Annotated in this window: 65 protein-coding genes and 4 pseudogenes (1 of these 69 running past the window's edge); 50 read left to right on the top strand and 19 right to left on the bottom strand. The window is 33.9% G+C overall.

Annotated features, from left to right (window positions below; translation table 11 throughout):
* From BN1875_RS00390 to BN1875_RS00355, 9 genes and pseudogenes are all read left to right on the top strand, one after another.
* Positions 1 to 610, top strand: the 3' portion of a protein-coding gene (locus tag BN1875_RS00390) for a ParA family protein (RefSeq protein WP_147570554.1). It extends 287 nt beyond the left edge of the window; 610 of the gene's 897 nt are visible here — the last part of the coding sequence; its start codon lies off the left edge, out of view; its stop codon occupies positions 608 to 610.
* Positions 611 to 694: 84 nt separating this feature from the next.
* On the top strand, positions 695 to 910 hold the full coding sequence (locus BN1875_RS00385; protein WP_048602878.1) for a peptide-binding protein: 216 nt from the start codon (positions 695 to 697) through the stop codon (positions 908 to 910).
* Positions 911 to 926: 16 nt separating this feature from the next.
* Entirely contained in the window at positions 927 to 1199 is a 273-nt protein-coding gene (locus BN1875_RS00380; RefSeq protein ID WP_000301765.1) for an antitoxin, read from the top strand.
* Position 1200: 1 nt separating this feature from the next.
* Positions 1201 to 2063 (top strand): annotated as a pseudogene (locus BN1875_RS00375) (zeta toxin family protein).
* A gap of 109 nt (positions 2064 to 2172) precedes the next feature.
* On the top strand, positions 2173 to 2721 hold the full coding sequence (locus BN1875_RS00370; protein WP_048602912.1) for a GNAT family N-acetyltransferase: 549 nt from the start codon (positions 2173 to 2175) through the stop codon (positions 2719 to 2721).
* Positions 2722 to 2844 (top strand): annotated as a pseudogene (locus BN1875_RS13425) (zeta toxin family protein); the annotation flags it as partial.
* Positions 2845 to 2871: 27 nt separating this feature from the next.
* Positions 2872 to 3081, top strand: a complete 210-nt coding sequence (locus tag BN1875_RS00365; protein WP_025479636.1) for a hypothetical protein — start codon at positions 2872 to 2874, stop codon at positions 3079 to 3081.
* 435 nt (positions 3082 to 3516) lie between these two features.
* The gene (locus BN1875_RS00360; RefSeq protein WP_048602911.1) at positions 3517 to 4014 is read left to right on the top strand and encodes a DnaJ domain-containing protein; all 498 of its coding nucleotides are present in this window, start codon (positions 3517 to 3519) and stop codon (positions 4012 to 4014) included.
* Positions 4015 to 4047: 33 nt separating this feature from the next.
* The gene (locus tag BN1875_RS00355; protein ID WP_033626036.1) at positions 4048 to 4353 is read left to right on the top strand and encodes a hypothetical protein; all 306 of its coding nucleotides are present in this window, start codon (positions 4048 to 4050) and stop codon (positions 4351 to 4353) included.
* Positions 4354 to 4375: 22 nt separating this feature from the next.
* Here BN1875_RS00355 and BN1875_RS00350 read toward each other — a convergent pair whose 3' ends face one another.
* Both BN1875_RS00350 and BN1875_RS00345 read right to left on the bottom strand, forming a co-directional pair.
* Entirely contained in the window at positions 4376 to 4633 is a 258-nt protein-coding gene (locus BN1875_RS00350; RefSeq protein WP_021109234.1) for a hypothetical protein, read from the bottom strand.
* Positions 4634 to 4635: 2 nt separating this feature from the next.
* Positions 4636 to 4935, bottom strand: a complete 300-nt coding sequence (locus BN1875_RS00345; protein ID WP_048602910.1) for a hypothetical protein — start codon at positions 4933 to 4935, stop codon at positions 4636 to 4638.
* 291 nt (positions 4936 to 5226) lie between these two features.
* On the opposite strand from BN1875_RS00345, the gene mobQ reads away from it, so the two are divergent.
* The 15 genes from mobQ (at position 5227) to BN1875_RS00270 (ending at position 20314) form a co-directional block, all read left to right on the top strand.
* Positions 5227 to 7212 (top strand): MobQ family relaxase, encoded by a 1986-nt coding sequence (gene mobQ / locus BN1875_RS00340; protein ID WP_048602909.1) that lies wholly within the window; start codon positions 5227 to 5229, stop codon positions 7210 to 7212.
* 23 nt (positions 7213 to 7235) lie between these two features.
* Positions 7236 to 7568, top strand: a complete 333-nt coding sequence (locus tag BN1875_RS00335; protein WP_048602908.1) for a CagC family type IV secretion system protein — start codon at positions 7236 to 7238, stop codon at positions 7566 to 7568.
* Positions 7569 to 7802: 234 nt separating this feature from the next.
* On the top strand, positions 7803 to 8186 hold the full coding sequence (locus BN1875_RS00330) for a glycosyl transferase (RefSeq protein ID WP_048602907.1): 384 nt from the start codon (positions 7803 to 7805) through the stop codon (positions 8184 to 8186).
* Between the two features lie 16 nt (positions 8187 to 8202).
* Positions 8203 to 8832 carry a hypothetical protein gene (locus BN1875_RS00325; protein ID WP_048602906.1) on the top strand — a complete coding sequence of 210 codons (630 nt, stop codon included), beginning with the start codon at positions 8203 to 8205 and terminating at the stop codon, positions 8830 to 8832.
* A gap of 10 nt (positions 8833 to 8842) precedes the next feature.
* Positions 8843 to 10804: a VirB4 family type IV secretion system protein gene (locus tag BN1875_RS00320; protein WP_048602905.1), complete on the top strand. Its 1962-nt coding sequence runs from the start codon at positions 8843 to 8845 to the stop codon at positions 10802 to 10804.
* 13 nt (positions 10805 to 10817) lie between these two features.
* On the top strand, positions 10818 to 12170 hold the full coding sequence (locus BN1875_RS00315) for a hypothetical protein (RefSeq protein WP_048602904.1): 1353 nt from the start codon (positions 10818 to 10820) through the stop codon (positions 12168 to 12170).
* A 21-nt stretch (positions 12171 to 12191) separates the two neighbouring features.
* Positions 12192 to 13301 carry a lysozyme family protein gene (locus tag BN1875_RS00310; RefSeq protein WP_048602903.1) on the top strand — a complete coding sequence of 370 codons (1110 nt, stop codon included), beginning with the start codon at positions 12192 to 12194 and terminating at the stop codon, positions 13299 to 13301.
* 12 nt (positions 13302 to 13313) lie between these two features.
* Positions 13314 to 13865 carry a hypothetical protein gene (locus tag BN1875_RS00305; protein WP_015543618.1) on the top strand — a complete coding sequence of 184 codons (552 nt, stop codon included), beginning with the start codon at positions 13314 to 13316 and terminating at the stop codon, positions 13863 to 13865.
* A 4-nt stretch (positions 13866 to 13869) separates the two neighbouring features.
* Positions 13870 to 14301, top strand: a complete 432-nt coding sequence (locus BN1875_RS00300; RefSeq protein WP_048602902.1) for a hypothetical protein — start codon at positions 13870 to 13872, stop codon at positions 14299 to 14301.
* Complete coding sequence (locus tag BN1875_RS00295) at positions 14294 to 15949, top strand: VirD4-like conjugal transfer protein, CD1115 family (RefSeq protein ID WP_048602901.1); 1656 nt, start codon at positions 14294 to 14296, stop codon at positions 15947 to 15949. The genes BN1875_RS00300 and BN1875_RS00295 overlap by 8 nt, the downstream gene beginning before the upstream one ends.
* A gap of 17 nt (positions 15950 to 15966) precedes the next feature.
* Positions 15967 to 16890, top strand: coding sequence for a hypothetical protein (locus BN1875_RS00290; RefSeq protein WP_048602900.1), 924 nt, complete (start codon positions 15967 to 15969; stop codon positions 16888 to 16890).
* Positions 16890 to 17834, top strand: coding sequence for a conjugal transfer protein TrbL family protein (locus tag BN1875_RS00285; RefSeq protein WP_032495478.1), 945 nt, complete (start codon positions 16890 to 16892; stop codon positions 17832 to 17834). The genes BN1875_RS00290 and BN1875_RS00285 overlap by 1 nt, the downstream gene beginning before the upstream one ends.
* Positions 17835 to 17850: 16 nt before the next feature.
* Positions 17851 to 18819: a hypothetical protein gene (locus BN1875_RS00280; RefSeq protein WP_048602899.1), complete on the top strand. Its 969-nt coding sequence runs from the start codon at positions 17851 to 17853 to the stop codon at positions 18817 to 18819.
* 28 nt (positions 18820 to 18847) lie between these two features.
* The gene (locus BN1875_RS00275) at positions 18848 to 19201 is read left to right on the top strand and encodes a hypothetical protein (RefSeq protein WP_002339801.1); all 354 of its coding nucleotides are present in this window, start codon (positions 18848 to 18850) and stop codon (positions 19199 to 19201) included.
* A gap of 351 nt (positions 19202 to 19552) precedes the next feature.
* On the top strand, positions 19553 to 20314 hold the full coding sequence (locus tag BN1875_RS00270) for an LPXTG cell wall anchor domain-containing protein (RefSeq protein ID WP_048602898.1): 762 nt from the start codon (positions 19553 to 19555) through the stop codon (positions 20312 to 20314).
* Between the two features lie 270 nt (positions 20315 to 20584).
* Here BN1875_RS00270 and BN1875_RS13575 read toward each other — a convergent pair whose 3' ends face one another.
* On the bottom strand, positions 20585 to 20683 hold the full coding sequence (locus BN1875_RS13575; protein WP_141427055.1) for a type I toxin-antitoxin system Fst family toxin: 99 nt from the start codon (positions 20681 to 20683) through the stop codon (positions 20585 to 20587).
* 240 nt (positions 20684 to 20923) lie between these two features.
* Between BN1875_RS13575 and BN1875_RS13570 the strand changes: the two genes are divergently transcribed.
* From BN1875_RS13570 to BN1875_RS00260, 3 genes are all read left to right on the top strand, one after another.
* Complete coding sequence (locus tag BN1875_RS13570) at positions 20924 to 21091, top strand: hypothetical protein (RefSeq protein ID WP_010778458.1); 168 nt, start codon at positions 20924 to 20926, stop codon at positions 21089 to 21091.
* A gap of 456 nt (positions 21092 to 21547) precedes the next feature.
* Positions 21548 to 21772: a helix-turn-helix domain-containing protein gene (locus tag BN1875_RS00265; RefSeq protein ID WP_082147206.1), complete on the top strand. Its 225-nt coding sequence runs from the start codon at positions 21548 to 21550 to the stop codon at positions 21770 to 21772.
* 1 nt (position 21773) lies between these two features.
* Positions 21774 to 22466, top strand: coding sequence for a hypothetical protein (locus BN1875_RS00260; RefSeq protein WP_048602896.1), 693 nt, complete (start codon positions 21774 to 21776; stop codon positions 22464 to 22466).
* Here the strand turns inward: BN1875_RS00260 and BN1875_RS00255 are convergent.
* The 4 genes from BN1875_RS00255 to BN1875_RS00240 form a co-directional block, all read right to left on the bottom strand.
* A complete protein-coding gene (locus tag BN1875_RS00255; protein ID WP_048602895.1) occupies positions 22463 to 24388 on the bottom strand; it encodes an Eco57I restriction-modification methylase domain-containing protein in 1926 nt (641 codons plus the stop codon). The genes BN1875_RS00260 and BN1875_RS00255 overlap by 4 nt on opposite strands.
* A 391-nt stretch (positions 24389 to 24779) precedes the next feature.
* The gene (locus BN1875_RS00250) at positions 24780 to 25043 is read right to left on the bottom strand and encodes a hypothetical protein (protein WP_048602894.1); all 264 of its coding nucleotides are present in this window, start codon (positions 25041 to 25043) and stop codon (positions 24780 to 24782) included.
* 4 nt (positions 25044 to 25047) lie between these two features.
* Positions 25048 to 25287: a MerR family transcriptional regulator gene (locus BN1875_RS00245; RefSeq protein WP_048602893.1), complete on the bottom strand. Its 240-nt coding sequence runs from the start codon at positions 25285 to 25287 to the stop codon at positions 25048 to 25050.
* A 291-nt stretch (positions 25288 to 25578) separates the two neighbouring features.
* On the bottom strand, positions 25579 to 26139 hold the full coding sequence (locus tag BN1875_RS00240) for a TetR/AcrR family transcriptional regulator (RefSeq protein ID WP_010739382.1): 561 nt from the start codon (positions 26137 to 26139) through the stop codon (positions 25579 to 25581).
* A gap of 184 nt (positions 26140 to 26323) precedes the next feature.
* On the opposite strand from BN1875_RS00240, the gene BN1875_RS00235 reads away from it, so the two are divergent.
* From BN1875_RS00235 to BN1875_RS00220, 4 genes are all read left to right on the top strand, one after another.
* Entirely contained in the window at positions 26324 to 27262 is a 939-nt protein-coding gene (locus BN1875_RS00235; RefSeq protein WP_048602925.1) for an ABC transporter ATP-binding protein, read from the top strand.
* Positions 27249 to 28142, top strand: a complete 894-nt coding sequence (locus BN1875_RS00230) for an ABC transporter ATP-binding protein (RefSeq protein WP_048602892.1) — start codon at positions 27249 to 27251, stop codon at positions 28140 to 28142. The genes BN1875_RS00235 and BN1875_RS00230 overlap by 14 nt, the downstream gene beginning before the upstream one ends.
* Positions 28143 to 29612, top strand: coding sequence for an ABC transporter permease subunit (locus tag BN1875_RS00225; protein WP_048602891.1), 1470 nt, complete (start codon positions 28143 to 28145; stop codon positions 29610 to 29612).
* Positions 29613 to 29915: 303 nt separating this feature from the next.
* Complete coding sequence (locus tag BN1875_RS00220) at positions 29916 to 31094, top strand: IS256-like element ISEfm2 family transposase (RefSeq protein WP_048602890.1); 1179 nt, start codon at positions 29916 to 29918, stop codon at positions 31092 to 31094.
* A gap of 304 nt (positions 31095 to 31398) precedes the next feature.
* On the opposite strand, the gene BN1875_RS00215 is transcribed toward BN1875_RS00220, so the two are convergent.
* Both BN1875_RS00215 and BN1875_RS00210 read right to left on the bottom strand, forming a co-directional pair.
* On the bottom strand, positions 31399 to 32436 hold the full coding sequence (locus BN1875_RS00215; protein ID WP_002355369.1) for a PTS sugar transporter subunit IIC: 1038 nt from the start codon (positions 32434 to 32436) through the stop codon (positions 31399 to 31401).
* 25 nt (positions 32437 to 32461) lie between these two features.
* Positions 32462 to 33400 carry a 2-dehydropantoate 2-reductase gene (locus BN1875_RS00210; protein ID WP_002335374.1) on the bottom strand — a complete coding sequence of 313 codons (939 nt, stop codon included), beginning with the start codon at positions 33398 to 33400 and terminating at the stop codon, positions 32462 to 32464.
* A gap of 180 nt (positions 33401 to 33580) precedes the next feature.
* Between BN1875_RS00210 and BN1875_RS00205 the strand changes: the two genes are divergently transcribed.
* The 6 genes from BN1875_RS00205 (at position 33581) to BN1875_RS00180 (ending at position 38104) form a co-directional block, all read left to right on the top strand.
* A complete protein-coding gene (locus tag BN1875_RS00205) occupies positions 33581 to 34771 on the top strand; it encodes an IS256 family transposase (protein ID WP_011799062.1) in 1191 nt (396 codons plus the stop codon).
* 480 nt (positions 34772 to 35251) lie between these two features.
* Entirely contained in the window at positions 35252 to 35851 is a 600-nt protein-coding gene (locus BN1875_RS00200) for a tyrosine-type recombinase/integrase (RefSeq protein ID WP_048602889.1), read from the top strand.
* Positions 35852 to 35899: 48 nt separating this feature from the next.
* Positions 35900 to 36616, top strand: a complete 717-nt coding sequence (locus tag BN1875_RS00195) for a Fic family protein (protein ID WP_048602888.1) — start codon at positions 35900 to 35902, stop codon at positions 36614 to 36616.
* A 13-nt stretch (positions 36617 to 36629) separates the two neighbouring features.
* Positions 36630 to 37409 carry an abortive infection family protein gene (locus BN1875_RS00190; protein WP_002396205.1) on the top strand — a complete coding sequence of 260 codons (780 nt, stop codon included), beginning with the start codon at positions 36630 to 36632 and terminating at the stop codon, positions 37407 to 37409.
* An 82-nt stretch (positions 37410 to 37491) separates the two neighbouring features.
* A complete protein-coding gene (locus BN1875_RS00185) occupies positions 37492 to 37848 on the top strand; it encodes a type II toxin-antitoxin system RelE/ParE family toxin (protein ID WP_002339788.1) in 357 nt (118 codons plus the stop codon).
* The gene (locus BN1875_RS00180; RefSeq protein ID WP_002339787.1) at positions 37838 to 38104 is read left to right on the top strand and encodes a helix-turn-helix domain-containing protein; all 267 of its coding nucleotides are present in this window, start codon (positions 37838 to 37840) and stop codon (positions 38102 to 38104) included. Before BN1875_RS00185 ends, BN1875_RS00180 begins: the two co-directional genes overlap by 11 nt.
* A gap of 299 nt (positions 38105 to 38403) precedes the next feature.
* Here the strand turns inward: BN1875_RS00180 and tnpC are convergent, their stop codons facing one another.
* The 3 genes from tnpC to BN1875_RS00165 all read right to left on the bottom strand — a co-directional run bounded on the left by tnpC (position 38404) and on the right by BN1875_RS00165 (position 40609).
* Positions 38404 to 39972, bottom strand: a complete 1569-nt coding sequence (gene tnpC, locus BN1875_RS00175) for an IS66 family transposase (protein ID WP_231586056.1) — start codon at positions 39970 to 39972, stop codon at positions 38404 to 38406.
* Positions 39973 to 40083: 111 nt separating this feature from the next.
* Positions 40084 to 40437, bottom strand: coding sequence for an IS66 family insertion sequence element accessory protein TnpB (tnpB, locus tag BN1875_RS00170; protein ID WP_048602887.1), 354 nt, complete (start codon positions 40435 to 40437; stop codon positions 40084 to 40086).
* Positions 40427 to 40609 (bottom strand): hypothetical protein, encoded by a 183-nt coding sequence (locus BN1875_RS00165; protein WP_048602886.1) that lies wholly within the window; start codon positions 40607 to 40609, stop codon positions 40427 to 40429. The genes tnpB and BN1875_RS00165 overlap by 11 nt, the downstream gene beginning before the upstream one ends.
* A 118-nt stretch (positions 40610 to 40727) precedes the next feature.
* On the opposite strand from BN1875_RS00165, the gene BN1875_RS00160 reads away from it, so the two are divergent.
* Positions 40728 to 41729 (top strand): DUF4062 domain-containing protein, encoded by a 1002-nt coding sequence (locus tag BN1875_RS00160; RefSeq protein ID WP_048602885.1) that lies wholly within the window; start codon positions 40728 to 40730, stop codon positions 41727 to 41729.
* A gap of 412 nt (positions 41730 to 42141) precedes the next feature.
* Here BN1875_RS00160 and BN1875_RS00155 read toward each other — a convergent pair whose 3' ends face one another.
* On the bottom strand, positions 42142 to 42756 hold the full coding sequence (locus BN1875_RS00155; protein WP_002345745.1) for a recombinase family protein: 615 nt from the start codon (positions 42754 to 42756) through the stop codon (positions 42142 to 42144).
* Between the two features lie 156 nt (positions 42757 to 42912).
* On the opposite strand from BN1875_RS00155, the gene BN1875_RS00150 reads away from it, so the two are divergent.
* Positions 42913 to 43113, top strand: a complete 201-nt coding sequence (locus BN1875_RS00150; protein ID WP_014748757.1) for a hypothetical protein — start codon at positions 42913 to 42915, stop codon at positions 43111 to 43113.
* A gap of 32 nt (positions 43114 to 43145) precedes the next feature.
* On the top strand, positions 43146 to 43367 hold the full coding sequence (locus BN1875_RS00145; protein WP_014748756.1) for a hypothetical protein: 222 nt from the start codon (positions 43146 to 43148) through the stop codon (positions 43365 to 43367).
* 15 nt (positions 43368 to 43382) lie between these two features.
* On the opposite strand, the gene BN1875_RS00140 is transcribed toward BN1875_RS00145, so the two are convergent.
* The 4 genes from BN1875_RS00140 to BN1875_RS00125 form a co-directional block, all read right to left on the bottom strand.
* A complete protein-coding gene (locus BN1875_RS00140; RefSeq protein ID WP_407919935.1) occupies positions 43383 to 43637 on the bottom strand; it encodes an SOS response-associated peptidase family protein in 255 nt (84 codons plus the stop codon).
* Positions 43541 to 44824: a group II intron reverse transcriptase/maturase gene (gene ltrA, locus BN1875_RS00135; RefSeq protein WP_407919934.1), complete on the bottom strand. Its 1284-nt coding sequence runs from the start codon at positions 44822 to 44824 to the stop codon at positions 43541 to 43543. The genes BN1875_RS00140 and ltrA overlap by 97 nt, the downstream gene beginning before the upstream one ends.
* A 1467-nt stretch (positions 44825 to 46291) precedes the next feature.
* Entirely contained in the window at positions 46292 to 46696 is a 405-nt protein-coding gene (locus tag BN1875_RS00130) for a hypothetical protein (RefSeq protein ID WP_010782319.1), read from the bottom strand.
* Between the two features lie 2 nt (positions 46697 to 46698).
* On the bottom strand, positions 46699 to 47520 hold the full coding sequence (locus tag BN1875_RS00125; protein ID WP_048602883.1) for a ParA family protein: 822 nt from the start codon (positions 47518 to 47520) through the stop codon (positions 46699 to 46701).
* A gap of 682 nt (positions 47521 to 48202) precedes the next feature.
* Here BN1875_RS00125 and BN1875_RS00120 point away from each other — a divergent pair.
* The 3 genes from BN1875_RS00120 (at position 48203) to BN1875_RS00110 (ending at position 50445) form a co-directional block, all read left to right on the top strand.
* Entirely contained in the window at positions 48203 to 49702 is a 1500-nt protein-coding gene (locus BN1875_RS00120) for a primase C-terminal domain-containing protein (RefSeq protein WP_048602882.1), read from the top strand.
* 137 nt (positions 49703 to 49839) lie between these two features.
* Entirely contained in the window at positions 49840 to 50127 is a 288-nt protein-coding gene (locus tag BN1875_RS00115) for a hypothetical protein (RefSeq protein ID WP_002333827.1), read from the top strand.
* Positions 50128 to 50130: 3 nt separating this feature from the next.
* Positions 50131 to 50445 carry a hypothetical protein gene (locus BN1875_RS00110; RefSeq protein WP_048602881.1) on the top strand — a complete coding sequence of 105 codons (315 nt, stop codon included), beginning with the start codon at positions 50131 to 50133 and terminating at the stop codon, positions 50443 to 50445.
* Between the two features lie 96 nt (positions 50446 to 50541).
* Here the strand turns inward: BN1875_RS00110 and BN1875_RS00105 are convergent.
* Positions 50542 to 51679, bottom strand: a protein-coding gene (locus BN1875_RS00105; RefSeq protein WP_147570553.1) for an IS3 family transposase whose coding sequence is annotated in 2 segments (ribosomal slippage) — positions 50542 to 51454 and positions 51453 to 51679 — 1140 coding nt in all. Because the reading frame shifts where the segments join, the coding sequence is not laid out codon by codon here.
* A 201-nt stretch (positions 51680 to 51880) separates the two neighbouring features.
* On the bottom strand, positions 51881 to 52609 hold the full coding sequence (locus BN1875_RS00095; RefSeq protein ID WP_005875656.1) for a GntR family transcriptional regulator: 729 nt from the start codon (positions 52607 to 52609) through the stop codon (positions 51881 to 51883).
* Between the two features lie 176 nt (positions 52610 to 52785).
* Here BN1875_RS00095 and BN1875_RS00090 point away from each other — a divergent pair, with 176 nt between their 5' ends.
* The 7 genes and pseudogenes from BN1875_RS00090 to BN1875_RS00065 form a co-directional block, all read left to right on the top strand.
* Entirely contained in the window at positions 52786 to 53712 is a 927-nt protein-coding gene (locus BN1875_RS00090) for a DUF7916 family protein (protein WP_002355406.1), read from the top strand.
* A 16-nt stretch (positions 53713 to 53728) separates the two neighbouring features.
* Positions 53729 to 55012 (top strand): PTS sugar transporter subunit IIC, encoded by a 1284-nt coding sequence (locus BN1875_RS00085; protein WP_002363033.1) that lies wholly within the window; start codon positions 53729 to 53731, stop codon positions 55010 to 55012.
* Between the two features lie 191 nt (positions 55013 to 55203).
* Positions 55204 to 55326 (top strand): annotated as a pseudogene (locus BN1875_RS13905) (topoisomerase); the annotation flags it as partial.
* A gap of 130 nt (positions 55327 to 55456) precedes the next feature.
* Positions 55457 to 56311, top strand: a complete 855-nt coding sequence (locus BN1875_RS00080; RefSeq protein WP_048602879.1) for a ParA family protein — start codon at positions 55457 to 55459, stop codon at positions 56309 to 56311.
* A gap of 91 nt (positions 56312 to 56402) precedes the next feature.
* Positions 56403 to 56618, top strand: a complete 216-nt coding sequence (locus BN1875_RS00075) for a peptide-binding protein (protein WP_048602878.1) — start codon at positions 56403 to 56405, stop codon at positions 56616 to 56618.
* 16 nt (positions 56619 to 56634) lie between these two features.
* Positions 56635 to 56907, top strand: a complete 273-nt coding sequence (locus BN1875_RS00070) for an antitoxin (RefSeq protein WP_000301765.1) — start codon at positions 56635 to 56637, stop codon at positions 56905 to 56907.
* 1 nt (position 56908) lies between these two features.
* Positions 56909 to 57113 (top strand): annotated as a pseudogene (locus tag BN1875_RS00065) (zeta toxin family protein); the annotation flags it as partial.

Raw genomic sequence — 57113 nt, 5'->3', positions numbered from 1 at the left:
TTATGAAGGCTTGAAAAATGGAAACTTGGCTTCTTCTATTGTTCATTTGACTGATAATTTAGACTTGATTCCTGGCACGTTTGATTTGATGTTACTGCCAAAATTAACTCGCTCATGGACGTTTGAAAACGAAAGTAGATTGCTTGCTACTCTTTTAGCACCTTTAAAAAGTGACTATGATCTTATTATTATTGATACTGTACCAACGCCAAGCGTTTATACAAATAATGCAATCGTGGCGAGTGATTACGTTATGATCCCTTTACAAGCAGAAGAAGAAAGTACAAACAACATTCAAAACTATATTTCCTATTTGATTGATTTACAAGAACAATTTAACCCTGGACTAGATATGATCGGTTTTGTTCCTTATTTAGTTGATACGGACAGCGCAACGATAAAATCAAACCTGGAAGAGCTGTACAACGAACACAAAGAAGATAACTTGGTTTTCCGAAATATTATCAAGCGAAGTAATAAAGTAAGTACCTGGTCTAAAAACGGCATTACTGAACACAAAGGTTATGACAAAAAAGTTTTATCCATGTATGAGAACGTATTTTTTGAAATGGTTGAGCGAATCATTCAGTTAGAAAATGAAAAAGAATAGAATCACAAATCACAAATCACAAATCACTTGTGATTTGTGATTGTTGATGATAAAATAAGAATAAGAAGAAATAGAAAGAAGTGAGTGATTGTGGGAAATTTAGGCGCACAAAAAGCAAAACGAAATGATACACCAATCAGTGCAAAAAAAGATATAATGGGAGCTAAGACGGTTCGTGTTCGTGCTGACTTGCACCATATCATAAAAATCGAAACAGCAAAGAATGGCGGAAACGTAAAAGAAGTTATGGATCAAGCCTTAGAAGAATATATACGGAAATATTTACCTGATAAACTTTAAAAGGAGTGAAAATGAAATGGCAGTTACGTATGAAAAAACATTTGAAATTGAAATCATTAATGAGTTATCAGCAAGCGTTTATAATCGAGTATTAAACTATGTTTTGAACCATGAATTAAATAAAAATGACTCTCAATTATTGGAAGTCAATTTATTAAACCAATTAAAGCTTGCAAAACGTGTAAATCTTTTTGATTATTCTTTAGAAGAATTACAAGCCGTTCATGAGTATTGGCGGTCAATGAATCGTTACTCAAAACAAGTTTTGAATAAAGAGAAAGTGGCTTAATATGGCAAATATAGTCAATTTTACTGACAAACAATTTGAGAATCGCTTAAATGATAATTTAGAAGAATTGATTCAAGTAAAAAAGCGGTTGAATCGCCAACCGCTTTTTTACTTGGTGGGCAACCAGGGTCAGGGAAAACCAGTTTGCGATCAGCAATTTTTGAAGAAACACAAGGGAATGTTGTTGTCATTGATAATGATACCTTCAAACAACAGCACCCAAATTTTGACGAATTAGTGAAACTTTATGAAAAAGACGTGGTAAAACACGTTACCCCCTATTCTGATCGTATGACAGAAGCACTTATTAGCCGTTTAAGCGATCAAGGGTACAATTTAGTGATTGAAGGTACAGGACGAACAACAGACGTTCCTATTCAAACCGCAACAATGCTACAAGCCAAAGGTTATGAAACAAAAATGTACGTCATGGCAGTACCGAAAATTGAATCATACTTAGGAACGATTGAACGATATGAAACCATGTATGCAGATGATCCAATGACAGCCAGGGCAACACCAAAGCAAGCACATGATATTGTTGTCAAAAATTTACCTAACAATTTAGAAACCCTTCAAAAAACGGGATTATTTAGCGATATAAGGCTATATAATAGAGAAGGTGTAAAACTCTATTCAAGCTTAGAAACGCCTTCCATTAGTCCGAAAGAGACCTTAGAAAGAGAATTAAATCGTAAAGTATCAGGGAAAGAAATTCAACCGACTTTGGAGAGAATAGAGCAAAAAATGGTTCAAAATCAACACCAAGAAACCCCTGAATTTAAAGCAATTCAACAAAAAATGGAAAGCTTGCAGCCACCTACACCACCAATACCTAAAATACCTAAGCTTCCAGGACTTTAAACCTTAAAATATGATAATATATCTTTAATAAGGAGACGTGATAATACGACAATAGCAGATTTTATGGAAAATAAAGCAAACTTGGTAATAGTTACGAAAGGACAACTTTATGAAATATTATTACGAACATATACTTCCAAATGGAGTACATGTCATTATTAGAAGTGCGAATCCGAATGATGCAATTGAGTTGCATCACTTATTCAATAAAACTCACAGTGAAACAGATTTCTTAACAACCTATCCTGATGAATCTCATTTTGATTTAGAGAAAGAAATGGATAGTTACCAGAAATTAAACGATAGCGAAAATTCTTGTGAAATTTTAGCAGTAATTGATAATAAAATTATTGGAAGTGCTAGCCTAAACTCTGTTAGTCTAAAAGATAAGGAAAAACATAGAGGTGTAATCGGTCTTTCAATTTTAAAAGAATATTATGGTCTTGGAATTGGCAATATCTTATTTTCTACAATAATAGAGTTGGGTAAAAAAGCCCAATACAAACAATTAGAACTTCAAGTAGTGTCCGATAATACTAGTGCAATATCATTGTATAAAAAATACAATTTCATCAAATATGGTGAAAACCCTAAAGCCTTTTTAAATAGACAAAATAAATATCAATCAATTGATTATATGAGACTAGAGATAGAATAACAAAATGTGGTTCTAAATAAACACCAAGAAACCCTTGAATTTAAAGCAATTCAACAAAAATTGGAAAGCTTGCAGCCACCTACACCACCAATACCAAAAATACCTAAACTTCCAGGGCTTTAAAAATTAAAGAAGAAAGGGGCTTAGATCATGAAAAATATATCAACAGCAGCAGTCGTTGCATTCTTTTATATATTAATTAGTTTTTCGATAGATTTGTTTAGTGGAGATATAACTTTTTCTAGTGCTTCAATTTCTCATTTGTTAATTGGATATGTAATTGTATTTGTGTCTTACTTAATAGGTGTTTTTATAGTTCACATATTTGTAAAAACGATTAATAAAAAAAGAGTTAAATAAATAAAAAAAGGAAAAATAGGGCAGTTACCAAAAAGGTAACTGCCCTATTTTTTATAAAATTTTCCTCATTTTTTAAAAGCTGATCGAGAAATAAAGCACACAACAGCATTCTTTCTTTTTTCAGTTGCTACATTTTGCAGTCTGTAACGTGCCATTTACTGTTTGTTACCTTAACATATCCAGTCGAAAACACAAGGGTATATAAACGAGCAAGCTCGCCCTTGTGTTTTCTTTGTGTCTATGTTACGTACTCGTCACAGCAAACGACACGAACACACTGGCGAAAATGAACCAACAAAACGAAAAAAGAAAGGAGCATACACTGTAATTTATTTCTAGCTTTTAAAACATGAGGAAAACAGCTTCACTTCCTCAAACGCCTAACAAAAATGGTTGTCAAAAAGCCAAAAATCAAAAAGAAAAGGAATGATAAAAATGAAATACATTAAAAACGTTGAAACATTGGAAGAATTGAAAAAAGCCTACAAAAAATTAGCTTTGAAATTGCACCCCGATTGTGGTGGTAGCAATGAAGAAATGGCGCAACTAAACAATGAATATGATGAATTGTTTAGCAAACTTAAAAACACTCACAAGAACAAAGACGGCGAAACCTATACAAAAGAAACGACTGAAACGCCCGAACAATTTAAGGACATTATAAATCAACTTTTCAATCTGAAAATGGACGGTGTATCAATTGAAATCGTGGGAACTTTTATATGGTTAACAGGCAACACAAAACCTTATAAGGACGACATAAAATCCCTAGAATTTCGTTATTCACCAAAAAAATACGCATGGTATAAAGCACCAAGCGATTATAAAAAACGTAGTCGAAAAAATTATGATATGGACACAATAAGGGGAATGTATGGAAGTCAAAAGGTGAAGGAAGATAAAGAAGAAAAAAAATACTTACAAGCCAATTAAGGCTTGTAAGTTTATCAGAAAGGAAGTTTTAGAGTGGATATTAAAATAAAAAAAATAAATTTTGAAGGTAATATTTTAAAAGTGATAAAAGCGACAGTAACAGAAATGAGAGGAATAAATAATCATCAAAAATATGATTTTGATTTATATCAAATAGAAGCACGTTCGCCAATGTCAACAAGAGAAATAACTTTAACAGTTGATTTTATAGAAAAAAAAGTATCAGGTGATATTATCGCTTTTGGTGATTGGTACGATTTGGATATAGAATCAGTAAATGAAATATTAAAGCAATTAAAAAAGGAAGAACAAACATTAAGAACAATCAATTTTATTTAAAAAAGTATCAAAAAAAGGAAAATTATTTTTCCTTTTTTTGATACTTTTTAGGTTTATTTGCTTTAATATATTCAGAAAAAATTTTTAAAAAATCTTCTGTTTCTTCAACCGTCAAACAATCAATTTCAAAGTATTTTTCTAATAAAGCGCCTTTTTCAATTAATCGTTTTGTTCGTTGTTTTCTATTAATATTTTGCTCGCTATTCGCTCGCAAAATATTTTTTTGAATTTTTAGTTTTTCTATTCTTTTATTGATGTCATTTAAATCATTATTTGCCATAACTATTTAAGTAATTCAGAAAAATTTTGACTATTCGCATTTAATAAAGTTTCTAATTCGTCATAGAATAATTCTTTGTTTTCTTCAATTGATTCAATAGAAATATTATTTTTTGAAAGGGTAGAAAGGACAAAATCACCAATATCTGCTTTTGATTTTAGAATTAATTCTTCTTTTTTCTTTTGTAATTCTTTAATTTGAAGTTCAATATCAGAAACAGTTTTTTTCTTTCTCTTTTTTGGTCTTGTTTTTGGAATGATTTTCTCATTTTCTATCTTGATGTTTTGATCTTGATTTTCCATAAAATATCCCTCCTGATAATTTGTATATGTCTATCATATTATATTATATTTCTAAAATCAATAAATATAAACGATAATGTCAGATTAAACATAGTTACTTTTTAATTGATAAGTGGTAAAATTAATCTATAGAGAATTCCCTTAGATGTTTTACTAAGGGCGCACTTATACCCCTAAATTTTATTTAGTGGTAATTGTGCTATAAAACTTAATTTACATTTCGTTTTATCGTCAAGCGTGTTTGTTAAAATTCGCTACGCTCATGTTTGAAAAGAAAGAGAGGTTATACAATTGGCAATCTTCCATTTATCTATGACAATAGCAAAAAGAGAAGGCGGAAAAAGAAGTTTAATTGCAATGGCTTCTTATCGAAGCGGTGAAAAATTGTATAGTGAACTATACGAGAAAACAAATCTATATAACCATAGAACTATTAAACCAGAAGCTTTTATTTTAAAGCCTGATTATGTACCTAATGAATTTTTAGATAGACAGACTTTATGGAACAAAATGGAATTAGCAGAAAAACAGGTGAATTCTCAAATTTGCCGAGAAGTAAATGTAGCATTGCCAATTGAATTAAATAATACAGATCAACGATCACTGATAGAAGAATTTGTTAAAGATAATTTTGTCAGTGAAGGAATGATTGCAGATGTAGCTATTCATAGAGATGATGAAAACAATCCCCATGCTCATATTATGTTAACAATGAGAGAAGTAGATAGTGAAGGAAATATTCTTAACAAGCGAAAAAAGATACCTAAACTGGATGAAAATGGAAACCCGATTTTATTAGAAAATGGTAAAATTAAAATGGTTTCTATTAAAACAAATGACTGGGATAGAAAATCTCTTGTTTCTGAAATTCGTAAAGATTGGGCTGATAAAGTTAACCAATATTTAAAAGCTAGAAATATCGATCAACAAATTACAGAAAAATCTCATGCGGAACTTGGAAAAAAAGAACTACCAACAATTCATGAAGGTTTTTACTCAAAAAAATTAGAAGAAAAAGGAGTTATAAGTGAGTTAAAAAGAAAAAATTTAGAGATTCAAAGTTACAATGATATCCTAGCCGAACTTGATAAACTTGAAAATCAAGAGAAAATATTAAAACAAGACCAAAACTTCACTTTAAAATTTGAAAAAACTTTCTCACCTTTAGAAAAAGGAGAACTGAAAAATCTTTCAAAAGAATTGAAATTATTTATTAATGATGAAAACATTGATAAACGATTAGGTGAATTAAAACGATGGGAAAATTCACTTATCTTTAATAATAAAATGGAAATTCAAAAACAACGTTTGATGTTAAGTAAAATTAGTAGTGAACGAGATATGCTTACAAAGGCAAATGAAATTTTAGATAAACAAGCAGAAAGATTCTTCAAAAAATCTTATCCAAGTTTGAATATTGACAAATTTTCAAATCACGAAGTTAGAGCAATGGTTAATGAAACTATATTTAGAAAAGAGTTATTGAATAAAGACCAATTAGCAGAGGTCATTTACAATGAAAGAGTAATAGAAAAAGAAGAAAACAAAAAGATTTTCAAAGAAAAACCCTTTCAAACTAGTCGTTATCTTGATTCAAAAATTAAACAAGTTGAAGATAGTATAACCAAAGAAAATAACTCTGAAAGAAAAGAAATTTTATCAATCAAGAAAGAAAAACTAATAGGAATAAAACAAGGATTGATAGAATATGTTCAATCAGAAGTTGAAAGAAAATTTGATAAAAATGTTTCAATAGATTCAGTCATAGAAGGCGAAATGCTACTTGCAAAAGCTGACTATTATAACACGACTGATTTTTCAAAAGTCAAAGAAGGAACTAGATTTACCAGTGAAGAAATTAATTCCATGTTGGAACAATCAAAAGGCTTCTTAACTAACATTCAGACGGTGAAAATTCCTAATGATTGCCAAGGTGTATTTTTTGTTCAAGATAGCATGAAATGTATTGATGAACTAAGTCCATTAGCAAAACAAAATCTGAGAAAGGTTGTTAATCGTAATGCTTATTTACCTGATTCTGATAAGATAGAATTAAGTAAACAGATTGAGAATACTAATAAAGATCAATCCCAAGAATTGGATAAAAATGAACCTGAAAAAAATGAAGTGTCTGTAAAAATGTTCCAATTTGCAAAATCAATTAATCGATTGTTGAGTGGTAACCAATCACAGAAAAAACGAAACCTAGACAAATTGATTAAGCAAACAAAAGCAAAAGAAAATCAATCATTACAAAGGAATATTCCTTTGCGATAAAATAAAAACAAGAGGTGTATAAAATGAAAAAATTTATCAAAGATACAAAGTTTAAGCTTGAGAGTGCGGTTGTTGCGGTGGGTACATTGTTTATTACCAATCCAGTATTTGCAGCCACTGATCCACAAGCAAAATTAGTTCAAGCAGGTAACACTATAAAAGGTGTTTTAACAGCCTTAATTGTTGTAGTTGGTGGGATTGCTTGTGCAAAAATTGTTATTAAATACTTGCCGTCTATTGATGACCCACAAGAAAAAAATACCATGTATAAAGCCTTGGGAACAGCCTTGCTTGTTACGGCATTAGGTGGGGCATTGGTTTGGTTAGTACCTTGGGCATATGGATTATTAGCATAAGAAGTTGCTAATGAGAAGAACAATAGGAGAGAGGATATTTGTTCATGAAAAAAATATTTAGTAAAAATAGTTCCTATGGATATTTTATTGTAGCTATTCTAAGTCTAATTGCATTTTGGGTCAGACATAGCACGATTTGGTTAGTTTTATGTTTTGCCTGGTTAAGTATGGGATTTACTGCTTTAGCACGTAATAAAAAATAAAATTGTTAAAGGAGATTGAAAGGAGTTAGTTATGAACAGTGATCAAGTGAAACAAGCCTTATTAGATTTGCTAAATGCAGATACTGAAAAAGGGCGGACTTGGTTTTTCCCTTCCAATGTATCTGATCGGTACACAGTCATTTTAGGGCTAGATTTGAAACAATCAGCAAAAGCAATCGGTACGGCATTAATAAGCGTGCTATTGGCAATTCTTATTTTCCGTAGCACAGCCGTTTTTCCTTTAATTATCTATGTCATTGTTGGTTTGGTGTCATTTGGCGGTGTATGGGCGTTTTATACAATTAAACCAATTACAGACCGCCCTAACATTTCTATTTCTGATTTTATGAAGCAAAGAAAAGATTTTTCTAAAAGACCAAAAGTCTATTATAAGAAGCCGAAAGAACAAGTTTAAAAGAGAGGTGATTTAATTGTTTGATTTTCTAAAAACAAGTTCCAAAAGTAACGATAATAAAAAAAGCGATACGATGAAAGAAATGATTTATTGGGAAGATAATTCAAGATTTCAAGGCGTATTTAAAGATTTTTTTGTCGTTTATCAGCCAGAAAAAAAGCAATTTAGCCTTGTGAGCATGCTAAAAGTTGACGGCTTAAACGTTGATACCTTGCCAGTATCAGAGCAAGAAGGGTTAAACGAAGATTTTGGTGTCTTTCTATCTCAAAACGTTCTATATGAACCGCAGATCACTTCTAAGAATGTACCAGTAGAAATTGACGATTTTGTAGAAGCCTGGGGGGATACAGTAGAAAATTATCGCAAAATGCCAGGGCATAACGAAGCTTTATTACAACTAAAGGCTAGTTACTATTATCATTATAGAAATTTAGCAAGTAACATGGAAACTTCAAAGAAACAACATTTTGTAATTAATTCTGAACCAATTTCAAAGGAAACTTACGACAGTTTGGAATTGTCCTATCAAGTTTTACGCGATAAGACAAGAACAATCAGAACAGCTTTAATTGCATTTTTAAGTAAATATGATTGTCAGGTTGAAATGTGTACGATTGGCGAGATGAAAAAGGTTTTGAATAGTTAGGAGCGTTAAAATGGAGAAGATACCAAAAGAGAAAATTATTGTAATACCCGAAGTTGATACGGACGTTGTATCTGATTTAGCACCATTTAATTTTACAATAGAACGTGACAAATTATTAATCGATGATTCATACGCAGTTCCCTATGTCATTACAAAATACAATAATAAGCCACGTGGTAATTGGTTTAATCGTATTCGTAAAATGAGTGGAGATATAACCATATCTCATTACTACACTAAAGCAAACGGTAACTCATTGAATGATTATTACAACAGAACCATTAAAAATAAGCAAGCAGAGATCGATCGTTCGCATGATCCGTTGACGATTATCCGTTTAGAACGTGAAATGAAAATTGCACAAACGCAGTTAGAACAAGCCGTTGACGAAAACACTTCTTATCTTTATTTATATACCTATGTTTTGATCAAAAGTAAGTCCGAAGATAAGCTGAAAAAATTGTGTGAAGATTTTGAAACACGTTGTATCGCAAGTGGAGTAAAAGCGTTAATTCCATATACTATGATTGATAAGGCGTATTGGAGTTCATTACCGTTACAATCTAATGAAGTACCTGAATACACCTATACAATCGCTAATTCAATCAGTGCAAGCAGTATTTTTCCTTTTGATGATAACGAACTAAGCGTATTCAGTAAGAATATGATTATTGAAGGAATCAATAAAGATACTGAAAATATCGTTAGTATTGATTACACCAACAGAAAATTAGTAGTCAATCGTAACAAATTTGTTTTTGGTCTATCAGGTGGAGGAAAAACCACTTACCTAACGTCAGACTATTTGAAAAAATATGCTTTTGCTGATAATTCAACAGAACTAAAACACAGAATTGTTTTATTTGATCCCGAAGATGAACAAACAGAACGTGTACGTTCTCTAGGGGGCGAAATAATCAATCTTTCGTCTATGTCAGATGTTCGTATCAATCCGTTTCAAATCTACTCACGCAATACACCAGATGTGGATTTAAAAGAATCGTTATCCGATTTTGAAGAGGACGAACTTGTAGAAAATCTTGAAATAAAGCACAAAGATTTTGAAATGACTGACAATGATATTGATAAAGAAATCAGTAAACGAATGAATATTTTAACGCCATATTTCCTAATGGTGGATCACTCTTTGACTGACAGTCAATTATCTATTATTAAGTTAGAAGCTAAAAAATGCTATACGAATTTATACGAAAAGAAAAACTTGTCAAAAATGGAAAACACCGATTTTCCAACATTTGCAGACTTAGAAAGTCGATTGAAAGCATTAGAAGAAACTGATCCCAAACGATACAAACGAATTGAAGATTTTATTTATTCATTAGAAGATTTTACAATCGGAAGTCGTACCATTTTTAACGGTCATACAAATATAGACTTAAACAATCCGTTAATTTGCTTTTCTTTGCGAGATTTACAGACCGAAGAAGGGATCAGAGATTTAGCATACCTCAACAGCTTTAGTTATCTATTTGAAGAAATAACCAACAATCCGCAAATTGTAACGTCTGTTTATGCAGATGAATTTCACTTTTTACTGAAGAATAAAATTAGTGCTGACTTTTTCTTCCAAGCATATAAACGCTTTAGAAAATACAATGCTGATTGTACCGTATCAACCCAACAGATTGATGATGTATTAAAAGCACCTGATAATATCGGTAAAGCAATTATTGGGAATAGCTTTACAAAAGTGTTCTTTGGACTTGATGAAACAGAAGCGCAAGGTATCTCAAACGAGTTGAAACTTAAACTTACAAAAAAAGAATTATCTTTCATTACCTCAAAACGTCAAGGGGAAGCTTTGCTTTTTCATGGTACAAAGCGAGCAAAGATAAAAGTAGATTTAACACAGGAAGAAATGCGTTTGCTTAACCCAGGCGAATATGAAGATATTTACGGCGTTAGTCCGAAGAAAGAGATCAACTGGTTGTTAAGATCGAAAATTCAATAGAAGGGAGAAAAAAATGAAATACAAAATCTTGAAAAATTTACAATTCTACTATCAAGAGAATGTGATTGTCGTTCAAATAAACGAAAAATATTTGACGAATCGAGAACATATTTTTGATGTAGAAGAAAGTGAACAATATTTTGTTGATGTCGAGGAGATTTTGACCAAAGACGGAAAGCTAGAAATTGTTTATCACCGTCCTAATGGCTATACACCACTACTTGAATTGAAAGAATATGCTGATTTTTATAAATTGGATATAGTGAATCGATTACTTGAAATGAATGTACTAGAAAAAACAAACACCTATCTAGCAATGCAAAATATCCTACTCAAAGATACACGTGACTTGCTTTTTATTTATAAAGCAGATCACTTTGATAATTTGCCTTACTCAACTAAAGAAGAATTAGAGCAGTGGAAAAATTTTATTTGTAGTTTTTTTGGTAAATTCACACTTGAGAAGTATGAGAAGAATCGTATTGAGGTTCTAACAAAAGAAAAAAATTCATTTTTAAATGATGTAGAAGCAGTTGAAAGCTTGGAATCATTAAGAGATTTAATAAAAAATCGACTAACCGAAGAACAAAAGAATTTCTTTTCTGCTGAATTACAGGACAAGAAAGCAGACGTCCGAAAAATTCGCAGAAATAAAAGCTTAAAAATTGCGTTAGTTGTAGGTGTTATTGCGTTATATGGCGGTACGGTTTTTCTTATGAAAGTAAATGAGAAGAAACAAGTTACGGCTACACAGCAAAGCGCAGAAACAGAGATCACTATTTTAAATAAGATTATTGATAATGATAGTGAGAATATCGAAGAAGATATGCAAAAACTCAACTATCCTAAGAAAAAACAAGTTGATATTTACGTGAAACTTGGTGACTACACTAAAGCTTATGAACTTGATAAAAAAGCAGATCAAAAAATTATTCAAAGTTTGTACAAACAAGGGGAAACCGAAAAAATAGAAAGTCTTGATTTACCAGGAAGCGACTATTTAGCAGACTTCAAAAAGATTTTAGCATATGACAATTCAACAGATATTGAGTATCTGGTTCAAACTAGTACCGATACAACAATTGTTGAAGCTTTAATCGATAAATCAGTAAAAGAAAAAGACATTCCAACAGTGAAAAATATTCGTCAGGTATCAATTACACAAAAGAAATTAGCAATCGATCCTAAACGTCAAATCAGCATGATTGACTTATTGATTGAAAATAACAGTGAAGAATTAGAAAACATGTATAAGGATAATTCTTTAAATGACGACTTGAAGAAAAAACAAACCAATGACTTGTTAGAAGAAAACAACACATTGCTTAGTGAAAAGATTGAATTAACAAACGCTGAAAAAGATTAGGAAGGTTGGTGATTTCATATCATGGGAGCAACAGCTGCTAAACTGCTTATTCGTTATCGAAAACCGATAGCGAAAGCAATTTTAGGCTTTTTCGTCTTTATCATTGTAATCTTCCTTCTTATTTTTAATAACGATCAAACAGCCCCTAATGGTGGACTAGCGACAGAAAACAAAAATTTAAGTGAATCTGTTTTGAGATACAAAAGCACCGTTGAAAAATATGCTAAGCAATATGACGGTATGGAATATGTACCTTATATCTTAGCACTCATGCAAATTGAATCGGGCGGGAATGGTGGCGATCCTATGCAATCAAGCGAAAGTTTAGGATTGCCCCCTAACACCATTCAAGACCCCGAACGAAGCATACAACGAGGAGTTGAATTTTTTGTTCAAAATATGAAAGGTGCAATTAGCAGAGGTGCAGATATAAAAACAGCTCTTCAAGCGTACAATTATGGCGGTGGTTTTGTTGATTTTGTCGTGAAGAATGGCGGAACGTATTCTTTTGAGTTGGCTAAACAATTTTCTATTAATATGTCAGGTGGCGAAAAGGTACCTTATGTAAATGCTTTATCTACTACAATGGGCTACAATTACCGCTATAACTACGGAAATATGTTCTATGTGCCAAAATTACTTGAATACGTTAACGAAAGCCAGGCAAGCGCAGAGGGCGTTCAAAACAATTCTAATAATACTGGCGTTGTTCAAGTTGATGTACCTAGCGAATACAAAAATAAATTACGTTATCCAAGATATGATGGACACAACTATAATACCAGTGGCAGTTATCCTTTTGGGCAATGTACTTGGTACGCTTTTAATCGTATGGCTCAAATAGGAAAACCAGTTGATGATTTTATGGGCAATGGTGGCGAATGGGGCTATAAAGGGAAAGCTTTAGGCTATAAAGTAACAAATAAGCCCAAAGTAGGTACGGCAATTTCTTTCCCTCCAGGTTCTTTCGGTTCTGATCCAGTTTACGGACACGTTGCCTTTGTAGAAGTCGTAAATGCAGACGGTACGCTTCTTGTATCAGAGTGTAATGTAGTAAACCCAGGAAGTGGAACAATCAGTTATCGAGTAGTGCCAGCTTCTATTGCAAATATTGCAAGTTATGTTGAATAAGGAGAGGAAGAAATGGAGTTTGACAAAATAAAAGTTAGTTTGTTTATCTCAACGCTTGTTTTACTTGTGGTTACCATAGGTATGGTTGTTTTTGGGATTAAACAAGGCGAGCAGATCCGCCAGTTAAAGAGCGAATTAAAAAGCGTACAAACGGAATTAGCAAACAAACAATCGGAACAAGACACTAACCAAAGCGAATCGGAAAAAATTATCAAAGAATTTTACAAGACAGTTTATAACTACGAAAAAAGCCAAAAAGAAATATCTATGACAACGGTTAAAGAATTAGCGACAGACAACGTTTATCAAGAATTACAAAACGAGATCAACGTAAACAATTCATATAGCCCACAACAAAACACGATTCAAAAGTCTTCAGTAAACGAAAATGAAATAAAAATTCTGGCTTATGAAAGTAAGGATAATTCACAGCAATATCTAGTAACAGCACCGATTCACCAGGTTTTTAACGGTACAAAAAATGATTTTGAAATAAACCAAATTATCCAAATTAAAAACCAACAAATTACCCAAAGAACGACCATTCAATTAGGAGAGGAGTAGAAGCATGGCGAAGAAGAAGCAAGAGCAAGTGAAACTGATTATCCTAGTTATACTCTATCTACTATTATTACCAGTAACATTGATTGTATTTAAATTATTACCTTTTATCATTGCGAATGATACAAACATTGAATTGAGTACCTTTGTTACAACTATTTTAAAGCACCCAATCAATACTTTCTTAGAGATCATTCAATCTAATTACATGATTCCGTTCTTCATTGTACAAATCATTGTTTTAATCGTTTTATTTGTCTTTCTACACCCTACCAAACGCCAACCGTTTGAGGTTGTCGGAAAAACAAATCCTGTTCATGGCTCGGCTTATTGGGGGGAGGAATCAGAAATAAATGCACCGAAAAACGTTCATTTGATCCCTGAAAAATCAATGAAAAGCATATTAGAAAAATCAATGAGGAGGGGGAAAAATGACTAGTTTATTAGCAGAATCAGACGGTTTAATATTGGGGAAATTTCCAAGTGGAAAAGTTGTGATCCAACCCGAAGATAGCAAAATAAGCAATCGAAATATTTTTGTAGTAGGCGGCCCAGGTTCATTTAAAACACAAAGTTATGTTTTACCTAACGTTGTAAACAATCGCAATACGTCAATTGTTGTAACTGATCCAAAAGGGGAAATCTATGAATTAACCAATGAGATAAAAAAAGCCCAGGGCTTCAAAACAGTTGTGATAAATTTTAAAGATTTTTTACTAAGTTCTAGGTACAATCCATTACTCTATATTCGCAAATCAAATGATACAAACAAGATTGCAAACGTCATAGTATCAGCAAAGAATGATCCCAAACGGAAAGATTTTTGGTTCAATGCACAATTAAGCTTATTAAATACGTTGATTAAATATGTTTATTTTGAATATGAACCAAGTTCAAGAACGATTGAGGGAATTTTAGATTTCTTAGAAGAATTTGACCCACGCTATAATGAAGAAGGTGTATCAGAACTTGATGAACAATTTGAGCGTTTGCCAGACGGACACGAAGCAAAACGCAGTTACTATTTAGGCTTCCGACAAGCACAAAGTGAAGCAAGACCAAACATTGTTATTAGTCTATTGACGACTTTACAAGATTTTGTTGATAAAGAAGTATCAGAATTTACCAGTACAAACGATTTTTTCTTTGAGGAATTAGGAACGTCAAAAATTTGTTTATACGTGCTAATTTCACCCCTAGATCGAACTTGGGACGGCTTAGTGAATCTCTTTTTCCAACAAATGTTTACCGAGTTATATTTTTTAGGAGATAAACACAACGCAAAATTGCCAGTACCTTTAGTTATGTTATTAGATGAATTTGTCAATTTGGGCTATTTTCCAACCTATGAGAACTTTCTTGCAACGTGTCGAGGGTATCGTATTTCAGTTAGTACCATATTGCAATCTTTGCCCCAGGGCTTTGAACTTTACGGAGATAAGAAATTTAAAGCGATCATTGGGAATCATGCCATTAAAATATGTCTAGGTGGTGTAGAGCAAACGACTGCCGAATACTTTTCAAGACAAGTAAATGATACAACAATCAAAGTATACACCGGCGGAACAAGTGAAAGTAAAACGTCCGCAAAAACAACTAACCGAAGCGGAAGTAAGTCAGAAAGCTACGGTTACCAAAAAAGGCGATTGATTACCGAAGGGGAAGTTATCAATTTACAACAAGAAGAAAATGGCAGAAAAAGTATTGTTTTAATTGACGGTAAACCTTACATGTTAAGAAAAACGCCACAATTTGAATTGTTCGGAAATCTTCTTAAAAAGCATGAAATTTCACAGCAAGATTATATAAGCAGTCAAACGGAATTTGCCAAAGAAACCATTGAGGAGTTGGAAAAACAGCACAAACAACGAAAAGTACAACTAGCAAGCGCCCCAATTTTTCACGAGAAGAAACAAGAAGATGATTTGAATAAAAAAGAAATAAATCTACCTGAACAACCGATCGAATCAGAAGTAACAGAAGAAGAGGAAGAAAAAGAACTATTAATGAGTGATATTCTAAGTAGTTTTGATGAAGGTATAGAGGAAAACACAACCAACAATGACAACAGCGAATTACCATTTTAAAGATCGGAGGAAATCAAATGAATGGATTGAAAGAATTTTTTGGGAATATCCCAATGTTTCAAAAGCAAGTAGAACGAGAAATCGAAGAAAAAGGGATTGAACCTAGTGAGGGTATTAAAAAAATGGAATTTAGCCGTCAAGTGATCCGTAACTTAGTGATTGGCGTTTTAGTTGTCGGTATTCTTGCTTTTGTGGGCATTTCTTATTTTAACAATAAGAATCAACCACCAGTGACACCAACAGCCACCACCGCAAGCAAAGAAAGCAACCAGTCAGAAACAAGCGGAGAAGCCACAGAAAACAGCTCACAAGCCGTTCAAGGGTCAAGCGACCATTTACTCAAATTAAGTGCGAAAGAACGAGCAGACGAAGCGACAGAAGCTTTTGAGAGTTGGTACAAGTCTTTCTCTAATGGTGACGTGATTTTAGAAATCAACAAAGAATTATTGAAAGAAGGATCAGGCGGTACAAGCCCGATTGAATTACAAACCAAACTGATTGATAACTTAAAAGCCAAGTTTGGCGATAAGGTAGCAGATGATTTTTATACGAGTTTGCAAACAAGTTTCAATTTCAATCCAGTGATCGTTGACGGTAGCAAAGGGCTAACGATTTCTAAGCAAAATGACGATCAAAGCCAATGGTTAAATACTTGGTTCTTAGATACGGAAAAAACAGAACAAAACACGAAAATTGTGTTGCGTAATGATTTTCCGTTTGAATGGGTGGACTGGAGAAATGATGCTAGACATAGAGAAGCCTATAAAAATATATTCACGCAATTAGATTGGGATAATGATTTGAGTTACGAAGTTGTTGGAATAAATCTGACAGAATCTAAGAAAAACGTTGAAGGAGTAAGTATCGCATTTGTCATTATGAAGTACAATGAAAAACTTGATAAGTGGCAAGTAACAGGATCGATTGGAGGGATAATCTAATGCCTAATATTTTAGATGTTGGTGAAAATATAGTTGATTCTGGAAAAGATTTAGTTGATAAAGTTAGCGATACAATTTCAGGAGTTTTTGAAGGCGTAAAAGAGAGTGTCGATAGTGTGTTGCACCCAATCGATAGCTTGTTAGGCAGTTGGGGCAGTGACTTGTTAGAAGCCAGTATGAAAATTGCCAATAAGACGACTTTTGATATTCCCAATATCGAATTAATTAGTACCATTACCAATGTGTTTGTCTTTGCAACGACAACCTTTGCGATTTGTATTGTGTTGTATAAGGTCATTGAAGCGCAAATACAAGCTTCTAATGGTAGTGGTGACGCATTGACCGCTAATATTGTTCAAAAGCTGTTTTACTCGTCTATTGCCTTAGCAACGTTGCCCTGGGCAATGAACTTTTTTATCAAAAAGATTGTTGCACCGATCGGGGAATATGTGATTCAACAAGTCGCTAATGATTTGAACGTGGAAACGATCGGCGAACGATTGCGTAATTTCTTAGTTTCCAATTTCTTTAATGGTGGCGTTAGTGCCGTTGTTCTCTTTGTTTTTGTGATCTTCTTTGCCTTTTCCATTGCCAAGTATTTTGTAGCGATCTGTGTCTTTTATGCCGATTTCTTGGTACTGACTATGTTAACACCATTAGTTGCCTTATCGCTTTTAACAGACGAACAAAATTACTTTCAAATATGGATCAAAGAACTGTTATCCGAAGCACTCACAATGCTTATTAAGCTTATTTTGTACTTACTTATGATTACACTCATGATCGCTGAAAAATACACGTTACCAAACTTTATGTTAATGGTTGGTTGTGGCTTGTTGATTATCAAAACACCGTCTGCCCTACAAAATATGTGGTATTCAACCAAAGTGTCAAAAGGTGGCGGACTAGGAAACTTAGCTATGATGGCTATGTTTAGAAAATAAGAGAGGGGGAAAACGATTGTCTTATTATTTTGAAATACGTATTATTCTTCCTGAAGAAGAAAACCAGTTTCTAAACCGAAAGTTAAGCAAGAGTGAATTATCCGAAGTCACACACTATCTACAACAAAAAACAAGTCGAGGAATACCAGTTAAATTTCGTGTCGGTATTTTTAGAGTAGAAGATCAAACAAAAATTATGTCGGTCACTTTGAATACAAAAAATACCAAAGAAACGGACGTAATTAACTTGTTATTAAATCGAGTAACAGATCAACACGTTTTAGTTTACTTGAATGAACCAACAGAACCAACGCTTAATACGCAAGAATTAAATCGTCAGGAGTTAAAAACGAGTAATGAACGCCAAGAAATACCGCAGACAGAAATTCCAACTGAAACAGTAAATGAACCTAGTGTTATTAAGAAAATATCGAAAAAGAACCAAGCAAAACAAACGAATAGTAGAAAAGAATCACTATCAGAATCCATAACCAAGAAAAATGTTCCCAAAATTCATTTGTTCATATCTATTTTGACTCTTTTTATTGTATTATTGATAGGAATAAGTGTTATTCAACAAGTACAACTTCAATCAGTCAAAAAAGAGAGCGAATTATTGAAAGAACAAATTGAACGTGTCAAAGAAACGGATATTTCTCAATCGAAAATAGATACTTTTGGAAGATACTTTTTGACTTACTATTTTTCACAGGAAAAAAATCAAGAAAATTATCAGTCAAGTTTAAGAACATATGTATCCGAAAAGGTAGATATATCCGATTGGGGAGCGTTAGGGAAAACGCTTAAAAGTGTTAATTATTACGGTAGTGAACAAACAAAAAAAGGGTATAGCGTTGAATACCTTCTAAATGTTTCAGTAGACAATCGTAGTAAAATGCAAAAAATAACTTTTGAGGTTGAACCAACTAAAAACGGCTTTCTTGTGACAACTCAACCAAAACTTACAGACTTCTCTTTTAACTGAAATACGCTAAAAAGAGAGTGCTTAAACAATGGGAAAAATTAATTTAAATCAAATTTACACAGCAAAAGAAATGAGTGAAAGGATAGGTAAGAATAGAAATTACCTATCCCAAGCTTACCGTAACAACAAACATGAAATACTTAAAAATTTTAATTATCGAAAAATTGGTGGAACAATTATTTTCTCTGATAATCCCAATAATGATTTATCGCAATTGATTACAGCAAAAGAAGCAAGCCAGTTGTTAGGAAAGAATGATGAATACTTTGCCCACATTTATAAACGGTTTCCTCATAGACTAGAGGGAATCGATCACATTTATACAGGTAAAACATTATTCTTAACGAAAGAATCGCTAGAAATATTTCAAGCTAGAAAATGAACAAAGAAATGCACGGTAGGTATCCCACCATGCATTTCTTTGTTAGATTTAGCTGGGAGTTAACTTAAATAATAACCAGCTAATAATAATACCTACAATAATACCTAAGATAAAAAGGAGTATATATTTTTTATTCAAAAATATCACCACCCACAATATGAATTATTTATTTTCAAAGTATTTGAAAAACGAATTATACCTTTTTAACTATTATATGATACCGCTTTCTTTTTTGCAATAATTATAATATTGTAGAAAAAATTAGAAAGATTAATAAAACAATGTCAGGTAAAGCATATTTATGATATACTATTTATGTACACAAATAGTAGTTTTTAAGGAGAGAAGAAAATGAAAAAAATTGCCCTTTTAACACTTTTTAGTACAGCGCTATTGGTATCAGCTCCACTTGTTAGTTTTGCGGACGAAGCAACAGGTAGTTCAGGTGTCAGTGTTCTAGCTGATGATGTAGTTGATCCAGTAGAACCAACCGATCCAACCGATCCAACCGATCCAACTACTCCGGTTGATCCAGTTGATCCAGTTGATCCAGTTGATCCAGTTGATCCAGTTGATCCAGTTGATCCAGTTGATCCAGTTGATCCAGTTGATCCAGTTGATCCAGTTGATCCAGTTGATCCAGTTGATCCAGTTGATCCAGTTGATCCAGTCGATCCAGTTGATCCAGTCGATCCAGTCGATCCAGTTGATCCAGTTGATCCAAGCGAACCAACAGAGCCAAGCGAACCAACAGAACCAAGCGAACCAACAGAACCAAGCGAACCAACAGAGCCAAGCGAACCAACAGAGCCAAGCGAACCAGTAGACACAAACCCAATCGAAAACCCAGTTAATACAGATACAGGCGTTGTGATTGTTGCAGTTGAAGATAGTAAACCAATTATTCAATTAGCAGATGGTACTACGCAAAAGGTTGAAGCTAAAGAAATTGGCGCAAACGTTCGAAAAGACGGAACAGTAACGGTTAAAGGTTCAGACGGAAAAATGAAAGTTTTACCAAAAACAGGAGAAACAGAAAATATTACTTTATCTATCTTAGGTGGTTTGTTAGTCTTAGGTTCAGGAGTAATTTTGAAAAAAAAGTTTAATTGATTAGTTGTAATGTATCTAGCCAATTTAAAATGAATTTAATAGATAACTACCTACAAAATAGTTTGAAAAGTGCTTAGAATGCTTGTATGAGCACGGAGAAATCTAAAATTCAGCTACTTGGCTTCATTTTAAATTCGTGCTATAATGAGTGTGCGAAATGTGAAGATTTCGAGCATGTATAGCACAAAAGCCCAAACCTATGTCCGTAGGTTGGGCTTTTTTTGCACTAGTTGCGACGGCTAGCGTTGTGGGTTAGTTAGCAACTTGCTTTTAATCGTCGTCTTTCTCGTCTAACCAATGAGAAACTAGTTCAATGACTAAGCCCACGAAAAGTGGTGCGACAATCAATGTGAAGATTTGTTGAAACATGTATAGCACCCCCTTTCGGGGCAAGCTGCCATGAATGAGTATATCATAATAAACCGTTTAAAAGGTTTATAATTTGACCTAAAATTTAATAGAATCACTTATCACAAATCACAAGTGATTTGTGATAAGTGATAAGTGATAAGTGATTTTATTATTTGAATGGTTTTTCCCTAGCATTTCTTTTATTGATAATTTAAAATATAAATCAAACTACTATTATGACAATAAAGGGAGAGTCCTATGAAAGAAGATAAAATACATGTTTTAAGTTTATTCATATCCAGTATAGTTTTATTCTTAATAACAATTATTTTTCACGAAATTGCTATCGGTCTGGTTATCGCATTAATTTGTTTTCCCATTAGTAATTCTATTGCAAAAAAAATATATCAAAAGAAAAAACAATAAAATATAAGCAGCCCGAATTTACTAAAAAAATGTTCGGGTTGCTTATTTTTTATGATAATTGATCTATAACACTCTTACTCATATTTTTTAAATGTTTAAGCTCTAAAAATTCCATAACTTGAAGACATTGTAAAGGGCGGTAGTAAAATGTAGGAAAAAGGCGATTTAAAATTGTCGGTTTTCCTACATTTTTTTGTTGTACACTTTTCTCATCATACAAAGGAGGCAAATGATGAGAAGAGATATTTATGAAGGAGTGCAATTATACGTGAATCAAAAAATCAAACCAAATTATGCAGAGCTAAGAGTAAGTTCTATTTATTGCATATCGTGATGAGAATTTATCAAGGAGTACGATTACATAAAAGAAACGTGACTTATAGTCCGTTGATTTAAAGTCAACAAAAATCTAAAGTTATTAAATAGATCAATATACTATTTAAGAGGATGTTGAGAATGGATATACAAATAAAAGTTGGACTAAGAATAAAAGAGTTAAGGCATAGCAACAATCTTACTCAAGAAAGTTTAGCTAATAAAGTAGGAGTAGATAGAACATATATAAATAGTGTTGAAAATGGCAGAAGAAATATTTCTATTAAAGTACTAGAAAAAATAGTCATAGGATTTAATATGACTATTTACGATTTTTTTAATAACGAATTATTTTGGAGGGATTAAATTGTTTGATTTTAAAATTTATGAAGAACAATTATGTAAAAGTATTGAAGAAGTAGTGGATGGAATAGTGCAATCACACTTAAACTTAAACATAAGCGCTAAGTCTAGAGCGGGAGCAGAGCTAAGCGATTATTTAGAGGATAAATTTGTTGAAGTTTTAAAAGAAAATGATAACGAATACATAACTAATCCTGTTGGATCACCTAAGGGTTCTACAAAAAATCCTTGGGACGCAAAATGTGAATTCGAGTTTATGGGAAGAAAAGAGATAATCTGGATAGATTTCAAAGCATTTAAAGTATCTTCTGTTGATAGTAATCCTGATATAGGAACACCGAAAAAAGTAATTAAGTTTATCCAAGAAGGCAATTTTTACTTAGTATTTGTGATGGTTTATTACGATGCTACTTCTGATGGTTTAGAGTTTGCAAAATATAAGGGTGAATATACAAAGGTGTATCTACTAAAGGACGTAAATCATACATTTCGTTTAAACCCTAAACCACAGTTACAAGTGAACATAGCAGCCGAACCTGAATATCGAACTAGAGAAGAATTTATTGATTTATTAATGGAAAAGCATAGACAATCATACGAAAGACAGGAAAAAGCACTGATAAAGAAACTCAAAACTATAGATGAAATTCAGGCTGATCTTATTGATTCGAATAGAAAGGCAGAAACAGATTTTTAGTGAGAGTTTACATATTCTAATATAAACTCTTTTTCATTATTGGTTATATCATAGTAATCGAATAATATATTATCTATAATTTCTATTCCAATAGGAGCCTCAATTGTTTCTAGTAATATCTGATCTGTAACATCTAATAGTTGTTTAACTATTTCATCGTTAAATGTTAACCTGATTTTTTTTAAATCCGAAACTTTAATTTGAGGTTGTTTTCCATTTGATGTTCTAATTATCCTTTTACTTAAAGCGTAAAATGTCAAAATGGTAGAGTTTAGCTGTGCGCAAGTTATTTTTAATTTTTTTATAGATGATTGGTCATTTTTTGATTCTGACAAACAATATAAACTGTTATTTGCAGCTGCCATATCAAAAGATAAGGTAGCAATCAATGAGGTTGCAGACTGCCTAATAAAAATCTTGGGAGACTTATACACTTCGAGATCTCCTAAACCAATTCTTTTTTTGTTTTTAATTCCCTGTTTAGTAAGTTCTTTGTTTAAATCGTCATTAATTTTATTTTGTAAATCTCTGTTGTATTCAAAATACTTTTTAAAAGAAAGCTTTCCAAATTTTGATTTTAAACTTTTTGATCCAACGTAATAAGGCATTAGTTCATTAGAAGTATCTATTTTATTTATATGAGTAAATCGATCTTCCATACTTAACATCATCGTGCAGGTACGTAACGATTTTTTTGGAAAAACTGATAATAATTCCACAGATTTCTGATCAATTTTAGTTAATATTTCAATGGCAAGACTATCAATAACTAAAAATTTATATTCTTCTGCTTCATACCATTTATTTTGAAGAATCATATGTTTTTCATCGGTCTTATATTTGATAACACTTACTTCATTTTTAAGATTATCATTAAAATTAGAACTTTTTTGCAAAGTTATTATCACTTGTCCACTTCCAATATTTTTAAATACAGATAAATCAGTTATTAAGTATTTAATTTTAGAGTTTTCTAAAATATATTTTCTTAAGTCTTTGTATGCTGATTCAAATAAACTTGTATCTACAATAAAAGAAATATAACCATGTTCTTTCACCCAGGTTAATGCTTGTTCAAAAAAGAACATCGTTAAATTGAATTTACCATTTTTAACAGTTAAAGGAACAAAATCATAATTATCTATATAATAATTTCTTAGTTCTTCAGTTTTTTTCATATCCCTTCTACCATACAAAGTTACATATGGAGGATTACCAACGATATAGTCAAATTTGTGACTTTCTTTAAGCGTCGAGTTAATTTTGATGTCGCGAGCCTCTTTCGATTCGGTAAAATTAAGTTTAGAGTCAAATAGTTCTAATTGTTCAGTATTAAGTTTAGGTTTATGTGTTGTATCTGAAACAAATATTTTTAAATCTAATTCAAAAATTATATTGTAACTATCAAAAAGATAAGACATTAAACAAAGTATATTTAATTTAGTGAAATAAACCATTTCAGGAGAAATATCAAAACCCACAAGATTGTTATTCACAAAATTTATTAGTGATTCTTTAGAATATCCTTTATCATAAAGTCTTTTGATAATCGTTAATACAAACAGTCCCGTACCACAAGAAGGTTCTAGTATTTTTTTATTTATAACTGAATCAGTATCGAAATCCATCGTATTGTCTAATATCAAATTTATTATACTGAAGTTTTCTGTATGATATTGCCCATTTTTTTTAAGCTCATGACTAGTATATACAGAATTAATTTTAGAAGACATATTTAAGATAAAAGATAGCGGATCAATTGGATAAGTATTAGGTGTGCTATTTAAGTCTATATTTTTTGGTAATAATTCTAAAATATTGACACTGTCTATACTTTTAAAAAAAGAGTAGTATTCTGCAAAAATTTCTTTAAATTTATTTGTGTCAATATTTGTATCAATTAGTTTAGTTGGTCTTAACATTTTCTTATCGTGTCTCCCTTAAATAGATTATAATTTTTTAGTTAACTGCTCATATAGTTGTATAGCAAATAAAAAATTATAGTAAATTAGTGCAACAAGATTCGCACTTAAATATGATTTTTTTTATAGCAGTTTTCTAATATACGATTAGTTTTTAATGATAATGAAATTCGTATATAAATTTAGTTTACATAATCGCGGTTAAGCCAAGTAGCCTGCTCATCCTTGTTGTGACGGGCTTTTTACTTTGCTCACTTGTGAAGAATATGCGGATTTTTATCCAATGGCGTTAAATCAAGCTTTTAACCTTTTCAAAAAGATTTATTTATAAAAAAACTCCGCTATTATACAAAAAAGTATTCATTTTTGTACAACGAACTAAATTGTTTTCCTAGAGTCGTTTTTTTTCAGAAATTTTATCTACTACTACTTTTTCTTCTTCTTTTTTTCCTATTGCAAGCTGTTCTTGAGTATCGATCAAATTTTGTATTTGATCCGTTAAAATCCTATTGCTTTCAAATAAACTAGCAGCTAAAACTTCATAACGAGCAATCGTTTCTTTCTGTTCTTTTATTAAGATTCCCAAATACTCATTAGTACCGTTTTGGTCGTTTGAAACGGCATCTGTTACAGACGTTTCATTTATTTCTTCCAAAGTTTTATAAGTAGCTTTTTCTAGCGTTATACCTACGTTTTTTTAGTTCAATAACACGTTTCAAAAGCGTTATATCTTTTTTTGAATACATCCGAGAATTATTATTATCTCTTGTAAAGAAATTTTCTCCACTTATTTTCTCCACTAAATTAGCATACTTCCTAAGGGTTTCTGGAGCTATTTTTAATTGTTTAGCAACATCTTTAGGCGTTATGTATTCTGTAACGTTCTCTAACATTTTCATAATCAAGATCACTCCAAAACGTATGATATAACGATAGTTTACGTTCTTTTTATACTTAGTTCAATGCCGTTATAGATATATATATAATTTTACTGATATTTTTTTTCCATTGAGCTAGATCTTTTTCCTACATTTTACTACCGCCCTTTACAGCAAACATAAATCAAAGTGGATCCTATAGAATAGACACTAAAAAAAGTGCCTTTATAGGGTCCTTTTCAATCCATTTTAGTTTCATAAGGTTTCTTTTTTTAAAATGTCCTTGACATAGAATCCATTTCAATTCTTCGATTAGCTAAATTTTTCTAAAGTCTGTGTATATAGTTCAATAATTTCTTCACGACTAATTTGATTTCTTTTCTCCTTATACCAAAAGACGGATTGAATCGTGATCCCCATAATGATCTGTCCTTTATAACTAAGCTCTATGGGTAATTCTTCGTCACTAGCTCCTTTTTTTATGCGGTTACCTAGCATGCTCTTCCCGTACTCGCGCACACTTTCAAGTTCAAAAATGATATTAGCATTCATTTGAATACTGAAAATGAGATATAAGAGATTATCAAATTGATCCAATAGTTGTTCAAAAACAATAATAAAAAAGTTGTCTTTTTCTTCATTTGAGTTTTTGATAGCAAAATCAAATATTTCATTCATTTTATGTTTAATAAAAAAGGTTATAAAATCATATTTATCCAAGAAATGTTTGTAGAAAGTTGGTCGTCGAACCATAGCAGCATCACATATTTCTGTTACTGAAATATTTTCAAATTCTTTTTCATGTAATAAGTTTTCAAATGCTTCTATAAGTGCCTTATGAGTTTTTTGAACCCTTAAATCTAATTGTTGCATATAGGGCCTCCTTTTTAGAGAAAGTATCAATTATCGAAAAAATGTAAATTATTTATCAGATCCTGAAAATATGTCTCTTGTCCCCCTTTGTGAGACTAGTATAATAAATAGTATAACATTTGTAAATAAAGAGACGATTGTTAATTATCTTATAATCGATATTTAAAAGAAAGGTAGGAATATGATGTCAGTTATTGAAGTGAAACATGTGACCAAGGACTATGGACATGGACGTGGAATATTTGATGTTTCTTTTGAGATAAATGAGGGAGAAGCTTTTGGATTCTTGGGACCGAATGGTGCTGGAAAGTCGACAACTATTCGCCACTTAATGGGCTTTTCTAAAGCTGATGAGGGAGAACTTTCTATTAATGGAAAAGATAGTTGGAAATCAGCAGCCAATATTAAACAAGATGTTGGTTATTTACCTGGAGAGTTGGCTTTTCCAAAAGGAATGACAGGAGACCAATTTATTGAGTTCATGGCAAATGAAAGAAAAATTACTGATATGACAAGGACAGAGCAGCTTAAAGAGCTCTTTAAAGTAGATACTTCTAAAGAGATTAAAGAAATGAGTCTTGGGACCAAAAGAAAGCTAGCGGTCGTTACTGCTTTTATGCATAATCCAAAAATATTGATATTAGATGAACCTACTTCAGGATTAGATCCTGTTATGCAAGAACGCTTCATTCAATTTATCTTAAAAGAAAAATCAGAAGGGAAAACAATCCTCCTATCTAGTCACATCTTTACTGAAGTGGATGCAACATGTGATCGCATTGCCATCATTAAGGATGGGGTAGTGGTTTCAACAGTTGAATCCAATGAATTGAAGCAGAGTACGAATAAATCATTCAAAATTGAGTTTGCTAGTTTTGAGGATTATCAGAAGTTTATAGAAAATACCGAATTTACTATTCCAACTAAAAGACCTGAACAAAATCAAGTTAAACTAAGTTTAACGGATCAGAAGATGCAAGAATTTTTTACAGAATTAAGTGAGGTAAAGGTAAATTTTATTTCAGAAATTAAATTTACTTTGGAAGATTACTTTATGGACTTTTATGATCGTAAGAAAACAGTGGCTGCTGGAGAGGAGAATTTGCGATATGGCTTACATTGATATCAAACATTTGACTAAGGATTATGGAAATGGACACGGAATATTTGATGTATCTTTAGAAATTGAAAAAGGAGAAAACTATGGCTTCGTAGGTATCAATGGTGCAGGGAAAACGACTACTATCCGGCACTTGATGGGTTTCCTGAAACCTGATGAAGGAAGCGTCACTATTAATGGACTTGATGCCACCAAAAGTAGTGCAGAAGTCAAACGTTATGTATCTTATATTCCTGGTGAGATCAATTTTCCAGGAAACAAAACCGGTGAAGAGTTTTTAAAAGATCAAATCTATTTATCTGGACGCGGAAGTTGGGAACGTGCTAAAGAGTTAAGTAATCTTCTTCAATTAGATGTGACGGCCAATGTGCGTTCCATGAGTAAAGGGATGAAACAAAAAACAGCTATTGTTTCAGCATTTGCATCTAATGCAGATATCTTAATTATGGATGAACCAAGTACAGGTTTAGATCCTCTAATGCGTGACATCTTCCTTGATCTTTTAAAACAAGAAAAGAAACAAGGAAAAACGATTCTTATGTCTAGCAATATCTTCCAAGAAGTGGAAGAAGTCAGTGACCGAGTCGCAATCATCCGAGAGGGCAAAATTATTGATATCACAGATATGGCAGACATTCGTTATAACGAGAATAAAAGTTATCGAATGGAATTTAAATCACTCGCCGATTTCGAACGTTTCTTAAATTTAGGCTACCAATTGACTATGGTAAAAGCGGAAGATTTACAAGTTTTCGTTCAAATTCATGATAAAAATATTAATTATCTCATTCAAGATTTAAAAGATTTTGACTTGGTCTATTTTAAAGAAATTAAATTCTCATTTGAAGATTATATTACTGAGATATTTAAGGAGGAAGTATAAATGTTTTCAAAACCAATATTTAAGCAAAGTATCAAAACCAATTGGAAACTATGGGCAATTATCACAATCGTCGCTTCAGTCATTTTATCTGGTTTCATCATAGGTTATGATGCGGCAGGATATGCATCGATTGCCGCTGCAGCGGAAGGAACCGCTTTTTCCAGTCTTCTCTCATCAATGGACAGTCTCTTAGGAAACTTAGAAAATTTCTATAAACTGATTGGTCTTATTCTTGGAATTGTTTATGTTGTATTTACAGCAAATACTCTTGTAGTGAGCGAGGTAGACTCTGGATCTATGGCTTATACTTTATCAACACCCATAAAACGTTCAAGTGTCATTTTTACCAAATCGCTTTACCTCATCTTATCGGTTATTTTAATGTATGTCATTGTTTCATTAGCCGGTTTAGGTGCCTCTCAATTAAAGTACAACAACGTGACGGGCTATCCGATCACAGAGGATATAGAAAAAGCATCAGAAACATTAGATAAAAGTGAAGGTTATCTATCTGAACATTTATATTTAATTAAAGATAATGAACAAGCTATGCGAGATGCTGCTGAAGCTCGCGATATGGATCTGGACGCCTATTCAATATACTTAGGAGAGGTCATCAAGGATCACTCCTATGAAGAGGCTGCAGAAATTATCACCGATGAACGTCGGGATATCTATGAAGATGATGATGACATGGAAGATGATGATATTGAAATCACAACTGAGGAATTGATCGAAAACCCGGCGATGATATTAGCAAGTAATGACGCATTGACGGCTGGTGCAAGTGTACAAGGAATTTCTGTTAATGAGTACCGTCAATTTCTGGCAGATGAAATAACTGCACTTAAAGCTGAAAAGAATGAAGAAAATAAAGGAAAATCTCAGCCAACTGTCATGATTACGGAAGCCAATCGCGAACTCTTATTACAGGCTGTTATTGACTCTTCTGCAAAGGCCTTAAATATGAATAGTGCCCAAGTGAAAGATAATTTGACTTTAATTAAAGATTCTACCGCTTTAGAGGCGTCTATGGAAGCAACTGATTTAAATGAAGAACAAATCATTACGATGGCAAACCATGCCATGGTATCATCTGCAAGATCTGTCGATGCTGCTCTGGAATTTGATACAGAAACTTATTTTTGGTTAAGTCTTGGTCTACTCATCTTAATCCTAGCCATAAGCTCTGTTTCATTCTTCGCATCAACTCTATTTAACCGCTCAGGATTAGCTTTAGCTATCGGTGGGGGGATACCTTTTGCTTTCTTCCTACTTACTATGGTTCAGCAACTGATGGACGATGCTCCAGTTATACTCGAGTATCTAACGATAACAACTCTATTTGATACAGATGCGATATTAGCTAGTGGCGAGTTTGGTTGGGGATTAGTTGCTTTAGGAACCATTGCTTTCGTTCTATATGCAGCGTCAAATGTTATCTTTACAAAGAAAGATTTACCACTTTAATATTGAAATAACTATCAGTAAATTCCTTAGCAGCTACCGATAAATGAAGAGAATATAATGTGAGAAAGAGAATGAGACGGGCAAGATGATCTGATAACAGTTGACCTGGCAACTAATAAGTATTGGAGATGGTGCGAAGTAAGATTGATAAGAAATGGATAAAGGATTAGATTTAATACAATGTCTTATCACGATTCTAATGATTTGATGAGAGTGTAAAATATTTTGTGTAAATAGAAAAAAGGAAGTCCCTTCTGTAGAATAGAGTTACCACAATACATTCACAGAAAAGAGGACTTCCATATGAACGATTTTACTACAGAAATTCTAAAGACTCTAGCGAACAAAGGCGATTTGAATGAATTATTCCGTGTCCATTTGGAAAAAGCTGTCAATACGCTTCTCAAAACGGAGTTAACGGCTTTCCTCTATTACGAAAAGTACGATCGCATTGGTTTTAACACGGGTAATTCTCGTAACGGCTCCTATGACCGTACGGTCAAGACCGAGTACGGGGAACTTCATCTCCAGATTCCGCGCGACCGCAACGGCGAGTTCAAGCAACAGACTGTTCCTGCTTATAGACGGACGAATGATACCTTAGAGGAGACCGTCATTCACCTCTTCCGAAAAGGTATTACCATGTCGGAAATCGCAGACTTGATTGAGAAAATGTATGAGCATCACTACACGCCCCAAACCATGTCCAACATGACTAAAGTGCTGACTGAAGAAGTAAATGCATTTAAAGTTAGAACTATAAATGATAAGTATGTCGCTATTTTCATGGATGCTACTTATATTCCTTTAAAACGGCAAACCGTCTCCAAAGAAGCAATCTATATTGCCATTGGTATACGAGAAGACGGCACTAAAGAAGTACTAAGTTATGCGATTGCTCCGACTGAATCGACCTACGTTTGGAATGAGTTGTTACAGGACATTTACTCCAGAGGGGTTCATGATGTCTTACTGTTTATTACCGATGGCTTAAAAGGCATGAAAGATACGATTCACCAGATTTATCCTAAAGCTAAATACCAACATTGCTGTGTTCACGTTTCCCGTAATATTGCTCATAAAGTACGTGTCAAAGATCGAAAAGAAATCTGTGATGATTTTAAGGCTGTTTATCAAGCTAGCTCAAAGGAAGAGGCAAATACCTTTTTAGGGAGTATGATTGAGAAGTGGCAGAAAACTTATCCTAAAGTGACGCAGTCACTGATAAAAAATCAAGATTTATTGACTTTTTATGAGTTTCCGCCTGGTATCCGCCGAAGCATTTACTCAACTAATTTAATCGAATCTTTCAATAAACAAATCAAGAAATACAGCCGCAGAAAAGAGCAGTTTCAAAATGAAGAATCACTAGAGCGTTTCCTAGTATCCATCTTTGATACATACAATCAAAAATTCTTAAATAGAAGCCATAAAGGCTTCCAACAAGTGACGGATACATTAGCTTCAATGTTTACTGAGTAACCCATTATTTTGCAGAAGGACGAGTTATTTACACAAAATTATTGACGCTCCCGGTTGGTACAACAAGAATTGCAGTAGCATAGTCACCATTGATGAAACTACTTAATGATTAAATTGAGCAATTTCTCAAATAGCACAAACTGCTCTTCATAAAACGAAAAGCAGTTCATAATGTATTTAGATATTTCATTGTGCTATTGACCAGAAACACACTATTTAAGGTACCTTTCTCTTTTCGCTGAGATTCACCAACTTCAATTGCACAAAAAAGCGTGAGCACAAGGCTCACACTTTTTCTAGTTGACTATCCTAAAAATTCGAAAACATCTTTACGATCATACAATTTCAAGATTTTTTCAAATAAGATTTGACCTACGAAAGCAGCTACGATTGGTACAACAAACCAGCTGATTAATAGTAGAATAATACTCAAACCGGCGTCCAATGAAGCCAACGGACCTACCAACCCTACCAAACCGAAACCAGCAGAAGCAGGAGTCCCTGAGACTGAGAATAACGCTACTGGAATTGCTGAGATGATAGCGGTGAATAGACATGGCACCAAGATAATTGGTTTCCTAAACAAGTTTGGCATCATCATTTTCATAGCACCCAATGCGATGGCCAAAGTAACCCCTGGTTTGTTGACTTTCCAAGAGTTAACTACCAAGACAACTGTTGTTGCGGCAACACCCATAGCGGCTGCACCAGCAGAAACACCGTTCAATTGAATTGCCATACCAATGGCAACTGTAGAGATCGGCGAGATAATCAAGAAAGCAAAGGAACATGCAATCAAGATTGACATCAAAATTGGTTGCAAAGTAGTAAAGGTATTAATTAAGTCACCGATAGCGGCAGTAATCTTGGTTACGTAAGGATATAAATAATAGCCGATTAGACCAGCGCCGATACCAACAACGATTGGTGTTGCAACAATTGCCACGGACCCAAATTTTTCGCCGATCAACAAGATCATGCCGACAGCGATTGATGCAGTAATCATGGTATTGATGATGTCTCCGGTACCAGCACCGATATAAGTAGCTGTGTCAGGATTGAATTTCACAACACCGGAGCCAACGAAAGCTGCACCGGCAACTACTAACATTTGCATTGGTTTGAAGCCAAACTGCACCGCAATCAAAGCGCCAATCAATAGTGGAGTAGCTAGTTGGAAAATAACTGCCATTTGTGTGATCGTTACTGCTAAGGTATTTTCACCAAATAATTTCAAAATTGCTGCCAATACCGCGTTAGGAATCAACCCTACGATGATCCCCGTTGCGGTACCCGCTAATACTTTATTTAAAAATATTTTTGGAGTTAATTTTTCTTCCATTTTCTCGTCCTCTTTCTAATGATTACTATTTCGCTCCTAGAATTTCTTCTTTACTATGAACCAGTTGCGTTAAGAAATCACAGTAAGGAGTTACTACGCCATATTTTTTACCTTTACGAGAAATGGCTCCGTTGATGTAGTCAATCTCGGTCAAACGGTTATTTTTTATCAAGTCTTGGTGCATCGATGGGAAATGCATACCAATCGTAGTCGGGTCAAAACAAGTTTCTACATGTTCGATTACTTCGGGAATGTCTAAGTTGACGTTTTCTTTGGCAGCAACAGCTGCAAATTCGTTAACAATAGTCACTACCATGTCATGAGCAGGTTTGGTTGCACCAAGCCCCGCCATATTGACGTCTAAAATCGTGCATAAGCCATTCATCGTACCATTGACACAAGCTTTACGATAAATTGAATAATGAATGTTGTCGGAATATTTGGCATTTAAACCAGACGCGGACAAAGTTTCCGCCAATTTTTTCGCTGATTCTTCTTGGCCAATACCTAGATTTTGCAATTCAACAGACCCGCTGCCAAATAATTTAGCCTTGCCGGGACCTTCTAGACCAGCAGTCCACATGGTGTTGCCGATAAAGATTTTTTCCATCGGTACGAATTTTTCGATTACGTCTTCATGACCGATACCGTTTAAAAGACACAAAACTTCTGTGTGATCAGCAATTAATGGTTTAACATCCTGCAGCATTTTTTCCAACTGCATTGCCTTCGTGAATAAGATAATCAAATCAAATTGCTCACCAGTGGGCACCTCATTCTGATTAACAATTGGGACTTTAACAGTAATTTCTTCGCCATTATAATTAGCCTTCAATCCGTTTTCTTTGATGGCATTGATATGCTCCTGCCAGCCGTCGATTAGCAAAACATCGTTACCACCTTGTTTCAACATCAGTCCGAACCGGGAACCCATCGCGCCGGCCCCTGCAATTGCAATTTTCATAAATAAAAGCCTCCAAACTTAATTTACAATAAGTGAACATTTTCACATTTCTCATTATAGAGTTTTCATTCGGAAACTTCAAGTAGGAGAGTGTAAAATATTTTGTGTAAATAGAAAAAAGGAAGTCCCTTCTGTAGAATAGAGTTACCACAACACATTCACAGAAAAGAGGACTTCCATATGAACGATTTTACTACAGAAATTCTAAAGACTCTAGCGAACAAAGGCGATTTGAATGAATTATTCCGTGTCCATTTGGAAAAAGCTGTCAATACGCTTCTCAAAACGGAGTTAACGGCTTTCCTCGATTACGAAAAGTACGATCGCATTGGTTTTAACACGGGTAATTCTCGTAACGGCTCCTATGACCGTACGGTCAAGACCGAGTACGGGGAACTTCATCTCCAGATCCCGCGCGACCGCAACGGCGAGTTCAAGCAACAGACTGTTCCTGCTTATAGACGGACGAATGATACGTTAGAGGAGACCGTCATTCACCTCTTCCGAAAAGGTATTACCATGTCGGAAATCGCAGACTTGATTGAGAAAATGTATGGGCATCACTACACGCCCCAAACCATGTCCAATATGACTAAATCATTTACGGAAGAAGTCACTTCATTTAAGGAACGTGAGCTTCATGACCGTTATGCCGCTATTTATATGGACGCAACCTATATCCCTTTAAAGCGGAAAACCGTCGCCAAGGAAGCCATTCATATCGCAGTTGGCATTCGCCCGGACGGTTCAAAGGAAGTGTTGAGCTATGCGATTGCACCAATTGAATCTATCACGATTTGGGAAGAGATTTTAATAGACCTCCAGGAACGTGGCGTGAAAAACGTCCTCCTTTTCATCGCGGATGGCTTAAAGGGGATGGCAGGGGCCGTGCAGCGGTTCTACCCCAAAGCCCGTTTTCAACATTGCTGTGTGCACGTTTCCCGTAATATCAGTCACAAAGTGCGTGTCGATGATCGTAAGGAAGTCTGTGATGATTTTAAAATGGTGTATCAAGCGTCATCTAAAAAGGCGGCATTGGAAGCACGTGGTGCTTTTGCGGAAAAATGGAAAACCAGCTATCCAAAAATGGTGGAATCGATCCTTTCGAACGATTACCTGCTCACTTTCTATGATTTCCCATTAGCCATACGCAAGACTATTTACTCTACGAACTTGATTGAATCCTTTAATAAGCAAATCAAGAAATACAGCCACTGCAAGGAACAGTTCCAAAATGAAGAGTCGATGGAACGTTTCTTAGTCTCGTCTTTTGATACTCACAACCAAAAATTCCTAGGTCGCAGTCATAAAGGTTTCCAACAGGCCGAAGGCGAGCTCGAACAAATGCTGAGTCAACCAATGGAGAATTAGAAACAATCTACAGTAGGGAAGAACCATTTATACAAAATTATTGACGCTCCCAACTAAAAGTGTCAAAACAATGATGAAATCATTTAGTTCTTATAAATTAGACAAGAGAAAATAAATATTCCATATCTACTTTATTGGATCCATAACATGACTAAATTCTGAATACTTTTTAAAGCTTATCATTTGGTAAAACTGAATATAAGTTAATTATATAGACTGAAAATTTTGAATTTTCAGAATAGAACAACAAAATTTTTTAAAGGGGCAATATTAATGTTCTGAGATAATAAAATCTTACCGAAAATATCAAAAGTCCAATGTGACACAATCGGATTCTGTCACATTCGTAAAAATCGCTCCATCCTTAGAGGCTCTAAGAGGAAATCACTTTTCTTTTAGCGCCTTTTTTCTATAGCTTGTTTAAATGTGACTTATTGTCTGTTATAATCATATTAAGTAACATTTGAGAGGGGACTAAAAATGAAGAGCGTGGAACCGATTCGCGACAAAAAAAAGATTGATGCCATGAAGGCAATTTTGGCTTCCGGAAAATATGGGCAACGAAATTTAGTGATCTTTTCGATCGGGATCAATACAGCGTATCGAATCTCTGATTTAAGACAGTTGAAATTAAGTGATGTGTTAGAAATTTCTCGTGGCCGGGTGATTGTCAAAGAGCGACTGGCCATGAAGGAACAAAAAACGGCCAAACACAATTCGGTCTTCATTTCGAACAAATTGCGAAAAGTGATTCTGGAGTATGTTCAATCCGAATTTCCTGAGCAGTTACAAGCACAAGACTTCAGCAAGTATTTGTTTCCAAGTCGAAAAGGAGCAGATACGCCTTTGACCCGACAAAGTCTTTGGCGAATCATTCATGAAGCAGGAACGGCGGTTGGGTTGAAAGAAATTGGCCCCCATTCGATGCGCAAGACCTTCGGCTATTTTTTGTACAAGCAAGGGACCAAAACAGAGATCATTCAGTCGCTGCTCAATCATTCTTCACAACGGGAGACCTTACGCTATATTGGGATCACTCAGGAAGACAAAGATACTGCCGTAAAGAGTTTGGATCTATGACAAAATAATACCCTATATAATAGAAGGAAAAATTCAAGAGGTGAGAAAATGAACGAAGAAAAGCAGCCTAACTTTCCTGATAAATATCACTTATCTCGCAAAGAGTCTGTGTATTTATTGAAGAAAAACATTGTAGAACTGGTGTATAATGCGGGGAAATTTGAAGGGTTAAATACAACGTTGTTACAAACAGAAGAGATTATTAAGTATAATCGGGCCAACAACATGGCTGTAGATGATGTCCTGACCGTCGTTAACTTAAAAAGAGGCTTTGAAATGCTTTTAAATGACGTACAGGAGCCCCTGTTAGAGACAAGTAAGCGGATTAATCGGATCGTTGCAGCAGAGGATGCGCTTTTTCCCGGTGAAATACGAACCGGTGGGGTAGAATTATCGACGATTCAAGGAAGATATGTGCCACCAATGTTAACTGAAGACGAGGTAAACAATAAATATGGTGAGATAATGAATCAAGAGATATCAGATACGGAAAAAGCCCTGCGACTGTTTCTATTCATTTCGAAAAATCAAATATTCTGGAATGGTAATGTGGGTACAGCCTTGTTGATTGCGAATAAGATTATGTTTAGCAACGGTTTAGGACTATTATCAATACCCGAAAATGTATTTATGAAATTTAACGAACTTTTATCAAAGTATTGCAACAGTAATCTATTAGTCAATGAGTCAAATATTATATCATTTTTATATGAACAGTGTATCTTTGGTATTAATTATTTGAAAATAATCCAACATACAATTTAAGAGGTATAAGTAAATGATGACTATAGACGAAGCAAAACAATTAGCAACTTATTTTTCAGTTGGTTCAGCGGGATATATTTTAGACTTTACTAATGTAACGTGGAACATATTTACAAAGAAAATCGTAGGGATTGAAATACAAAATCATTATGGGGGCTCAAAGGGAGTATCCTTTCAAAAGTTTCTGCTTGACGATCAATTTGATGATTCGTTAAAGAATCGGTTAATCCAATCTTTAAAAGGTATTATGGATCGAGATAAAAAATATGAATCTACTGAAATGAATCCCATAGTTCAGTTGCTTTTTGAGGAAGTATTTAAAGAAGATACTTCAACTGCATTAAGAAAAATGAAATTTTCAAGCGAGATTGATTTACTTTATATTCGGCAGCTACCCATTAGGATTCAAACAGATATTAAAAACAAGGATTTTGACTCTGTTTTGACAAAAGCAAATACTTTAATAGATGAAGTTCTAAAATTTATTATTGAAAATACCGAAGGACCGAGTGTTAATATTAATTTATTTAAGTCAAAAGAATTAAGAAAAGAAGCATTTGGCCGCCTCAATATTAAAACTGAAAAAGATATGGATAATAGAATCAAAGCCCTTGTTGGAGCACTCAATACATTATCAGATAAAATACTCGAAATGAGAAATAGTCAAGGAGATGCTCATGCACATGGCTCAAATAGAATAGTAATTAAGGAAGAAGAAGCAATTCTTGTTGCAAATTCTTCTATGGTTTTGTGCGAGTATTTGTTTACTAAGTATAAAGGATTAAATAGATAATAAAATGCATATTTTATAGTATACAATTCGAATTTTTATGTTATATACTATAATATAAAATCAATATATGATATAATTGGGTATGGAAAAAATATCTTTTGAAACATTTAAAAGACCTAATGGTCATGATGAATTTTTAGAATGGTTGGAAACATTACCAAAAAAAGATAGTGCGAAGCTTTTACGTACAATAGAAGAAACAGAAAAGAATGGGATGCTAGTAGCTCAACGGTTGAAATGGGTGAAAAAATTAGACACTAATTTGTACGAATTAAGAAGTAAGGTAGGATCAAATATCCAAAGAGCCATCTATTTCCATGTGGACAATGGAAGGTATGTCATTACTCACGGATTTACTAAAAAAACGGAGAAAACACCAATAACTGAACTCAAGCATGCAAAAGAACTTAGAGAGGAGTGGTTCACAAATGATGATTAAAAAATTGATTGAAGAAAAGAAAAAAGATAAAGATTTTGCAGAAGCATATGACCGTGAAGGAAGAAAACTCGAAACTGCGGTTGCTCTTTATCATGCTCGGGAGGAAGCAGGGCTAACTCAAGCGGAGCTTGCACAAAAAGCACATACAACTCAATCTACTATTGCTCGAATTGAGAGAGGGGATAACGTATCTTTCGATAAACTTGATGATATCGCCAGAGCATTAGGTAAAAAGCTGGTAGTAGAATTTGCTTAAAAGCGAGTTGAAAATATATCTATAATAGGCTCCTAACTAATCAATTAGTTTAGTGGGCCTTTTTTTACTAGATAGATAAAGGTTGTACTATAGTGTAAAAGACAATAAATTTTATACCAAAATTACTTTAAAGAGTAAGCGCCCCATAGCACAGTACCTATGAAACTTTGATTTTGTGTAGTAGGATAAAATCGCGGAAATAGACAGTTTTTACTTTTAATGATAAGCGCTAGATAGCGGAGTACCTAGACGACAAATAGCCTCGATTGCTATACTAACAATCGAGGGAGGTCGTTTTTTTATTGACACTTTTCCTGAACAGTAGGTGACCATGGCAAATAATCCTCCAAGGTTTTCGGACAAAGAACTGGGAGATTTGGAAGCTCTTCAAACAAGTAAGTGAGGTAACGGATGCCATCTAACCCATTGAGTTCCGCCGTTTTCAACACGCTCAAAATATGGCCCGAAGTACGTGCTCCTTCCAAACTGTTAGAAAACAAGTAGTTTTTTCTCCCCATCACAAGCTCTTTCACCAAACGTTCACTGTGATTATTGGTAACCTCTAAACGCCCGTCCTCAAAGATTCGTGCCAGATCGTCTCTAAACGTAAAACTGTATTGAATGGCTTTAGCCAATTTGGATTTTGGTACCGCAGGAATTGTTTCAAGATAGGCATACAGTTGATCTACCACAGGACGCAACTCCGTTGCACGTTTCTCAAAACGTTCCTCAGGCATCTTTTCCTTCCAGTTTTGTTCTTTTTGGAAGAGTATCTTGAATAATTCGAGAACTTGCTCAGTGGGGTGTTTTTGCCCATTTTTATTTTTAGGAATCGCTTCAAAAAACTTCCTCCTAGCATGCGCCCAACAACGAACAGGTCTCACATCTGGAAGTTGATTATAGCCTTGGTAGCCATCACAGTGTAGATAGCCTTTGAAGCCTTTGAGAAAGCCCGTTGGCACTTCTTGGCATCGAGATTCACTGTGATGATAAATCGCAATGGGAGAATCAGAAGTCGCTGCGGTGCTAAACACCCAGTAGTAGTTGGTTTTGTTTTGACTTTCCAACACACGATAGGTGGTCTCATCGGCGTATGCGATATCTTGCTCGACTAAAAGCTGATGCAATCGCTCGATCAAGGGAGCTAGGAAATCCTGTGCCACGCGAATATGCCAGTTAGTGATGTTCTCTCTGGAAATGTCCAGACCTAGTTGTTGCCAGTGCTCAATTTGACGATAAGCGGGAACTTTCTGCTTGAATTTCAGGCGAATCGTTTCTGCGACAACGCTAGGTGAGCACAAGCTATTGGAAAGAATCGGTTTTGGAACACTCGCTTTTTTTATAGACGTCTCACCGAGACGCTCACAACTTTTACAGCTGTAACTGTGCTGGATATGTTGCAGCGTTTCAAGTCGTGCCTGATGAAACGCGATCTCGTCTCGAACCTTGGTCGTGCCCATATCCACCATTGTTGTTCCACACTTGGTGCAGGTTCGTTCCTCTTCAACGAGTTCGTGGTGTACTTCTTTGGTGGGAAAGGCTGCGAGCTTTTTTGCTTTCACACCTTTTTTACGTCTATGTGTACGAACCTGTACTTCTTCCTGTGTAACAGGAGGAAGAGCCAAAGGCTCCTCAAATAAGTCTAAACTTAGCTGACCAGAGGACTCCTCTGGGAGCGTTTCTTTTGAACGCCCGTATAACTTTCGCGTGAGGTAATCAATCTGTTCACGGAGAAGTTGGATTTCCCCCATAAGGGCTTCATTTACTTTTGCTTGTTCCTGATTGGTTTTCATTTGTTCGTGAAGCATTTGGATCAGCTGGGTCATTTCTTCGTTATCTTTTATATTCTTTTTGACTTGTTTTGACAAAGAAACACCCCACCTTTTCCGTTTATTTGATGTTATTATTATACCATAAAAACGTATCAAAAAGAAGAGGGAGAGCGCTTGAAATCAACATTTCTAGCACTTTTCCTCTTCTTAAAAAATCCCTTTTTTCCCGCCTTGAATCGCTCGTGGCTGATCAATACTTAAGCCTTCTAATAACCACCGAATTTGTTGGTGAGTTAATAGTCGGATTTCTTCTTTTTTTCGAGGCCAACGTAGTTTGCCTTGATCTAAGCGCTTGTAAAGTAATAAAAAACCGTCTTGATCATAATACAACATTTTAAATCGGTCGGATCGATTGCCACAAAATAGAAATAATGCGTTTTGATAAAGGTCCAGTTCATATTCTTGTTGGATGACACCAGCTAAGCCGTCAATGCCTCTTCGTAGATCTGTTTTTCCACAGACAATGAAGATGTTTTTTACTTGGGTGTAATCAAGAAACATACGTCATCAACTCTTTTAGCACTGCCTGCACTAAGTATTGGCTGGCACCATTGTAGACAAAAATATCTTGTTTGCCAGACTTGATTCGTACCGCAACTTTGGCTGGAAGTGCGGGCTTAACTTGTCGTTGTTCTTCCAACTTGATCTGAATCACTTCTTGCTTTTCTTTCATGAGAAACCACCTCCGTATTGATTGAATACATTCAGTATAAAGAATCATGGAGATGGGAACTAGGTACTATGTTATCCTGCGCTTACTTTAAAGAGAACTAGAGAGAAAGGTACAATAAATGAAAACCATAAATCTTATAAAAGTATTTATAGCATCACCAGGTGATATAGCAGCAAAAAGGAATGAAGTAGAAGAAACCATATATAGATGGAATATAGAAAATACAGATAATACAAAAGTGATTTTGATGCCTATACGATGGGAAACTAATGCGATTCCTACTTATATAAATAATAGCTCTGGGCAAAGTGTTATTAATAAACAAATTGTAGAAAATAGCGATATTTTATTAGCGATTTTTGGCCATAAGTTGGGCTCTCCAGTTGATAATTATAGATCGGGAACTATAGCAGAAATTGATTACTTCTATAAGAATAGCAAAGGCGAAGTAGGAATTTTTTTCTTAGACGAACCAGTTCCACAAATTTTGGCTGAAGAGTATATAGAAGTTAAGAAGTACAGGGATTCTCTTGAAGATAAAGGTTTTTATGGAACATATAGCAAAGACAATATCAGAAGGTTTCTCACAAAAAAAGTTAATCATTTAATTGAAAAAGCACAAAATAATTTAGAATCAAAACGTTTTGATTTAGATTCTATTTCTTATAAGACATCTTCAGCAATTAACAAAAAAGTTATAGGAACTGATGAAGATTTTGAAGATAATTTAGACATTTTTGATCCAATAGAATTTGACAATGATGAAAGATTGCTGCTAATATATGCGTTTATGGATGAAAATTCTATCTTTTCAACTGATAATTCAACTTATAGAAAAGTAGTTCAATGGGAAAGTGATAACAATTTAAGGAGTTACTTGAGTGATAGAGTATTTGATGTACTAGAAAAATTAAGTAAATCGGGAATTTTAAAGGAAGAATACGATTCTTCTTTTGATGAGTATCCATCACGCTATATTTTGATTTCAGAGGACTATAAGAAATTTAAAAGGTATTTTTTAAAAAATGAAAAAAAGATATCTGTTATTATGGAGAAATACAAAGCTCCAATACAGGCTGATCCATTTTCTAATTTGGATGAATCAGATTTACCGTTTTAAATTTTAAATAGATAATTTCATTTTTTAGTAGCAGAGGTATAAACTTTTTTAATGTTTGAATTGAAAAGAAATGCTAATAGGTCGACTTTATGTTTCTCTTGTGCAATCGTAAATGCGGGGGACCATAAAATTGATCTATTATCGAGTGTGTATAAAATAAAATTCAAATCTTATTAGTTTACATAAGATATATTATGCAAAGTCATCCAGGAGTCATCCAGGAGTCATCCAGGAGTCATCGGTGAGTCATCGGTGATAAATAGCTTTAAATCAGCATGATTATTGTGTTGATTATATTTATGTCAACTAATTTCTCGTTATCATAAATATAATCAACTTAGCTAGATGAATTTTACTTGATTGGCTATCTTGATAACAAAGCTATTCATAATTACGTGATTTAAAAAAGAAATCATACAATTAGTTGATCCATTTCTTTTTTTATTCGGTAAACTGTTTGCCTAGTCACATTATAGTCTTTTGCAATCTTTGAGATAGCAACTCCATTCTCCAGATCCTGAACGATGCTTTTATAAACAAGGCGTCGCTGAGGATCTTTTGTTTCTGCACTGTATAACTTAGGACGACCTTTATAGACGCCGTTTGCTTTAGCAATCTTAATTCCTTGTGCCTGGCGTCGTTTAGATTCAGTACGCTCTTGTTCGGCAATCATGGCTAAGATTTGAATGATTAAGTCTTTGATGAATTTATCCAGGAGAGGATTTCCGATTGCTTCAGCCATGATTGGTAAACTGGTGATAATAAGTCGCACATTCTTCTTCTTTAGATAATTAACTGAATCGATAATTTCGTCATAATTTCGTCCAAGTCGATCAATGGCTTCTACAATAAAAATATCTTGCTCTCTGACAAAATCTAAAGCTTCCTGAAAAATTGGCCGATGACTGATAGTTGCTCCAGATTGCTTTTCTATAAAAATTTTTTCAGCGCCAAACTTTTCCATTTCTTCAATTTGGCGTTGTTCATTTTGATCGATGGATGAAACTCGAATATAAGCAATTTTCAAATTTATTTCCTACTTTTCTTAAGTATTTAAAATACACCCTAATCATACGTCAGAACGCTAGATTTTTCAACATAATATCAATGTGTATTTAGGGTACACTTTAAACGTGCAAATATATTTTATCTTTTAGTAGTTTTATAGGTTATAATTAAAGAAATGGATGAAGAACAATCCTATTGGGATTCAGAAGAAAAATCTTATTTTAAAATTCATTATGGGAAAGCATTTGAAAAACATGACGTACCTTTTATCTGTAAAATTTCAGTGGAATATGATGGGAAAGCCTTAATTTTTGAATCAGTAGATTACACTTTAGATTTGAATTACTACACACTAAACGACGTAGAGTATAGTTAGTAGTATCATTTAGTAACCGAGGGCCGCTAATCATGGAAGAAGAAAAAATATTTGAAAGGCGTTGGCAACTAGCTTCAAATGAGCAAAAAGCTAGATACAAAAATCTGATCTCCTCCTACCCCGCTGTTGACTGGAGTTACAAAGAAAAGAAGTATCTGCTTTGGTTGTGTCAGTTAGATATAGATACCTTTGAAACATTTGAAGTGATACTAGATAAAATTAAACATAGCAATGAAAAAAGAGCGAATCTATAAAAGATCCGCTCTTTTTTATTTTGCTACTTCAGTACGAGTTAATTCTGGCATATCAGCTGTAAGATAGTTACGTGCGAAATCCAGATCTGTGATCCAATCTTTTATATGATCTCTTTGAATAATAAGCGGCATACGATCATGTATTGGGGATACAGAATCATTAGGTTTTGTCGTCATAATAATCGATTCCGTTTCAAATCCTGCACCTGTTTTATGCACACGATAAAATCCTCCCAAATAAAAAACATCATTATCCCCTGCAGTAAACAATAGTTTTCGTTTTTCGGAATCCCACTCATAGAATCCGGAGACTGGTATGACGCAGCGAGTTTATTAGATGCTGCACTCATGGCTTTGGCGCACATGTGCGTTTCAATCACAAAGCTTTTTCTTTTGCGTACCAGTTTCATTGTGAATCCGAGAAAATCAGATTTCTGTTTCTTTAGATTCACTACCTTTGATTTTTCAGCACTTATATCAAGTTTCAGTCGGTCTTTTAACCATAATTTAGTGGCTAGAAAGATTTTGTCTGCGTCACTTCGTTTTCTACAGAAGATTTTGAAGTCATCTGCGTATCTAACAATATAAATCTCTTTTAGTTTCGAAGCACGCAGTGCTCGATATTTGTTGCTCTTAATCCATTGCTTTCTTGTTTGATGATAACAATCGTAGTTTTTCCTAGTCGGGTGTGTTTCCCATTGAGAAGATATCCACCAGTCCAGTTCATTCAAAACAACATTGGCAAGAAGTGGAGAGAGAACACCGCCTTGCGGGGTTCCTTTCTTTGGATGTTCAATGCGTCCATCCCTATGAATAATAGGTGCTTTAAGCATTGCTCGGATAACACCTAGAAGCCATTTATCACGTACCCCTAATGTCCAAAACTGTTTAATAAGTTTTGAATGGTTTACGTTATCAAAGAATCCTTCTATGTCTATGTCTACTACAAAAGTTAGTTTTGAAAGTTGCGACATTCGTACTGCTTGAGCGAATGCATGATGTGCCGACCGGTTAGGTCGGAAACCATAGTTCTTATCATGAAACTTTGCTTCCATGATCGGTTCTAAAACTTGTAGTAGACACTGTTGTATGATTCTATCCCATATTGTTGGTATACCTAGTGGTCTAGTTTTCCCATTTGGCTTAGGAATATCTACTCGTTTAACTGGTTGCGGTTTATATTCTGAAAATTTTGTTTGAACAGTTTTTATAAACTCGATATTCGGTATTGCTTTTAAATCATCAATATTCTTTTTGTCGACGCCTGGGGAAGTACTACCAGAATTTCCTTTACCATTCCGAAATGCCAATAGAATGTTATTAGGAGAAGTGACAATTTCCATAAGGTTACTGAAAATTTTGTTCTCGCTACTCTCTTTGTAAAGAGAATCAAAGCTATCAATAAGACCATAATATTCCATATGGCGAATTGAATGTGATGCTGATACGTTTTCCATAGCACCGCCTCCTTTCGGACGTCGGCGTTTATTTTGTCATACTCGATTCTATGGATTGTATCACAACTGTTAGTAAAGCAAATTGACTTGTGGCTATCCCTCCACAGCTTATTATCACTGCTTCATAGGTACTGTGCCACTACTCTCACTAGTGTAAATGAGCTTATTATTCTTCGTCTCAACCGTTTCAAAGGAAGTTAGTCCTCCACGACACTAGCTTTCAACGTTCCAATGATTTTATCCCTACATTTACTTTTAGGCGCTCACTCTGAACCTGTAACTTTCCAATGCCTACCACATTGCACGGTTGTTCATATCTACGATTCTTACTTAACCGCAAGCTACACCCTTTGTCACAGTAATATTTGTGCGGGTAAGATACATTTCTGTACCCCAAGCTTATAGATTCGTACATTCGCGAGTTCGTCAGTGCAGCTGCACATTCTCACCATGAGTAATTTCTGGACTCCCGGCCTATAGGTTACACCATTCACCGCTGAACAGCTTTCGATTGCATAATGCAACTGCGGTAACTCTCAGCCGACTTTACCGAGCTTTTGACAATTCCTATTCTAACTTAAGGTATTGCCAATCGGAGTATCAGAGGGAGCGCTTCAGGGCGTTACACCGTCATTTCACTCCTCAAATCATTAGTTCTACACAAGAAAATCTTGTGTGCCTAACCTTTTCAGTTAGGAACGTTTCGCACCGTAGAAGGACTTACAGTCGATACAAAGAATATCTCGAGAAGGTTCTTTGGAGTAATCGAACCTTGGATTTATACCAAATTGCATAACTATAGTAACCCCCTGTTCTATAAAAAAGATACATTTTATATATACACATTAGAACATGTGTTCCCTTTTTAGGTCAAGAGAACGAATTATAAAGTTTTGCGAATTTGAAAAAAAATATTAAACTCCCTCTTCCTGTAAGTTATCACACTGCCAATACTCAAGTTGATGATATTTTAAAACTTGATTATAGTAGAAAAGTATACTGGTATACTTTTCTACTATCGAGTACGATGGTTTGGTGTTATAAGTTTCTTCTTACTATGTAATTCTGGATATGGATCCCTTTTTAAGTGACTGTAAATAAACTTAAAAATGATGTAAACAAGAATCCAATCATTGGAATCGTAGGTAGTTATATGTATGAATTTTCGCTAGATACTATGAAAATTATTTTAAAGTACACGAATAGTCTATACGAATGGAGATTTTTAAGCTTACCTGAGAACTTTACTTTATTTAAAATAAGTAAATAGATTGTGTTGATAAAAAGAAAACAGACCAAATTAAAATGGTACCTTTAGGTAGGACACTCTTTTTTACAAGTGTCCTATCTACAGGTACCATTTTATACCTTTATTTTTTTTTATCTTTATCTTACTTCAGAAAGCTATTTAAAACACTAGCAACTAGGTACTATATAAAAAGTAGGAAAGTATACCAGTATACTTTTCTACTTTTTAAGCATTTTTAATTGTGTATCGTACATTGCTTTAAAGGCTTCTTGTTGTCTAGTGGACAATCTTGTATTTACATAACTATCTATGACTAAGTCGACTATTTCATTAATTGTTGCTTTTGGCATATTTTCTAATTCCCCTAAAAATGGTTTAAGGGTGTTCATTTTCAAATTAACTGAAGGTGAGACTTTTTGAGTTAATGTTGCTAAAAACCGTTTATCTTTTTCAATTGGCTTCGCAGTAATTTCTTTTTTTATAAGCAGAGGCTCGAGATTATTTTTAGGAGCGTTAGAGGAGGTCCTTCCAAAATCTGTTTTCCCTTGTATCTCAACTTTTTTTGACTGTAAAGAAGATTTCTTTTTTTTATTACTTATTATTGGCTTAAAATTTTCAGACATATTTAATCCTCCAAAGATTCTAGTATTTCCTCATGTCGATCCAACTCATTCAAAACATCGATGAATACTTGATGCGCTTTAATATCCCAACCATCGGGTTTACCAATATATGAGTACGAAACGTGTATCCCTTCGACGTCGTAAACTTTCAATCTTTCTTGATACTTAACTATGGTATCTAAAACATTTCCTCCGTATAATTCTTTTGCTTGATCCAGTACTTTAGTATCTACCCGTCCACCAGGTCTAAGCATGCATGGTATAATGCCTAATACTTGTAAATCATTGTCATATGTATCAGCTAGATATTGCATATAAGCAATATAGGTTTGAGCACCGTCTAAAGATAGCTCCTGTGTTTGCAATACAATAATACAATAATCAGCTGCAAGCATAGCATTATCACTATAGTCAGATATTGTAGGTGGGACGTCAATATAAATGGCATCATAGACTTCTTTTAATGGATTCAGCAATTCTTTTAAATAAGTAATTTGCTTGATTTCATCATTAGGAAACCTATTCATTAGAATTTTCGTTAAGTTTCTAAAGGTGGTATTAGATGCAATTAAATCTAAATTATTTATAATTGGCGTGATTTGAGTGCTTAAATCGCCTTCCTCAAATCCAACGGTTATATTTTTAGAAATTTCATTAAGTTCGCCTGTCTTAGCTAAAATACTTGTAGCGTTACCTTGGGGATCTAAATCCACAACTAATGTCTTTTTATCTTTAATAACGGCACTCTCATAAGCGAGCATAGTTACAGATTTCGTTTTGCCTACGCCACCTTTAAAATTTCCAACCACATATACTTTTCCCATGAATGAACCTCCGTTTTATTTATAATATATCTTTAGTATACCAACGTTAAGTTTATTTGTAAAGAAAATAATTGCGAAAGTAGAATTGTGTAAAAGTATACTGGTATACTAATTCCAATAGAAAGTATACCAGTATACCCAATAAAATTAAATTTACGCTTAACTAAAATCCAAATTTAATATAAAGTGCGCTGAGTTACAAAGATTTTCCTTACTTAAATCAAAAAGTATACTGATATACTTATACACTTTTGTTGGTGTATAAGTATACCAGTATACCAAAATAAAAGTTCTCTAGTATACGGTTGCAATCTTTAGTTAGAAATAGTGCTTTACAAGTTAATGAATGTTTTGTAATCTAAAAGAAAGGTAAAATAAAAAGAGACGGATAAAAATGTGAATTGGACCTCACTTTTTTATCTGAATCACATACAAAACTATGTGTTCTCGCTCGTCTCAGGGATTATGTAAGCGGCTGGAAACCACTTATGTAATTGGATAATCTGTTCAGACTGCAATCTGAACTTGTAGACTTATCTTACCATTTTTAGACGAGCAACTCAATATATATACGCTTATTTTGTTATGTAGTTTAATGAATTTTTGACTTTTTAGGCCATTGAGAGAGCACAAATCGAAAGATTATTTGTGTTCTCTTTTTGTTTAGAAAGGATAAGCAGCAATGGCAGCTACTTTAGACGTAGTTTATTCAGCAATCTTACAAAATGGTATCCGTAAGTTTAAATATAAAAACAGCCACCTAAAACCGGTCTCTTTTAGTGATCAGTCGGGGAAGGGGGCTATTTTTGCGTACCGTTCAAAGGAACACATGATCGAAGGGATTGGGCTAGTGATCACTTCAGAAGAAGGGGTGATCGAAAACGATAATCGATTCACTCATTGGACACCAAATGTATTTCGCTATGGAACATATGCTGATGAAGCCAGAATGTTTACAAAAGGTCATTCTGAGGACAATTTGCGTCAAATCAATACTTTCTTTGTTGATTTTGACACATTGGATCCACACTTTGACTATGGAGAAATTATCTTGGCCAGTCACGAGATCGGCTTTATGCCGACAATGATTCTACGTACACCGCATGGATTTCAAGCTTTCTATGTACTAGACAAGCCTGCATACGTGACGAAGAAATCAAATTTTAAAGTGATCAATGTGGCCAAAATGATCTCAAAAAATCTTAGAAACAAATTTTCAAATGATTATCGGTTTCCAGTTGATGTAAATGCCAATCATTTTGGGATCACACGTATGCCTTCTGAAGAGAATGTTTTATTCTTTGAACCACAGTATCGTTATAGTTTCGAAGAATGGATCGACTGGTCAATGAGAGAAGATGCGGACAAAAAAGCGGAGATCAAGAACGTTTTTGTATTACCATCTACTCAAGAATTTCGTCAAGTCGATGAACCCTGGTTCCAGCTGTTGCTAAAAAGTCAAAAAATACAAGGTGAAAAGGGCGTATATGGTCGAAATAATGTCATATTCACCTTGTCTTTGGCATACTTTTCGTCAGGATACGAAGTAGAAGCATGTGAATTGACGATGTTAGAATTCAATGACCGCTTGGCTAACCCTTTATCTGATCGAGAATTAACCAGAATCATTCGTTCCGCTTACTCCGGAAAATATCAAGCAGCGCACAGAGAAAAAATTGTCCTATTATGCCAAGAGTGGGTCGATGCCAATCTTTCTGAAGAGCAACTATTTAACAAAAAACGGGGTTGGTGGAAATTCAAGAAAGAAAGAGCTGTTCGCAAGTATTCACATAGTCATGAATGGGCAGAAGATCTACTGTCCTATTTGAATGAGCAATCCTATGAAGAACAACCATACATTAATTCTACAAAAAAAGATTTAACTGAACGTTTAAAGATCCCAAAACGTTCCCTGGACAAAGTACTGAAGCAGTTAAGAGAAGAGAACAAAATTCATTTTCGTGTTCGTGCTGGTCGTAATGGGGGTATTATGCTAGCTTCGATACATGGATTGATGCGCTCCGTTATCCGGCTAAAAAAAGAAAGCCAGGGGGCTTATTTCGCTGCGATCTCAGGAGCTTTTGGAAGAGAATACATGTTTATTCAGACAGCACTGAAACGCTTGATAGAACCCAATAAGATCGGCGTGCAAACAGATCTGTTCATGATCGATACAGGTTGAAATTAAAAGGTGCAAATTGCCTATTACATTATATCTATGATACGTTCCTTCTTTTTTCTCCGTCTTGCTTGCTGGTCTTAAGAAAGAGTAGTATTATTATCGCAAACGTAATAATATCGTGGGAGGTCTTTCTGACTATGAGTATCAATACCTTTGTATATCCCTACCCGATCAATGTATTTATTATTTCGCGGTTAGGTATGACAGTAGAGCAATTTTGTGAGTTGCATGGATATAAGCAGAGTACAGTAGCAAGTTGGGTAACAAGAAACCGTACCGTAAAGACGTTGCCTTGTGATTTTTTATATTGTCTTAGTCTTTCTTCAGGCTGGTCGATGGATGATGTTTATCGTCATTTATTGGTATTGGAGGAGAAGTTCTTGAAGAGTATCAATCCAAAAAAGAAGAAAGAACAGGTGGATTGATTGATGACGGAGGAGGAGTTATCTGTTCTTAATAGAATCAAAGAATGGTCTGTTCTTTTGAAAATTTATTATGGTATTCTGTTCTTTTCATTTGTTACAGTAGGCTTAGTTTCTCTTTTGTTGACTCTTTTATCGTTATGGACGAATATGATGTTATTTTTATATTTACTTTTACTGTTTTTCTTAGGATTAGGGGGAGTAGGTACTGCCATTCTTGATGATTATAAGTGGTCATTGTTTAGTGGAATTTGTAGGAGAATGAAAAAAAGTGCAACTGTTGAGTCTTATGAATGTTGGAAGAAGGAATTGAAAGTATAGATATATGCATTTATAAAAGCTGTGTAAAGAATACTGGGCTTTTTCCTACGTCTATAAAATGTATATATGGATTTGAGTCAATATCTTGGACACATTTTAGTAGAGACGGTTACGCCATTTTTCTTTTGCCAACTCTTCAAATTCCTGTGGGGTTAGATAGTGAATCGAGCTATGAATTCGATTTCGATTATAAAATCCTTCAATGTAGCTAAATAGCGCCCGATTTGCTTCTTCAAAATCTGAGTAACTAGTCGTGTAGACTTCTTCCTTTTTCAATGAGGCATGGAAAGATTCGATTCCAGCATTATCATAAGGCGTTCCTTTTCTACTATAGGAATGCCTTGTTTTGTTGCTTTTAAGCCATTGTTCAACTTCGCTGGCTGTGTACTGGCTGCCCAAATCAGTATGTAGAATTATTCCTTTCGGAATGTGGTACTGTAGTTTTGCTTTATTCAATGTTTGGATGACACAATCCACAGTCATTCGTTTTGAAAATGTATAGCTAATAATTTTTTTCGTGTGTAAATCCATGATTGAAGACAAGTAACACCAACCATTTTTATTAGTAGGAATGTACGTAATATCAGCTACCCATTTCTCACAGATCGTTTGAGTAGAAAAGTTCTGACTTAAAAGGTTCTCTTTTGAAATAATTGGTTTATTAGATCTTTGAGGTCTATATTTTTTAACGACAATCGACCTTAAATTTAATTGTTTCATTAGCTTTTGGACATGCTTAAGAGATACTGAACTAGCTTCTTTTAATAAAACTTGATGGATTTTTGTGGCACCATAGCGTTGTTTATTTGCAAAAAAAATGGCTGAAATCTTCTTTTTCAACTGATTATTTCTGATTTCTGTAGCTGTCAACGATTTGTTTTTATAAAAATAATAGACACTTCTAGGGATTTCTAATAACCGACACAACAAAGAAACCGTGTAATCCTTACACCATTTTTCAATGAATTGAGTAAGCGAATTTAGGTTTTTCGAGAGAATATGGCTGCGGCTTTTTTAAGATTTCAAGTTCCTCTTTCAAACGGGCATTTTCTTTTTTCAGTTCAGCTACTTCTTTTCCAGTCAGTCCTGTGGGCTGATTAGGTAAATATAAATTCTTCCATTTGTAAATCGTCGCTTCAGATAAGCCATATTCTTTCGAAAAACCTCGAACAGAACGTCCAGTTTGATTCAGATCAACAATCATCTGTTTGAAATTTTCTTCATATCGGGTCATAAAAAATCATCCTTTCGTAGATAAGTTTAATTTATTTTTGTCTCTACGAAAAGCTGTCTAAGATTTGATACTAACACCAAAGCATTAAGTGAGAAGTTTTATAGACATGTTTAATAATAGATAAGACTCACTTTTCACATAGAACCGTAAAGAACTTCTTTTGAATGTAGTTTTGAATATTCATTTTTATTTATAAAAAAGCTAGTTTTCTTTTTGAATAAAATTTTGGTAAGAAAATTTACTCGTTAAAATTTTTCTTTCAGAAATAATAATTAATTCGTTATTTGTATTGTAAAGAGACTTAGTTACAACTAAAGCTGCCTCATCTTTGCTTTGCAAAAGATCAATTTCATCAGGATTTAATCTACGAGCTTTGTATTTTTCTTCAACAATTTTTAAAGGGATATCAATCGTATTAATTAACTTATCTAACCCTTCTTCTTTTAACTTAGCTTCATTAATGAAATTAAAATACTGGTTTTTCAAAATAATGGTCTCTAATGCTACAGGTATATCTAACAACTTACGCAATACTTGAATTTTAATAATATTGTGTTCTTGTTGTAAACCCATTTTCTGTCTTAGGCTTAATTGTGCAGCCTCTTTCTTGAAAAAAATTAGTTCACTAGTTAATTCTTCTGAATTCATACCTTCATAATGCGCTCTGAAATCAAGGTCAAAAAAAGAATTAATTGTATTTTTTTTAATGGAAGAAACAAAAGACCCTTTTCCCTGAATACGATAAATATACCCTCTATTTTCCAACTCATTCATGGTTAAACGAACAGTAGTCCGACTAACTGAGTATTCTTCGCAGATTTCTTTTTCTGTAGGAAGTTTATCATTTGGGGACATATCATTTTGAATTTGTTCTAATAGTGTATTAACCAACTGAACGTAAAGTGGTAATTTATTTGTATTATCTAGCATAATATTCTCCTCAATTTGTTATAACATAATTATTATCTAGAAGAGTGTTATAGTCAAGGACTATTTAACAGGACTGTTAACGCTTTAAAAATAGTATTGACAATGTTAAGAAAACGGTTAAAATATAAATTAGATGTAGTGTTGTTATAACAAATTCGAAAGGTGAGGTTAAAAATATGAATCAGAAGAGACTATTAGATTTTTCAGCATCAGACTTTTTATCAGTAAGGCCCATGGAATTAAAACAAGCTATTTTGGCATCAGAAGGAAGAACAGTTATGGCGGAGAATGTTGCGAGCTCATCTAATTTCCTAGCTGGAGTAACCAATGCTGAACTAGAGCGAGCAGCAGGTGCAGATTTGATTTTATTTAACGCATTGGATTTATTTGATCCTCAAATAGTTGGTATTCCTGATAATATCGAAGAAAGTCCTGTTGAGTGGATAAAAAAAGCAATTGGTAGACCAATTGGTGTAAATTTGGAGCCAGTTGATATTAAAGCCAGTATGAATGAAGCGAGATCAGAAATCTCAATTGGTAGAATTGTATCTCCTAAAACATTAAAACAAGCAAATAAGTTAGGTTTTAACTTCATCTGTTTAACAGGTAATCCTGGAACGGGTGTAACGAATGATGCAATTAAACATGCGATTGAACTTTCAAGAGAACATTTTGATGGATTGATTATTGCTGGTAAAATGCACGGTGCAGGGGTAGATGAGCCAGTAATGAACTTAGAAATTGCGAAACAATTTGTAGAAACGGGTATTGATATGCTTTTAGTTCCAGCACCTTATACGGTTCCTTATTTTATGGAGCAAGATTTAAAAGAGATAGCCGATTACGTTAGATCGCATAATAAAGGGAAATCAATTGAGGATAAAGTTTTGCTGCTAACAGCAAATGGAACGAGTCAAGATTCTTCAGATAGTGATACGATTAAAAAAATTGCTCTAGCTTCTAAAGCTTGTGGAGCAGATATTCAACACATCGGAGATTCACTTAACGGTATTTGTTTACCTGAAAACATTTTTGCTCTTGGTCAAGCTATACGTGGATACCGTCATCAAATGGTCATGCTAGGCAAATCTAATTTAAGATAAAAGGAGATTTAAGATTATGATGGATAAAGTTCAAGTCTTTGCTGCGAAGATAAGTAATCAACGTCACTTAATTGCATTGCGTGACGGTATGGCAAGTGTCATGCCATTAATCATTATTGGTTCGATATTCATGTTAATTGGTAACTTTCCGGTACCAGCTTTTACAGACTGGTTAGATAATATTGGTTTATTACAATTTTTTAATAAAGCATCAGATTCTACATTTGGTATGATCGGATTAGGAGTAACTTTTTCAATTGCTTATAACTTGGCAAAACGTTATAAGGTAGACGCGTTGTCTGCGGGATTAATAGCAATTTCTGCTTTTGTCATACTAACGCCTATTCTTCAATCAGAAGCAGGTAATGGCTTCCCAACAAAATATTTAGGAAGTTCTGGTTTATTTGTAGGGATCATTGTTTCTATTGTTTCGACAGAAATGTTCCAATGGTTTGTCAAACGAAATATAACAATTAAGATGCCAGATACTGTACCGCCAAACGTTAGTCGTGCTTTTACAGCAATTGTTCCAGGTTTCTTTATAATTTTGGCATGGTTCTTTATCTTAATTTTTCTTCATTACACTGGGATAGATGACATACACGCATTAATAGCTAATACAATTGCAAAACCACTTGGATTACTAACAAAAACTTTACCAGGTATTATATTTGTTATTTTTGTACAATGCTTCTTCTGGATGTTTGGGATTCATGGTGCTCAAGTTACCGGACCAATCATTGAGCCACTTTTATTACAAAATTCAGATGCAAATCGGATTGCATATCAAGCTGGCCAAGAACTTCCAAATATTATCACATATGAATTCTTATATAATTTTGTATTTACAGGGGGAGCAGGTTGTGTGATAGCTCTTGCCATACTGATTTTCTTATTCTCGAAAAGTAAGGAAAACAAAACTCTCGGTAAATTATCGATTGCTCCTGTTAGTTTCCAAGTTGCGGAGCCACTTCTATTTGGTTTTCCAACCATATTAAACTTTAAAATGGTTATTCCTTTTGTCACTGCACCAGTTGTTACAACTCTTATAACCTACTATGCTATGAAATTTGGAATTGTTTCCAAACCTATTGGCGCAGTTGTTCCTTGGACTACGCCGCCAATTATTTCAGGATTCTTAGCGACAGGTGGTAAACTAAGTGGAGCGCTCATTCAAATTGTTACAATTGCAGTTAACATGCTGATCTATTATCCATTCTTCAAACTAGATGATAATGAGAAATTGAAAGTTGAAAGAAGTTTGGCAGAACGTAATACTGCATCTTCTGATTTAAATTAATCCAATTTTATCAAAGAGGCTGGGACAAAAAAACCAGTAACTAAAAAAAGAAACCTTTATTCCCACTTTTTATGTGAATAAAGGTTTCTTTTTTTATAGTTGGAAATTCTTCTTGTAATAACGAATAGTTCATTATCATTCGTCCCGTTCGCCCGTTTCTACCTGAGAATAGGTGTATTCTTTCAAACTAAGAATTACTGGAGGGAAAAGAAACTCTGGTAAAAGGAATCAAAAACAAAGAGAAAAAGCCCTACAATGCCGTTGTAAAAATCGGAGAAAAGGGATATATTGATTTTATCTCTTTTTCAAAATAAGCATAAAAGCCCTTTAAATAGGGCTTTTATATATTAATCACAAATCACTTATCACAAATCACAAGTGATTTGTGATAAGTGATTTGTGATACAATAGACATATCAAAACAAAAGAGACTGGGGCGTTGTTATGACGAAAGAAGAATTCAAAATATTAGAAGATTTAAGACATATTCGAAACAGTAAAAATGAAGCAGTTGTTATCTTAAACAATTATTTTAAAGGCGGTGTTGGAAAGTCTAAATTATCTACTATGTTTGCTTATTTGACAGACAAATTGAATTTAAAAGTTTTAATGATCGATAAGGACTTACAAGCAACATTGACAAAAGACTTAGCAAAAACATTTAAGGTAGAATTGCCACGTGTCAATTTTTATGAAGGCTTGAAAAATGGAAACTTGACTTCTTCTATTATTCATTTGACTGATAATTTAGACTTGATTCCTGGCACGTTTGATTTGATGTTATTACCAAAATTAACTCGCTCATGGACGTTTGAAAACGAAAGTAGATTGCTTGCTACTCTGTTAGAACCTTTAAAAAGTGATTATGATCTCATTATTATTGATACTGTACCAACGCCAAGCGTTTATACAAATAATGCAATCGTGGCAAGTGATTACGTCATGATCCCTTTACAAGCAGAAGAAGAAAGTACAAACAATATTCAAAACTATATTTCCTATTTGATTGATTTACAAGAACAGTTTAATCCTGGACTAGATATGATCGGTTTTGTTCCTTATTTAGTTGATACGGACAGCGCAACGATAAAATCGAACCTGGAAGAACTGTACAAAGAACATGAAGAAGATAATTTGGTTTTCCAAAATATTATCAAGCGAAGTAATAAAGTAAGTACTTGGTCTAAGAACGGCATTACAGAACATAAAGGCTATGACAAAAAAGTTTTATCTATGTATGAGAATGTATTTTTTGAAATGGTTGAGCGAATCATTCAGTTAGAAAATGAAAAAGAATAGAATCACAAATCACAAGTGATTAATCACAAATCACTTGTGATTTGTGATTGTTGATGATAAAATAAGAATAAGAAGAAATAGAAAGAAGTGAGTGATTGTGGGAAATTTAGGCGCACAAAAAGCAAAACGAAATGATACACCAATCAGTGCAAAAAAAGATATAATGGGAGCTAAGACGGTTCGTGTTCGTGCTGACTTGCACCATATCATAAAAATCGAAACAGCAAAGAATGGCGGAAACGTAAAAGAAGTTATGGATCAAGCCTTAGAAGAATATATACGGAAATATTTACCTGATAAACTTTAAAAGGAGTGAAAATGAAATGGCAGTTACGTATGAAAAAACATTTGAAATTGAAATCATTAATGAGTTATCAGCAAGCGTTTATAATCGAGTATTAAACTATGTTTTGAACCATGAATTAAATAAAAATGACTCTCAATTATTGGAAGTCAATTTATTAAACCAATTAAAGCTTGCAAAACGTGTAAATCTTTTTGATTATTCTTTAGAAGAATTACAAGCCGTTCATGAGTATTGGCGGTCAATGAATCGTTACTCAAAACAAGTTTTGAATAAAGAGAAAGTGGCTTAATATGGCAAATATAGTCAATTTTACTGACAAACAATTTGAGAATCGCTTAAATGATAATTTAGAAGAATTGATTCAAGTAAAAAAGCGGTTGAATCGCCAACCGCTTTTTTACTTGGTGGGCAACCAGGGTCAGGGAAAACCAGTTTGCGATCAGCAATTTTTGAAGAAACACAAGGGAATGTTGTTGTCATTGATAATGATACCTT

The organism is Enterococcus massiliensis (assembly GCF_001050095.1).
In the GTDB taxonomy this organism is placed as follows: domain Bacteria; phylum Bacillota; class Bacilli; order Lactobacillales; family Enterococcaceae; genus Enterococcus_C; species Enterococcus_C songbeiensis.
This window is presented reverse-complemented; position numbering and strand designations above follow the sequence as displayed.

Bases quoted from the DNA above. Each gene is read 5' to 3' on its own strand.
- BN1875_RS00305 (WP_015543618.1), top strand. From the start codon at position 13,314: ATGGAGTTTGACAAAATAAAAGTTAGTTTGTTTATCTCAACGCTTGTT.
- BN1875_RS00215 (WP_002355369.1), bottom strand. From the start codon at position 32,436: ATGGAAGAAAAATTAACTCCAAAAATATTTTTAAATAAAGTATTAGCG.
- BN1875_RS00335 (WP_048602908.1), top strand. From the start codon at position 7,236: ATGAAAAAATTTATCAAAGATACAAAGTTTAAGCTTGAGAGTGCGGTT.
- BN1875_RS00210 (WP_002335374.1), bottom strand. From the start codon at position 33,400: ATGAAAATTGCAATTGCAGGGGCCGGCGCGATGGGTTCCCGGTTCGGA.
- BN1875_RS00160 (WP_048602885.1), top strand. From the start codon at position 40,728: ATGAAAACCATAAATCTTATAAAAGTATTTATAGCATCACCAGGTGAT.
- BN1875_RS00380 (WP_000301765.1), top strand. From the start codon at position 927: ATGGCAGTTACGTATGAAAAAACATTTGAAATTGAAATCATTAATGAG.
- BN1875_RS00315 (WP_048602904.1), top strand. From the start codon at position 10,818: ATGAAATACAAAATCTTGAAAAATTTACAATTCTACTATCAAGAGAAT.
- BN1875_RS00225 (WP_048602891.1), top strand. From the start codon at position 28,143: ATGTTTTCAAAACCAATATTTAAGCAAAGTATCAAAACCAATTGGAAA.
- BN1875_RS00320 (WP_048602905.1), top strand. From the start codon at position 8,843: ATGGAGAAGATACCAAAAGAGAAAATTATTGTAATACCCGAAGTTGAT.
- BN1875_RS00345 (WP_048602910.1), bottom strand. From the start codon at position 4,935: ATGGAAAATCAAGATCAAAACATCAAGATAGAAAATGAGAAAATCATT.
- BN1875_RS00165 (WP_048602886.1), bottom strand. From the start codon at position 40,609: ATGAAAGAAAAGCAAGAAGTGATTCAGATCAAGTTGGAAGAACAACGA.
- BN1875_RS00085 (WP_002363033.1), top strand. From the start codon at position 53,729: ATGATGGATAAAGTTCAAGTCTTTGCTGCGAAGATAAGTAATCAACGT.
- BN1875_RS00130 (WP_010782319.1), bottom strand. From the start codon at position 46,696: ATGTCTGAAAATTTTAAGCCAATAATAAGTAATAAAAAAAAGAAATCT.
- BN1875_RS00330 (WP_048602907.1), top strand. From the start codon at position 7,803: ATGAACAGTGATCAAGTGAAACAAGCCTTATTAGATTTGCTAAATGCA.
- BN1875_RS13570 (WP_010778458.1), top strand. From the start codon at position 20,924: ATGAAAGAAGATAAAATACATGTTTTAAGTTTATTCATATCCAGTATA.
- BN1875_RS00195 (WP_048602888.1), top strand. From the start codon at position 35,900: ATGAACGAAGAAAAGCAGCCTAACTTTCCTGATAAATATCACTTATCT.
- BN1875_RS00360 (WP_048602911.1), top strand. From the start codon at position 3,517: ATGAAATACATTAAAAACGTTGAAACATTGGAAGAATTGAAAAAAGCC.
- BN1875_RS00080 (WP_048602879.1), top strand. From the start codon at position 55,457: ATGACGAAAGAAGAATTCAAAATATTAGAAGATTTAAGACATATTCGA.
- tnpB (WP_048602887.1), bottom strand. From the start codon at position 40,437: ATGTTTCTTGATTACACCCAAGTAAAAAACATCTTCATTGTCTGTGGA.
- BN1875_RS00370 (WP_048602912.1), top strand. From the start codon at position 2,173: ATGAAATATTATTACGAACATATACTTCCAAATGGAGTACATGTCATT.
- BN1875_RS00275 (WP_002339801.1), top strand. From the start codon at position 18,848: ATGGGAAAAATTAATTTAAATCAAATTTACACAGCAAAAGAAATGAGT.
- BN1875_RS00300 (WP_048602902.1), top strand. From the start codon at position 13,870: ATGGCGAAGAAGAAGCAAGAGCAAGTGAAACTGATTATCCTAGTTATA.
- BN1875_RS00200 (WP_048602889.1), top strand. From the start codon at position 35,252: ATGAAGAGCGTGGAACCGATTCGCGACAAAAAAAAGATTGATGCCATG.
- BN1875_RS00255 (WP_048602895.1), bottom strand. From the start codon at position 24,388: ATGTTAAGACCAACTAAACTAATTGATACAAATATTGACACAAATAAA.
- BN1875_RS00115 (WP_002333827.1), top strand. From the start codon at position 49,840: ATGAGTATCAATACCTTTGTATATCCCTACCCGATCAATGTATTTATT.
- BN1875_RS00095 (WP_005875656.1), bottom strand. From the start codon at position 52,609: ATGCTAGATAATACAAATAAATTACCACTTTACGTTCAGTTGGTTAAT.
- BN1875_RS00245 (WP_048602893.1), bottom strand. From the start codon at position 25,287: ATGAAAATGTTAGAGAACGTTACAGAATACATAACGCCTAAAGATGTT.
- BN1875_RS00150 (WP_014748757.1), top strand. From the start codon at position 42,913: ATGGATGAAGAACAATCCTATTGGGATTCAGAAGAAAAATCTTATTTT.
- BN1875_RS00185 (WP_002339788.1), top strand. From the start codon at position 37,492: ATGGAAAAAATATCTTTTGAAACATTTAAAAGACCTAATGGTCATGAT.
- ltrA (WP_407919934.1), bottom strand. From the start codon at position 44,824: ATGGAAAACGTATCAGCATCACATTCAATTCGCCATATGGAATATTAT.
- BN1875_RS00190 (WP_002396205.1), top strand. From the start codon at position 36,630: ATGATGACTATAGACGAAGCAAAACAATTAGCAACTTATTTTTCAGTT.
- BN1875_RS00110 (WP_048602881.1), top strand. From the start codon at position 50,131: ATGACGGAGGAGGAGTTATCTGTTCTTAATAGAATCAAAGAATGGTCT.
- BN1875_RS00090 (WP_002355406.1), top strand. From the start codon at position 52,786: ATGAATCAGAAGAGACTATTAGATTTTTCAGCATCAGACTTTTTATCA.
- BN1875_RS00365 (WP_025479636.1), top strand. From the start codon at position 2,872: ATGAAAAATATATCAACAGCAGCAGTCGTTGCATTCTTTTATATATTA.
- BN1875_RS00145 (WP_014748756.1), top strand. From the start codon at position 43,146: ATGGAAGAAGAAAAAATATTTGAAAGGCGTTGGCAACTAGCTTCAAAT.
- BN1875_RS00220 (WP_048602890.1), top strand. From the start codon at position 29,916: ATGAACGATTTTACTACAGAAATTCTAAAGACTCTAGCGAACAAAGGC.
- BN1875_RS00120 (WP_048602882.1), top strand. From the start codon at position 48,203: ATGGCAGCTACTTTAGACGTAGTTTATTCAGCAATCTTACAAAATGGT.
- BN1875_RS00310 (WP_048602903.1), top strand. From the start codon at position 12,192: ATGGGAGCAACAGCTGCTAAACTGCTTATTCGTTATCGAAAACCGATA.
- BN1875_RS13575 (WP_141427055.1), bottom strand. From the start codon at position 20,683: ATGTTTCAACAAATCTTCACATTGATTGTCGCACCACTTTTCGTGGGC.
- BN1875_RS00285 (WP_032495478.1), top strand. From the start codon at position 16,890: ATGCCTAATATTTTAGATGTTGGTGAAAATATAGTTGATTCTGGAAAA.
- BN1875_RS00230 (WP_048602892.1), top strand. From the start codon at position 27,249: ATGGCTTACATTGATATCAAACATTTGACTAAGGATTATGGAAATGGA.
- BN1875_RS00240 (WP_010739382.1), bottom strand. From the start codon at position 26,139: ATGCAACAATTAGATTTAAGGGTTCAAAAAACTCATAAGGCACTTATA.
- BN1875_RS00270 (WP_048602898.1), top strand. From the start codon at position 19,553: ATGAAAAAAATTGCCCTTTTAACACTTTTTAGTACAGCGCTATTGGTA.
- BN1875_RS00235 (WP_048602925.1), top strand. From the start codon at position 26,324: ATGTCAGTTATTGAAGTGAAACATGTGACCAAGGACTATGGACATGGA.
- BN1875_RS00070 (WP_000301765.1), top strand. From the start codon at position 56,635: ATGGCAGTTACGTATGAAAAAACATTTGAAATTGAAATCATTAATGAG.
- BN1875_RS00295 (WP_048602901.1), top strand. From the start codon at position 14,294: ATGACTAGTTTATTAGCAGAATCAGACGGTTTAATATTGGGGAAATTT.
- BN1875_RS00290 (WP_048602900.1), top strand. From the start codon at position 15,967: ATGAATGGATTGAAAGAATTTTTTGGGAATATCCCAATGTTTCAAAAG.
- BN1875_RS00180 (WP_002339787.1), top strand. From the start codon at position 37,838: ATGATGATTAAAAAATTGATTGAAGAAAAGAAAAAAGATAAAGATTTT.
- BN1875_RS00265 (WP_082147206.1), top strand. From the start codon at position 21,548: ATGGATATACAAATAAAAGTTGGACTAAGAATAAAAGAGTTAAGGCAT.
- BN1875_RS00350 (WP_021109234.1), bottom strand. From the start codon at position 4,633: ATGGCAAATAATGATTTAAATGACATCAATAAAAGAATAGAAAAACTA.
- BN1875_RS00125 (WP_048602883.1), bottom strand. From the start codon at position 47,520: ATGGGAAAAGTATATGTGGTTGGAAATTTTAAAGGTGGCGTAGGCAAA.
- BN1875_RS00205 (WP_011799062.1), top strand. From the start codon at position 33,581: ATGAACGATTTTACTACAGAAATTCTAAAGACTCTAGCGAACAAAGGC.